This is a genomic window from Burkholderia sp. AU39826, from assembly GCF_020419965.1.
Lineage (GTDB): Bacteria > Pseudomonadota > Gammaproteobacteria > Burkholderiales > Burkholderiaceae > Burkholderia > Burkholderia semiarida.
The window spans coordinates 1-56,660 of sequence record NZ_JAIZQG010000029.1 but is presented as its reverse complement, the minus strand read 5'-3'; the positions used below and the strand labels follow the sequence as shown (position 1 = coordinate 56,660).

Here is a 56,660-nt window from a genome sequence, read left to right as displayed (position 1 = left end):
CGCTGCTCGCTGCGCTGCCGCGTCGGATTGCCGACGTGCCGGCGCACCGGGCCGCGCGGTCGCCCGCGCATCCGGCGCTGATCGAGGATGCGCGCCGGCTGTCGTACGGCGAGCTGGCGCAGGCCGTCGACGCGGCGGCCGCACGGCTGGCGGGCCTCGGCGTGCAAGGCGGCGACCGCGTGATGATCGTCGCGGAAAACTGCGTCGCGCAGATCGTGCTGCTGTTCGCGGCCGCGCGCATCGACGCCTGGGCGCTCGTGTCGAACGCGCGGTTGTCGGCCGCCGAGCTCGATGCGATCGCCGCGCACGCGCGGCCGAAGCTGATCGCGTTCACGAGCGACGCATCGGCCGACGCGCGCGCCCATGCCGGGCGGCTCGGGGCGACGCCCGCGGGTGCGCTGCCGGTCGACATCGGTGCGTGGTCGTATCGGGTCGATGCGGGCGCGCCGGCCGAACCGGTGGCCGCCGACGGCGCCGCGCAATGCGCGGCGCTGATCTACACGACCGGCACGACCGGTACGCCGAAAGGCGTGATGCTGTCGCACCGCAATCTCCTGTTCATCGCGGCGACGTCGAGCATGCTGCGCCGCGTGTCGCCCGACGACGTCGTCTACACGGTGCTGCCCGTGTCGCACGTGTACGGGCTCGCGTCGGTGTGCCTGGGCAGCCTGTACGCGGGCGCGACGCTGCGGCTCGCGCCGCGCTTCTTGCCGGAAGCCGTCCGCATCGCGCTCGCCGACGAAGGCGTCACGATCTTCCAGGGCGTGCCGGCGATGCACGCGAAGCTGCTCGAACACGTGCACACGCACGGCCATGCCTGGCGCGCGCCGCGACTGCGCTTCGCGTATTCGGGCGGCTCGCCGCTCGATGCGAATCTGAAGGCGCGCGTCGAGCGCCTGTACGGCGTGCCGCTGCACAACGGATACGGGATGACCGAAAGCAGCCCGACGATCACGCAGACGCCGCTCGACGCGCCGCGCACAGACAGCTCGGTCGGCGTACCGATTCCGGGCGTCGACATGCGGATCGTCGCGCCGGACGGCACCGACGTGCCGCCGGGCGAAGTCGGCGAGATTCGCGTGCGCGGGCCGAACGTGATGCTCGGCTACTACCGCAACGCGGACGCGACGCGCGCGGCCGTATCGCCGGACGGCTGGCTGAGCACCGGCGATCTCGCGCGGCAGGGCGCGGACGGCGCGGTGACGATCGTGGGCCGCAGCAAGGAGCTGATCATCCGCTCGGGCTTCAACGTGTATCCGGTCGAGGTCGAGCAGGTGCTGAACGCGCATCCGGACGTCGTGCAGGCGGCCGTGATCGGCCGGGCGATCGACGGCAACGAGGAAGTGCTCGCGTTCGTCGAGCTGGTGCCGGGCGCGGCGGCGGACGAGGCGGCATTGCATGCGTGGTGCGCGGAGCGGCTCACGGCTTACAAACGCCCCGCGCACATCCGCGTGCTCGATGCGCTGCCGGCCGCATCGACCGGCAAGGTGCTCAAGCACCGGCTGCGCGAGCTGGTCTGACGCAGCCGCCGCGCGCATCGCGGGTTCGGGTCGCAGCCCGCGCCGCGCGAATGCACGCGCGCCGCGCGTCACCCGCGCGGGTGGTGCTCCGCATGCAGCGTCTTCAGCCGCTCGCGCGCGACGTGCGTATAGATCTGCGTGGTCGAGATGTCGCTGTGGCCGAGCAGCAATTGCACGACGCGCAGGTCGGCGCCGTGATTCAGCAGGTGCGTCGCGAACGCGTGCCGCAGCGTGTGCGGCGACAGGTGCGCGCGCACGTCGGCCTGCTGCGCGTGACGCTTGATGATGTTCCAGAACTGCTGGCGCGTCATCCCGTCGCCGCGCGCGGTCACGAACAGCGCGTCGGCCGCGCGCGCGCCGAGCAATGCCGGCCGCGCGTCGCGCAGGTAGCGTTCGATCCAGCCGTGCGCGACTTCGCCGAACGGCACGAGCCGCTCCTTCGAGCCCTTGCCCATCACCCGCACGACGCCTTCGTTGAGGCCGACCTCGACCGTCTTCAGCGTCACGAGTTCGCTCACGCGCAGCCCGCTCGCGTACATCAGCTCGAGCATCGTGCGATCGCGCAGGCCGAGCGGCGTGCCGATGTCGGGCGCGCCGAGCAGCGCCTCGACCTGCGCCTCGGACAACGTCGACGGGAACCGCGCGCCCTGTTTCGCGGACGTGATCCGCAGCGTCGGGTCGGCGCTCGCGCGATGCTCGCGCACGGCCCAGCCGTAATAGCGACGAAATACGGACAGCCGCCGGTTCGACGACGTCGCCTTGCCGTCGCTGCGTGCGGCGATGTAGCCCGTCACCATCGCCTCGTCGGCCGCGTCGAGCGGCGCGTCGTGCGTCGCGGCCAGCCACTGGGAAAACAGCACCAGATCGCGCCGGTACGCGTCGAGCGTGTTGCGCGCGAGCCCGTGTTCGAGCCACAGCGCATCGCAGAACACGTCGATCGACGCGCGGCTCGCGAGCAGCGCGGGCGATGCCGCGGCGGTGTCGGTGTCGTTGTCGGCGTCGGAGGACATCATCGGTTCACTCATTGGTACGGCACGCCCTCGTGCGCCAGCAGCCAGCGCTTCACTCGCTGGTAATAGCCGTTGTCGTCGTGGTTCGCGAACCCGCCGAGGCCGCCCGCCGCGACGACGCGATGGCACGGAATCACGAGCGGGAAGTAGTTCGCGCCGCACGCCTGGCCGACCGCGCGCGGCGCGCTGCCGATCCGCTTCGCGACCTGGCCGTAGGTCAGCACCGTCCCGGGCGGGATGTCGCTGATCACGTCCCACACGCGATGCTGGAATGCGCTGCCGACGTCGGCGAGCGGCAGGTCGAAGCGCGCGGACGCGCGCTCGAAATAACGTTCGATCTGCTGGACCGCGCGCTTCGCGAGCGCCGAATCCGGTTCGACCGCCTTCATCGACTCGGGCAGATAGACGATCTCGCGCACCACCGCGGCATCCGTGCGGATGCCGACCTTGCCGAACGGCGCGTCGATCACTGCGTTGAACATTGCCTTCTCCTGACCGGGGGATGCGCGCGGCCCTGCCCGCGCGCCGACGACACTTTACGCCGCCTTCACGCGGCTCGCAGCGCCCATTCGACATGCTCGCGCACGACCGGCGACGGATCGTCGGCCCGCGCGCGCAGCGCGGCGACGATCGCGTCGCGCGCCGCCGGCGAGAGCCGGTCCGCGCCCGCGCGCAGCGCATTGCCGAGCCCGACCGCGAGATTGCGCAGCCAGCTTTCGTAGCCGATGCGCCGGATCGCGCTGCCCTGCATCCGCGTATCGAACGTGCCCGCGTCCCACGCGAACAGCTCGACGAGCGTCGCGCGGTCGAGGCCGTGCCGCACGTCGAAATCGGCGACGGGCGCGGCCTGCGCGAACTTGTTCCACGGACACACGAGCTGGCAGTCGTCGCAGCCGTACACGCGATTGCCGATCAGCGGCCGCAGCGGCTCGGGGATGCTGCCTTTCAGTTCGATCGTCAGGTACGAGATGCAGCGGCGCGCATCGACGCGGTACGGCTCGACGATCGCGCCGGTCGGGCATGCGTCGATACAGCGCGTGCAACTGCCGCAGTGCGCGCCGGGCGTCTCGGGCGCGGTGTCGGGCGACGTGCGCGCGTCGGTCGGCAGCGGCAGGTCGACGTAGATCTCGCCGAGAAAGAACAGCGAGCCGGCATCGCGCTGCAGCAGCAGCGTGTGCTTGCCGCGCCAGCCGACCCCGGCCTTCTGCGCGAGTTCGACTTCGAGCACGGGCGCCGAATCGGTGAACACGCGATAGCCGAACCCGCCGATCTCGTGCTCGATGCGCTCCGCGAGCGTCTGCAGCCGGTTGCGCAGCACCTTGTGATAGTCGCGGCCGCGTGCATAGATCGACACGACCGCCGCCTGCGGATCGTCGAGCCGTGCGCGTTCGCGCGCGCGCCAATCGTGCGGCACGAGCGCGCCGGGCTCGTCGTCAGCGAGCGTTTGGGCCGGTAAATAGGCGAGCCGCACGGAGATCACGCGTCGCGTACCGGCCACAAGTTCGGCCGGCCGCGCGCGTTTCATCCCATGTTTCGCCATATAATCCATTTCGCCGTGGTAACCGGCTTCCAGCCAGGCGGCGAGGCCTGCTTCGGCATCCGAGAGATCGGTGTCGCTGATGCCGATCGCCCCGAAACCCAATTCGCGCCCCCACGCCCTGATGCGAGCGGCGAGCGCAGTCAACGCCGCATCGTCGAGCGCGCACGGCGCCGCGCCTTCGGCACGAGTCGAAGGCCTGTCGGATGCGGCGCGTTCCGGTAGTCGGTTCATCGCACTATTTTACGAGAATGCCAGCCACGCCCAGCCAACCGCCTCACGCCATGCTGCCCGCCCCGCTCGCGGAGCGCGTGATCGCGCTCGCCGACGAAGCGGCAACCGAGGCCTTCGGCACCCGCTTCGCGCACGCGCTCGACGCCGCGCGCATCGCGCTCGACCGCGCCCACGCGTTCGACGGGCTGCAGATCCAGCTGGTCGGCGATCTCGGCGCGGGCAAGACGACCCTCGTGCGCGCGATCCTGCGCGGCCTCGGCCACCAGGGGCGCGTGCGCAGCCCGACCTATACGCTCGTCGAGCCGTACGCGCTCGAACGCAGCGACGGGGAACTCGAGGTCTATCACTTCGATCTGTATCGATTCAACGATCCGGCCGAATGGTCGGACGCAGGCTTTCGCGAATATTTCAATTCCAGCGCGATCTGCCTCGTCGAATGGCCGCAACAGGCGGGCGCCCTGCTCGGCGTGCCCGATCTGGTTTTCTCGCTCGACGTGGACGGCGACGGCCGCGTCCTCACCGTCCGGGCGTACAGCGCTTCAGGAAACGCATGTCTCGAAAGATGTTGATCAAACCGTTCCGCTCGATCGAATCGGCGGCCACCGCGACGCACAACTGGCGGCGCCGTCAGATCCTGCGCGCGGGGGCGTCGACGCTGGTGCTCGGTCTCGTCGCGCCGCGGCTCGCGCACGCGTCGTCGGTGCTCGGCGTGCGCGTGTGGCCCGCACGCGATTACACGCGCGTCACGATCGAATCCGACCAGCCGCTGCAGAATAGCCAACAACTGCTGCAGGGCCCCGACCGTCTCGTCGTCGACCTGAACGGCCTCGACCTCGACCAGGCGCTGCGCGACCTCGTCTCGAAGATCGCGCCGAACGATCCGCAGATCCAGTCGGTGCGCGTCGGCCAGTATCAGCCGCACGTCGTGCGGATGGTGTTCGACCTGAAAGGCTCGGTGAAGCCGCAGGTGTTCACGCTGCCGCCCGTCGGCACCTACAAGTACCGGCTCGTGTTCGACCTGTACCCGGCCGTCGCGCCCGATCCGCTGTCCGACCTGATCGCACAGACGGAACGCAAGGAACAGGCGCTCAACGACACCGCGCGCGCGCAGCAGATGCAGCCGCCGTCCACGCTGGCCGGCCCGGGCACCCCGCCGCCCGCCGCCGGCGACAACAGCGACGCATTCTTCCAGCGTTTCGCGCAGAACACGCCGGCCGCGCCGCACACGCCGCCGGCCGCCGGCACGCCGTCGACGCCCGCGAAGCCGGCCGTCAAGCCGCCGCCCGTCATCGCGCGCCGCGACGACAGCGACGACGACGGCGACACCTACAAGTTCACCGCACCGAAATCGGGCAAGGGCGGCACCGTGCGCCTGCTGACGGTCGCGATCGACCCGGGCCACGGCGGCGAGGATCCCGGCGCGATCGGCGGCAACGGCACGTACGAGAAGCACATCGCGCTCGACATCGCGAAGAAGCTGCGCGCGAAGATCGACGCCGCCCCGAACATGCGCGCGATGATGACGCGCGACGCCGATTTCTTCGTGCCGCTGAACGTGCGCGTGCAGAAGGCGCGCCGCGTCGGCGCGGATCTGTTCGTGTCGATCCACGCGGACGCGTTCACGACGCCGTCCGCGCGCGGCTCGTCGGTGTTCGCGCTGTCCGACCACGGCGCGTCGAGCGCGGCGGCGCGCTGGCTCGCGAACAAGGAAAACTCGTCCGACCTGATCGGCGGCATCAACATCAAGACCCAGGACGCGGCAGTCAGCCGCGCGCTGTTCGACATGTCGACGACCGCGCAGATCCGCGATTCGCTGCGCTACGGCAACTACGTGCTGAAGGAAGTGGGCGGCATCAACAAGCTGCACAAGGGCTCGGTCGAGCAGGCCGGGTTCGCGGTGCTGAAGGCGCCCGACATCCCGTCGATCCTCGTCGAGACCGCGTTCATCAGCAACCCGGACGAAGAGCGCCGGCTCAACGACGACAGCTATCGCGACGAGATGGCCGACGCGATCTTCCGCGGCATCAAGCGGTATTTCGCCGCGAATCCGCCGCTCGCGAAGAGCCGGATGGCCTGAGCGCCATCCGTTCCCTGCCGCCGGCACGCAGCGCGTGCCGGCGCGTCACGACGATGCCGCGAAGCGGCTCAGCAGTTTCCCGCCGAACACGTTCACCGCGAGCCCGCCCATCACGAGCGCGGCGCCGATCAGCTGCGCTTGCGTCAGATGCTCGTCGAGCAGCAGCGCCGACGACGCGAGCCCGACGATCGGCACCAGCAGCGAGAACTGCGCGACCTGCGCGGCCGGATAGCGCGACAGCAGGCGGCTCCACAGCCCGTAGCCGAGCAGCGTCGCGACGAACGCCAGATAGACGACCGCGAAGATCGACGCGCCGTCGAGCCCGGCGAGCGCGGTCGCGATCCGCCGCGGCCCCTCGAACCACAACGACAGCAAGAAGAACGGCACGGGCGGCACGAGGCTCGCCCACACGACGAGCGACACGAGGTTCGCCTTCCCGACCTTCTTCGTGACGATATTGCCGAAGGCCCACATCGCGGCCGAGCAGATCGTCAGCAGGAAGCCCGCGAGCGTCATCGCACGGCCGCCCTGCGCGGCGATCACGACGAGGCCGCCCGCGGCGATCGCGAGCCCGATCAGGTTCTGCACGCGCAGCCGCTCGCCGAGGAACAGCATCGCGAACACCAGCGTGAAGAACGCCTGCGACTGCAGCACGAGCGACGCGAGGCCGGCCGGCATGCCGACGTACATGCCGGTGAACAGGAACACGAACTGGCCAAGCTGGATCGTCGCGCCGTACAGCACCAGCAGCCGCCACGAAATCTGCGGCCGGCGCACGAAGAACACCGCCGGCACGGCCGCGAGCGTGAAGCGCAGCGCGCCGAGCAGCATCGGCGGCATGCCATGCAGGCCGACCTTGATCACGACGAAGTTCACGCCCCACGCCAGAATCACGACCAGCGCGAGCAGCAGATCCTTCGGGGCCATCATCGGCGTCTCCTCGATTGTCGAATCGTCGTTGTGAAGCCGGTCAGTCTACCGGGTTTCGCCGCCGCGCCGGATACCCGCGCGGCGCGCATGGAATCGGCAGCGGGCGCAGCGGCTCGCGCGACGCGGTGGACACCGCACGATGCGTGCCCGCCACGGCCGCATCGCGCCGCGCGCGTTTCGCGCTGCCCGTCACGCGCGCCGCCGTGCCGCCAGTACAATGACCGGCAATCCAGCCGTTCCCCACGAGGCCCGCCATGACCGACTCGATCAAAGCCTTGCTGAAGCCGCACGTGCGCGACATCGGCAACCTGCAGGTGCGCCGCACGCTGCCCGCGCTCGCCGCACGCCTCGTCGGCCCGTTCATCTTCTTCGATCACATGGGGCCCGCCATGCTGCCGGCCGGCACGGGGCTCGACGTGCGCCCGCATCCGCACATCGGGCTCGCGACGGTCACCTATCTGTTCGACGGCGCGATCCTGCACCGCGACAGCCTCGGCTCGCGGCAGGAAATCGTGCCGGGCGACGTGAACTGGATGACGGCCGGCCGCGGGATCGTCCACTCGGAGCGCACGCCCGACGCGCAACGCGCGAGCGGCCACACCGTGCACGGGATCCAGACCTGGGTCGCGCTGCCGAAAGCGCACGAGACGACCGAGCCGTCGTTCGAGCACCACGCAGCCGACACGCTGCCCAAGCGCGACCAAGACGGCGTGGCGCTGACGGTGATCGCCGGCGACGCGTTCGGGCTGCGCTCGCCCGTGACGACGTTCTCGCGCACGCTGTACGTCGCGGCCGAATTCGCGGCCGGCGGCCGGCTCGAACTCGATGCGTCGCACGAGGAGCGCGCGGTCTACGTGGTCGACGGCGAGCTCGCGATCGACGGCGCGCCGGTGCCGGCCGAACGGATGGCCGTGCTCGCGCCGGGCGCGAGCGTCACGCTGACGAGCGGCAGCGGCGCGCGCGCGATGCTGCTCGGCGGCGACCGGATGGACGGCGAACGCTTCATCGAGTGGAATTTCGTCGCGAGCAGCCGCGACGCGATCGAACGCGCGAAAGCGGCGTGGACGCGCCAGGAGATGGGCAAGGTGCCCGGCGAGACCGAATGGATTGCGCTGCCCGAAGCGAAGCCGCGTTGAAAAAGCGGCCCACCGCCCCCACCCTGACGATATTCGAACGGAAGAGAACGCCATGGACACCACGCTTGCCACATTCGAGAAAGACGTCATCGAGGCGTCGCTGGACACGCCCGTGCTGGTCGACTTCTGGGCGCCGTGGTGCGGCCCCTGCAAGACGCTCGGCCCGCTGCTGGAAAAGCTCGAAGCCGACTACGCAGGCCGCTGGAAGCTCGTGAAGGTCAACGTCGACGAGAACCAGGAGCTCGCCGCGCACTTCCAGACGCGCAGCATCCCGCACGTGATCGCGTTCGCCGACGGGCGGCCGGTCGACCAGTTCGTCGGCGTGCTGCCCGAAGGGCAGTTGCGCGCGTTCCTCGACCGCCTGCTGCCGGCCCCCGAGGAAGCCGAACGCCGCGCCGCGCAGTACGCGATGGCCGAACAGCGCTTCGACGATGCGCGCGCGCACCTCGAAGCGGCGCTCGCGCTGAACCCCGGCTACGACGACGCGCGCCTCGACCTGATCGAGCTGCTGCTCGCGCGCAACGAAGTCGATGCCGCACGCGCGGAGACCGAGCGCCTGTCGCCGCAAACCGTGCAGAACGGCGACCCGCGCTACCAGGCGATCAAGACCCGTTTCGACGCGCTCGACGCCACGGCCGACCTGCCGCCGACCGACGCGCTCGAGGCGCGCATCGCGGCGAACCCGGCCGATCTCGACGCGCGCTTCGACCTCGCGCAGAGCCTGATCGCGCGGCGCGCGTACGAAGGGGCGCTGGAACAGTTGCTGGAAATCGTGACGCGCGATCGCGCGTACGGCGACGATCTCGGCCGCCGCGCGATGATCTCCGTGTTCGAACTGGCCGGCGATCGCCCCGACCTCGTCGCCGCGTGGCGACGCAAGCTGAGCATGGCGCTCAACTGACCCGACGCACGACCGGCCGGGCCGCCACGGCCCGGCTGCATCGGCCTATCGCTCGCGGCACGTCACCCGCGCCGCGGCATCGTCGTTGCGTGCCCGCGCGCCGCGCGCTCAGCCGGCCGCCCGTGCCGCGATCGCCCGCAGCGCATGCGCGGCCGCCGCGAAACCGAAGCTCGCGGTCACGCACACGCTCGAACCGAAGCCCGCACAGTTGAGCCCCGCGACGTGCGCGGCGGCGGACGGCTCGGCGCCGTCCTCGATGTCGCAGGCCGCCGCTTCCGGATAGATCAGCGGCTCGTCCGAATACACGGCGCTGACCTTGAAGCGCGCCTTCGGCCCGCGCGGAAAGCCGTGCTGCTTGCGCAACTGCGCGCGGACCTTCGACAGCAGCGGATCCTGAATCGTCAGCGCGAGATCGTCGATGCGAATGCGCGTCGGGTCGAGCTGCCCGCCCGCGCCGCCGACGACGATCAACGGCTGCCGTTTCGCGACGCACCACGCGATCAGCGCGACCTTCGTGCGCACGCTGTCGATCGCATCGATCACGTAGTCGAAGCCGCCGCCGAGCAGCGCGTCGAAATTGTCGGGCTCGACGAAATCCTCGACGCGGTTCACGCGGCACGCGGGATCGATCAGTGCGATGCGCTCGGCCATCGCGTCGACCTTCGGCTTGCCGTAATTGCCGTCGAGCGCATGGATCTGCCGGTTCGTGTTGCTTTCCGCGACGTTGTCGAGATCGATCAGCGTCAACGTGCCGACCGCGTTGCGCGCGAGCGCCTCGGCCACCCACGACCCGACGCCGCCGATCCCGATCACCGCGACGTGCGCCCGCTCGAACGCGGCGGCCGCCGGCGCGCCGTACAGGCGCGCGACGCCGCCGAAACGCCGCGCGCGATCCACGTCAAGCTGGATTTCCGGGGTCGGGGTAAGATCGGAAGAACTGGGCGGGGCAGCGTCGGCGGCGGACATGGCAGCAAGGAAAACGTAAGTCGTGCAGCCCTCTATTCTGCCTGAACTCCCCCGCTCGCACGCGCCACCGCGCACGCACGATTCTCGCGCGTTCGCTATACTGGCCCCAGATTGAAGCGTTTGCATAACATGACGACTCTCGCCGATCTTCGGATCAACTATTCGCGCGCTTCGCTCGACGAAGCCGATGCCGCCCCCGACCCCTTCGCCCAGTTCGATCGCTGGTTCAAGGAGGCGCTCGCCGCCAAGCTGCCCGAGCCGAACACGATGACGCTCGCGACCGTCGGCGCCGACGGCCGGCCGTCGGCCCGGATCGTGCTCATCAAGGGCGTCGACGAACGCGGGTTCGTCTTCTTCACCAATTACGAAAGCCGCAAGGGGCACGATCTGGCCGTGCATCCGCACGCCGCGCTGCTGTTCTACTGGATCGAGCTCGAGCGCCAGGTACGCATCGAAGGCCGGATCGAGAAAACCAGCGCGGAAGAAAGCGACCGCTATTTCGCGTCGCGCCCGCTCGGCTCGCGCATCGGCGCGTGGGCGTCGGACCAGAGCACCGTGATCGACAGCCGCGCGACGCTCGAAGCGCGCGAAAAGGCCGTCGGCGAACGCTATGGCGACAACCCGCCGCGCCCGCCGCACTGGGGCGGCTACCGCCTCGTGCCCGACGCGATCGAGTTCTGGCAGGGGCGCCCGTCGCGGCTGCACGACCGCCTGCTCTATACGCGCGACACCGCGGCGGCGTCGGGCTGGACGATCTCGCGCCTGTCGCCGTAAGCGCGGCGCCGGCGCATGCCGGTCGTGTTTCGGGTTGCATCCGGGCGCCCGCGCCGCACGCGGCGGGCGCCGGTCAGGATACTTGGCTGTATTCGATTCAACGAACAAACGGAGAATCCAAATGTTCTGGGAAAAGAAGCTGGCACAGTGGGCGGACGAAGTACGGGCAAAAGCGAACATACCGGCGCGCCTCGTGCTGTGGAACGGCGATCAACTCGATTTCGGCACCTTCAGCGCGCCGCAGGTCACGCTGAAGGTGAACAGCGCGTCGGCGCTGCCGCTGCTGCTCGAACCGAGCCTCGACAACCTCGGCGAGGCATACGTGAAGGGCAAGATCGACATCGAAGGCAAGCTGTCGGACATCATCAACATCGGCTACTCGCTCGCGCGCAGCACCGTGACGAGCGCGAGCAAGCTCGCACGCGTGAAGCGCTACTTCAATCACACGAAGAGCACCGACAAGAAAGCGATCCAGTACCACTACGACGTCTCGAACGAGTTCTACAAGCTGTGGCTCGACGAGAACATGGTGTACTCGTGCGCGTACTTCGAGAACGGCGACGAGGACCTCGCCACCGCGCAGATCAAGAAGATCGACCACATCCTGACGAAGATCCAGCTGCAGCCCGGCCAGCGCCTGCTCGACATCGGCTGCGGATGGGGCGCTCTGGTGCTGCGCGCCGCGCAGAAGTTCGGCGCGACGTGTCTCGGCGTGACGCTGTCGCAGAACCAGTTCGACCTCGCGACCGCGCGCGTGAAGGCGGCGGGGCTGGAAGACAAGATCGAGATTCGTCTGCAGGATTACCGCGAGATCGAAGGCCAGTTCGACCGCATCACGAGCGTCGGGATGTTCGAGCACGTCGGGCGCAAGAACCTGCCGCTCTATTTCTCGCGCATCCGCGAGCTGCTGACCGACGACGGCATCGCGATGAACCACGGGATCACGTCGACCGACGCGGAAAGCGGCGAAACCGCGCTCGGCGGCGGCGAATTCATCGACCGCTACGTGTTCCCGGACGGCGAGCTCCCGCACATCAGCCTCGCGCTCGAAGCGGCGCAGCGCGGCGGGCTCGAGGCGGTTGACGTCGAAAGCCTGCGCCGGCACTATGCGCGCACGCTCGACATCTGGACGGAAAATTTCGAGGCGAAAGCCGAGGAAGCGCGAAAGCTCGTCGACGACGAAAAGTTCCGCATCTGGCGCGTGTATCTCGCCGGCTGCGCGTATGCGTTCGAGCACGACGACGTGTCGATCTTCCAGATCGTGTGCCGCAAGGCCGGGCGCAGCGCGAAAACGCTGCCGTGGTCGCGGCGCTATATGTACGAACACGCGCTGCCGCGCTAGGCGGCGCATCACGCTGGGCATGCATGGGTGACGGCAGGACGCGGCGCAAGGCGCCGCCGCAACGACAGCGGCACGACGACACCGACGAGTCGCACGCCGACGGGCAGTTCGACCTGTTCGGCGTGCCGACGGACACTGCACGCACGTCGCCAGCGGACGGTGACCGCTCCGCCAGCCCCCACGAGCCCGTGACGCCGGACGCAGCGAAAGACCCGCGACCGGCGCCGCCCGCCCGTACGATCTCCCGCCCCGCCGCCGAAGACGCACCCGCCCCGTCGTCCGGCCTGCTGTGGGACGAACCGCCGTCGGCGCCCGCCCCGCCGAAGAAAGGCCGCCGCAAGCGCGGCGTGCTGCCCGCGCCGGTCTCGGCGGACGTCGCCGAAGTCGCGGCCGGCCTGCCGCCGAACGTGCGGCTCGGCACGTCGTCGTGGTATTTCCCCGGCTGGAACGGCATCGTCTACGACGGCGACTTCGCGCAGACGAAGCTGTCGCGCGAAGGGCTCGAAGCGTATGGCGCGCATCCGCTGCTGAAAAGCGTGAGCCTCGACCGGTCGTTCTACGGCCCGCTGTCGGTGGCAGACTACCTGCGCTACGCGCAGCAGGTACCCGACGATTTCCGCTTCGTCGTGAAGGCGCCGGCCGCGGTGACCGACGCGGTGATCCGCGGCCGGCGCGGCGAGCCGTCCGGGCCGAACCCGACGTTCCTCGATGCGCCGCTCGCGACCCGCGAATTCGTCCAGCCGTGCCTCGACGGGCTCGGCCGGAAAGCCGGCGTGCTCGTGTTCCAGTTCTCGCCGCTGCCCGATCAACTGCTCGCGCAGCCGGCCGCGCTGATCGACCGGCTCGCCGCGTTCTTCGCGGCGCTGCCGCCGTTGCCGCCGGACGCCGACGGCACCCGCTATGCGATCGAGATCCGCGACGCGAGCCTGCTCACGCCGCGCTTCATCCGCGCACTGGCCGCGCTCGGCGTGCGCTACTGCGTCGGCCTGCACGCGCGGATGCCCGACCCGCTGCGCCAGGCCGCCGCGCTCGCGCTGCTCGACGGCGACGCGCCGGGCCCGCTGATCGTGCGCTGGAGCCTGCACGGCGGCTTCAAGTACGAGCAGGCGAAAGCGAAATACGAGCCGTTCGACAAGCTCGTCGACGAGGATCCGGCCACGCGTTCGGCGCTCGCCGAACTGGCCGCGCGCTACGCGCTGGCCGGGCAGCCGGTGATCATCACGATCAACAACAAGGCGGAAGGCTCGGCGCCGCTGTCGTGCCTCGCGCTCGCACGCGAAATCGCCGCCGCGTGCGCGCAGTGGCGCAACGAGGCGGCGTGACGCCGGTTGCCGCGGCCGACGCTCAGGCGCCGCGCAGCGACTTCAGCCGGTGCGAGAACTTCTGCCGGAATTTCGCGAGCTTCGGCCCGATCACGACCGAGCAATAGCCCTGCCCCGGGTTGCGCGCGTAATAGTTCTGATGATAGTCCTCGGCCGGCCAGTAGTTGCCGTCGAGCGGCACGACCTGCGTGACGATCGGCTGGCCGAACACCTGTTCGCGCTCGAGCTCGCGGATCACGTCGAGCGCCGTATCGCGCTGCGCATCCGAGTGCGTGAACACGACCGACCGGTACTGCGTGCCGACGTCGTTGCCCTGCCGGTTCAACTGGGTCGGATCGTGCGTCGCGAAGAAAATCTCGAGGATCTCGCGATAGCCGATGCGCGCCGGGTCGAACGTCACGTTGACGACTTCCGCGTGGCCCGTGTCGCCTTCGCAGATGTCGCGATAGCCCGGATTGCGCGTATGGCCGCCGGCGTAACCCGACTGGACGGCCGTCACGCCGTCGACGTCGAGAAACACGGCCTCCGTGCACCAGAAACACCCGCCTCCGAGCGTCGCGGTTTCAAGCATTTCGTTCCCCATGAAATCAGCCTCTCGTGGATGATGGCAGCCGGTACACGCGTGCCGGCTGCCACGGTTTCGCATCGCCGCTGCCGGCCCGCGGTGCGGGTCGCAGCGGCACTGCGGCAAGTATCTCACTCGCGCGCGAAACTGGCAGATCGGCCAGGCATCGCACGCGACCGGCAGCGTATTTCTCGTCTACACTAGGCACGCGCACGCGGCGGTCACCCCGCCGCGTCAACCCAGCGTCCGATGCATGCCCGACCCCGATGCCAACACCATCTGCCGGAACATCGATATGCACGCCTTAACAGACATCGCCTGCGTCGCGGCCCCGCTCGCCGCTACGTCAATCGCACCGTCGCGGTGGCGCGTGCCCGTTTCACGGAGCGCGCCGCGCGGCAACCCGTCGCCTTTTCCCGCTTTCACGACCTGATGCACGGCATCGCGCGCGTCGCCGACGCGTTGCATTCGCCTGCCGCTCGCTCCGCCGGCATGATGCGCGCCGCGCGGCCACCGCAGTCCGCACGTCCGCAACGAACGGCCGTGCGTCCACGATCCGACACCTTCGAGAGACACCACCATGAGCATGCGGCCTGACCCGACGTTTCACGCTTCGCCCGAGCTTGCGATGCAGGCGCCGGCGGAAGAGTTTGCCTATACGTTGTTGCTGAGCCCCGATTTTTCCAGACCCGACGCGCTCGCCGTGATCGACGTGAAGCCCGGTTCGTCGACGTACGGCAAGATCGTGCATACGGTGACGATGCCGAACACCGGCGACGAGTTTCACCATTTCGGCTGGAATGCGTGCTCGTCGTCGCTGTCGCCGCTCACCGGCCATGCGTTCCTCGAGCGCCGCTTCCTGATCATCCCCGGCCTGCGCTCGTCGCGCATCTACGTGATCGACACGAAGCCGCATCCGACGCAGGCGCGCATCCACAAGATCATCGAGCCCGACGAGATCTTCGCGAAAACCGGCTATTCGCGGCCGCACACCGTGCATTGCGGCCCCGAGGGCATCTACGTGAGCACGCTCGGCGGGGCAGGCAAGGACGGCACCGACGGCGCGCCCGGCATCTTCATCATGGATTGCGAAACCTTCGACGTGCTCGGCCGCTGGGAAATCGACCGCGGCCCGCAGGACAAGCACTACGACTTCTGGTGGAACCTGCCGCGCGACTACATGGTGTCGAGCGAATGGGCGCTGCCGCCGCAATTCGAGAACGGGATCGTCCCCGAGGATCTGCTCGCGAACAAGTACGGGCACCGGCTGCATTTCTGGGATCTGCGCGCGCGACGCAACGTGCAGACGATCGATCTCGGCGCGCAGCACCAGATGGCGCTCGAGGTGCGGCCCGCGCACGACCCGGTGCGCGAGTACGGATTCGTCGGCGTCGTGGTCGATACGACCAATCTCGAAGGCTCGATCTGGACCTGGTGGCGCGAAGGCGGCAAGTTCCATGTGAAGAAGACCGCGACGATCCCCGCCGAGCCGGCGCCGGCCGACGAGTTGCCGCCGCTGCTGCAAGGATTCGGCGCGGTGCCGCCGCTCGTGACCGACATCGACCTGTCGCTCGACGATCGCTTCCTGTACGTGTCGTGCTGGGGCACCGGCGAGATGCGCCAGTACGACGTGTCGGACCCGCACCACCCGGTGCTCGCCGGGTCGGTGCGCATCGGCGGCATCGCGCGCCGTGCGCCGCACTCGAACGGCCGCACGTTCGCGGGCGGGCCGCAGATGGTCGAGATCAGCCGCGACGGCCGGCGCGTGTACTGGACCAACTCGCTCTATTCGACGTGGGACGACCAGTTCTATCCGGACGGCGTGCCGGCCGCGCAGGTGCTCGCGCACGCGGGGCCGGACGGCGGGCTGACGCTCGCCGACGACTACTGGGTCGAATTCCCCGACGGCTATCGCGCGCACCAGATCCGGCTCGAAGGCGGCGACTGCTCGACCGACTCGTTCTGCTATCCGTCGGTCAAGCGTTGAGCGCCGGGCTTCATGCGCCATTCGCGCTGTGGGCGGCCGTGCTCGCGAGCGGCGTCTATCACGGGCTCAACCCGGCGATGGGCTGGCCGCTCGCGGTGTCGAACGCGCTGATGACGCGCCGCGGCGGCGCGCTCGTCGCGGCGCTCGGCTATCTCGCGATCGGTCATGCGCTCGCCGTCTTCGCGGTGATGCTGCCGTTCGGGCTGCTCGCCGCGCTGCTCGCGTGGCAGACGGCGATCCGCGTCGGCGCGAGCGCGCTCGTGATCGGCTTCGGCGCGGTACTGCTGATCCGGCGCCGGCATCCGCGGGCGCTCGCGCGGATTCCGCCGGCGCGGCTCGGCCTGTGGTCGTTCGCGGTCGCGCTCGCGCACGGCGCGGGGCTGATGCTCGTGCCGATCTACCTCGGCCTCTGCGGGCTCGACCGCGATGCCGGCCACCGCGCGGCGGCGATGCTCGTCGATGCGCATCTCGGGATGGCGCTCGTCGTCGCGGCCGTGCACGCGGCCGCGATGATCGCCGCCGGCGGCGGGCTCGCATGGCTCGTGTACCGCTATCTCGGGCTGAAGTTCGTGTCGCGGAGCTGGTTCAATCTCGACACGGTGTGGGCGTCGAGCCTGATCGTGACGGGGGCGCTGTCGCTCGGGCTGGCGGCGGCGCGATAGCGCGGGTCGCGGTCGCGATGCGATGCCCGGTAGCGCAATCCGGCGCCGGGACGAACGGCCGCACCGTCAAAAAGCGTGACGGAATGGCGATGCCGGCCGCGCGCCGCACTGTTCGCTACGTCACCCTGCCGTCACGATGCGCCGCCCGACCGGGCCCGGCGGCACCGATTCCGCTAAAATCGGGCCATGCGCACCCCTTCCTCATCGACCGCCTTGTCGTCTTTCGTCCGCCGCGCCCGTCGCACCCGCGCCGTGTCGCGCCCGCCCGTCCCGTTCCGGATGGCTGCCCGATGAGCCACGCCAATCCGCCGGATTTCGACTCCGCCGCCTTCCGGCAGGCGCTCGGCCAGTTCGCGACGGGCGTGACGGTGATCACGACGCAGGCGCCGTCCGGCCAGTTGATCGGCATCACCGCCAGCTCGTTCAATTCGGTTTCGCTCGATCCGCCGCTCGTGCTGTGGAGCCTCGCGCACAAATCGGCGTCGACGCCGGTGTTCCGCGGCAACAGCCATTACGTGGTGAACGTGCTCGCGGCGTCGCAGCTCGACCTGTGCAAGCGCTTTTCCACCTACAAGGGCGACCGCTTCGAAGGGATCGCGCACGCAGCCGGCAACTCGGGGATGCCCGTGCTCGACGGCGCGCTCGCGTGGTTCGAATGCCACAACCGCAGCCGCTACGACGAAGGCGACCACGTGATCTTCGTCGGCGAAGTGGAACGCTGCGGCGTTCGCGCCGTATCGGACGCCGCCCCGCCGCTCGTGTTCCACGGCGGCGGCTTCCACGGCCTCACACCGCTTTGATCGCCCCCGTGCGCGCGAGGCCGACCGGCGCGCCGGCTTCGTCCTTCAGCGTCTGCAGCACGATGTTCGAACGGATGTCCATCACGCCCGGCGCTTTGTACAGGCGGTTCAGCACGAAATCCGAATAGTGCTTGAGGTTGTGCGCGAGCACGCGCAGCAGATAGTGGCTCTCGCCCGTCACGACGAACGCGCCGACCACCTCCGGCCATTCGCGCAGCGCTTCCGCGAAGCGCTCGTGCCATTGATTCTCTTCGTTGCGCATCGACACCTGCACGAACGCCTCGAGCTCGAAGCCGAGCTTCTCGCGGCTCAGGCACGCGCGATAGTGCTCGATCACGCCCTGCTCCTCGAGCAGGCGCATGCGGCGCAGGCAGGCGGATGGCGAAAGCGAAATGCGTTCGGCCAGGTCGAGATTGCTGATTCTGCCCTCCTCCTGCAATACCGCCAGAATCCGGCAGTCGGTGGCATCGAGCGTGATCGCGTGCATTTTTGGTCCCCGTTTTCCCTCTGAGTCGAATTATCTGCCAATCCGGCGGATTGTCCATGTTTATTTCGCAAGCACTTTCTGCGAGCGTCCACCTATCATTCGATGCATCGATTCACGATTCGTCATGCCATGGACACACTCTGGGACATCTCGCCGCCCGTCAGCCCCGCCACCCCCGTGTGGCCGGGCGATACGCCGGTTTCCGTCGAGCGCGTGTGGCGGATGGAGGCCGGTTCGCCGGTCAACGTCGCGCGCCTGACGCTGTCGCCGCACACGGGCGCGCACTGCGACGCGCCGCTGCACTACGACGCCGACGGCGCGCCGATCGGCGCGGTGCCGCTCGACACCTATCTCGGCCCGTGCCGCGTGATCCATTGCATCGGCGCGGCGCCCGTCGTGCGGCCGGACGATATCGCGGCCGCGCTCGACGGCGTGCCGCCACGCGTGCTGCTGCGCACGTATGCGCGCGCCGCGGTCGAACGATGGGACAGCCATTTCTGCGCGGTCGCGCCCGACACCGTCGATCTGCTCGCCGCGCATGGCGTCAAGCTGATCGGCATCGACACGCCGTCGCTCGACCCGCAGGAATCGAAGACGATGGATGCGCATCATCGTGTGCGCGCGCACCGGATGGCGATCCTCGAAGGCATCGTGCTCGACGACGTTCCGCCCGGCGACTACGAACTGATCGCGCTGCCGCTGAAATTCGCGACGCTCGACGCGAGCCCCGTGCGCGCGGTGCTGCGCGCGCTGCCCGCCCGCGCCGCCTGACTACCCCGACCTACGACCCCACACCATGATGATCAAGACCCGTGAAGACGCGCTCGCGCTCGACCGCGACGACCCGCTGGCGCCGCTGCGCGACCAGTTCTCGCTGCCCGACGGCGTGATCTACCTCGACGGCAATTCGCTCGGCGCGCAGCCGCGCGCGTCGGCCGCCCGCGCGCAGCAGGTGATCGGCGCCGAATGGGGCGACGGCCTGATCCGCAGCTGGAACACGGCCGGCTGGTTCGCGCTGCCGCGCCGCCTCGGCGACAAGCTCGCGACGCTGATCGGCGGCGCGCCCGGCGAAGCGGTCGTGACCGACACGATCTCGATCAACCTGTTCAAGCTGCTGTCGGCGATGCTGCGCCATCAGGCCGAGCGCACGCCCGAGCGCCGCGTGATCGTGTCGGAGCGCTCGAACTTCCCGACCGACCTGTATATCGCGCAGGGGCTGATCGAACAGCTCGGCGGCGGCTACGAGCTGCGCCTGATCGACGATCCGGCCGACCTGCCCGGCGCGCTCGGCGCGGACACGGCCGTCGCGATGATCACGCACGTGAACTACCGCACCGGCTACATGCACGACATGCCGGCCGTCACGCAGCTCGTGCACGACGCGGGCGCGCTGATGCTGTGGGACCTCGCGCACTCGGCCGGCGCGGTGCCGGTCGACCTGAACGGCGCACGCGCGGACGGCGCGGTCGGCTGCACGTACAAGTACCTGAACGGCGGCCCCGGCTCGCCCGCGTTCGTGTGGGTGCCGCAGCGTCACCTCGCGCATTTCTCGCAGCCGCTGTCGGGCTGGTGGGGCCATCGCGCGCCGTTCGCGATGCAGCCGGGCTTCGCGCCGGATCCGGGCATCGCGCGCTTCCTGTGCGGCACGCAGCCGATCGTGTCGATGTCGATGGTCGAATGCGGGCTCGACGTGTTCCTGCAGACCGACATGGATGCGATCCGCCGCAAGTCGCTCGCGCTGACCGACGCGTTCATCGCGCTCGTCGAAGCGCGCTGCGCGGGCCTGTCGCTGAAGCTCGTCACGCCGCGCGCGCATCACCAGCGCGGCTCGCAGGCGAGCTTCGAGCATCCGCACGGCTACGAGGTCATGCAGGCGCTGATCGCGCGCGGCGTGATCGGCGACTACCGCGAGCCGTACGTGCTGCGCTTCGGCTTCACGCCGCTCTATACGCGCTTCGCCGACGTGTGGGATGCGGTCGAGACGCTGCGCGACATCCTCGCCACCGATGCGTGGAAGGCGCCCGAATTCGCCGAACGCGGCGCGGTGACCTGAGCGGTCTTGCGCGGCGCGCCGCCGTTGCAGGCGGCGCATGCGCCGCGCGTTCGTCATTCAAATCTGGAGAAAGTCGTGAATTCTGGTCATATGCAGCCGCCCGGCGGCGACGCGCCGGCAGGCTGCCCGTTCTCGGGCGCACGCGCCGCCCAACCGGCGCAAGCCGCGCATGAAGCGCCGCACGTGCCGGGCGAGGCCGACACGCAAGCCGGCTGGCACAACGCGCAACTCGATTTCTCGAAGTCGATGAGCTACGGCGACTACCTGTCGCTGAATTCGATCCTCGACGCGCAGCATCCGCTGTCGCCCGATCACAACGAGATGCTGTTCATCATCCAGCATCAGACGAGCGAGCTGTGGATGAAGCTTGCGCTTTTCGAGCTGCGCGGCGCGCTCGACGCCGTGCGCACCGACGCGCTGCCGCCCGCGTTCAAGATGCTTGCGCGCGTGTCGCGCATCCTCGAGCAACTGGTGCAGGCGTGGAACGTGCTGTCGACGATGACGCCGTCCGAGTATTCGGCGATGCGGCCGTATCTCGGCCAGTCGTCGGGCTTCCAGTCGTACCAGTATCGCCAGCTCGAATTCCTGCTCGGCAACAAGAACGCGCAGATGCTGCAGCCGCATGCGCACCGGCCGGACATCCTCGAACAGGTGCGCGCGACACTCGAGGCGCCGTCGTTCTACGACGAGGTCGTGCGCCTGCTCGCGCGGCGCGGGTTCGCGATCGCGCCGGAGCGGCTCGAGCGCGACTGGACGCAGCCGATGCGGCACGACGAGACGGTCGAGGCCGCATGGCTCGAGGTCTATCGTCATCCGCAGCAGCACTGGGAGCTGTACGAGATGGCCGAGGAACTGGTCGATCTCGAGGATGCGTTCCGCCAGTGGCGCTTCCGTCACGTGACGACGGTCGAACGCATCATCGGCTTCAAGCAGGGCACAGGCGGCACGAGCGGCGCGCCGTACCTGCGCAAGATGCTCGACGTCGTGCTGTTCCCCGAGCTCTGGCACGTGCGCACCACGCTGTAACGCCCGTCACGCGCCCGCCGTCACGACGACGTGCGGGCGAGTTCCTCCCCTTCGCGCGGCTGAGCCGGCGCGCGCGACAGCCGCGGAATGTGCCGCCGCACCGCGAGCAGCGCGACGCACACCACGCCCATCGCGACGGCCAGCATCGTCAGGTACGCCCCTGCGCCGCCCGACGTGATCACGATCGCGCCCGCGAACGCACTGAGGATCGCGCCGAGCCGGCCGAACGCGAGCGCGCTCGCGGTGCCCGTCGCGCGTACGGCCGTCGGGTAGATGTACGCGCAGAGCGCATACATCGTCGACTGCACCGCGTTGACGAACAACCCGTGCAGGCCGAGCCCGACGATCAGCCAGCCCGTGTGGCGGCTCGCATCGACACCCATCAGCCACACCGCGCTCGCCGCGCCGCCGATGCTGCACAGCGCGAGCGGCCAGCGCGAGCCCGCATGCGCGATCGCCCATGCGCACAGCAGCGCGCCGATCACGCCGCCGAGGTTGTACGCGGTGAGCCCGGAGCCCGCGACCGACACGCTCAACCCGCTCGCCGCGAGCATCGTCGGCAGCCAGCTGAACGCCGCATACACGGCGAGCAGGCACATGAAGAACGCGCACCAGAGCGCGATCGTGTCGCGCGCCTGCCCGCCCGCGAACAGCGCGCCGAAGCCGCCGCGGCCGCCCGGCGCACGGGCGTCCTTCATATCGGTGAACACGGTGCCCGGCGCGACCGGCCGCCGCATCCGCGCGAGCAGCGCACCGAGTTCCGGCCAGCGTGCGGGGCGCCGCGCCAGATAACGCGGCGATTCCGGCAACGCGCGCACGAGCACGAAGCCGAGCACGAGCGGCAACGCGCCGCCCGCGAAGAACAGCCCGCGCCAGCCGTAGCGCGGCAGCACCTCGTGCGCGAACAGGCCGGCCAGCATCCCGCCGAGCGGCACGCAGACGATCGTCGCGGTCACCATCATCGTGCGGCGCCGCGCGGGCGTGTATTCGGCGGTCATCGTCGTGGCCGTCGGCAGCGCGCCGCCGATCCCGAGCCCCGCGCAAAAGCGCAGTATCGCGATCGTCGCGACGTCGGGCGCGAACCCGATCGCGCAGGTCGCGATGCCGAACAGGAATACGCTGCCGATCACGGCCCGGCGGCGACCGAAGCGGTCCGCGACGATCCCCGCGCACGCGCTGCCGATCCCCATGCCGACCAGCCCCGCCGCGACGGCCGGCGCGAACGCGCCGCGCGCGATGCCCCATTCGCGGATCAGCACGGGAATCGCGAAACCGATCAACTGGCCGTCGAAGCCGTCGAGCACGATCGCGAGCGCGGCGAGCAGCACGACGCAGCGCTGCATCGGCGTGAACGGCCCGTCGTCGAGCGTCGTGCCGATGTCGACCGACGGCGGCAGCCGTTCAGTCAGTGCGTCGGTCGTGCTCATGCGGCCTCCGATGCACCGCGCGCCGGCGGCAAGATGCGCGAACGGCGCGCGACAACACAACGGCATTCGATGGTTTTCATGGCGTCTCCGGTTGTCCGGGCTGGCGCACGCAAGCGTGCCCGGATCTCATGCTGTGCAGTCGACCGGCGCCCATCGAGCGGCGCCGGTGTGTCGTCCCACTCTTCACGATCCATTGCCGTCGCTTCGCGCACGCGGCATCCGTATCGTCACGCGGCGCCAGCCGGCCGCCGGCCTGTTGCTCAGTTCGCCCGTGCGTCGATCAACCGGACCAGCGTGAGCAGCGTCTCCGCATGCGGCACCGCGACGCCCGTTTCGCGCGCGGCCGCGACGACCTTGCCGCTGATCGCGTCGATTTCGGTGCGGCGGCCCGCGAGCACGTCCTGCAGCATCGACGGCCGATGGCCGCGATGGTCGCGGATCGCATGCTCGACGTTGCGCGCGATCCGCGCGCCGTCGACCGCGATGCCCTTCGCGCGCGCGACGGCGGCGGTCTCGGCCGCGATCGCGAGCGCGAGCCGCGGCCCGTCGTGATGATGGCCGAGCTGGTCGACGGTGCAGCCCGTCGCCGCGCACACCGTGTTGAGCGCCGCGTTGAACGCGACCTTCTCCCAGATCGCGGCCCACACGTCGGCGTCGAGCGTGCAGGCGAGCCCCGCGCGCGACAGCGCGTCGGCCACGGCCGCCGCGAACGGGCGCGCCGCGCCGTCGGCCGTCATCATGCGGACCGTGCCGGCGCCGTGCGAGCGCACGTGCGCGGGCCCGGCCGCATCGGCCGGCCACGTCGTCACGCCGACCAGGATGCGCTCGATCGGCACGAACGCATTCACCGTCTCGACGTTGCCGAGCCCGTTCTGCAGCGTCAGCACGAACGTGTCCGGCGTCAGCAGCGCGCGCACGCCGTCGAGCGCCGCCCGCGTGTGCAGCGATTTCGTGAAAACGATCAGCAGGTCGAACGGCGCGTCGGGCGCGGCGGCCGCGTCCGCATTCGCGGCTTCCGGCCGCATGGCGTGCAGCGTGCGAATGCGCCGTTCTCCGCGGTCGTCGTCGATGCGCAGCCCGTCGCGGCGGATCGCTTCGAGATGCGCGTCGTTCACGTCGATCAGTGTGACGGCTTCGCCGCTTTCGGCGAGCCGCCCGCCGAACAGCGAGCCCATCGCGCCCGCGCCCAGAATCGCAATCTTCATCGTCGGCGGCCTCGTCAGAACGGATAGTGGCGCGGCGCCGTCTGCACCGTGATCCAGCGCAGGTCCGTGAACGCGGCGATGCCGGCCTTGCCGCCGAAGTGGCCGAAGCCGCTGTCCTTCACGCCGCCGAACGGCATCTGCGCCTCGTCGTGCACGGTCGGGCCGTTCACGTGACAGATGCCCGATTCGATGCGTGCCGCGACGCGCAGCGCCCGCGCGACGTCGCGGCTGAACACGGCCGACGCCAGCCCGAACGCGTTGTCGTTCGCGCAGCGGATCGCGGCCTCCTCGCCGTCGACGCGCACGATGCCCTTCACCGGGCCGAACGATTCCTCCGCATAGAGGCGCATCGCCGGCGTCACATGGTCGAGCAGCGTGGCCGGGAACAGCGTGCTGTCGGCCTTGCCGCCGCACACGAGCGTCGCGCCGTGCGCGAGCGCATCGTCGATCAGCGCGTTGCAGCGCTCGACGGCCTTCATGTCGATCAGCGACCCGAGCACGACCGGCCCGTTGCGCGGGTCGCCGAGCGGCAGCGACGCGGCCTTGTCGGCGAGCTTCGCGACGAACGCATCGGCGATCGATGCGTCGACGACGATGCGCTCGGTCGACATGCAGATCTGGCCGGAATTCGCGAATGCGCCGAATGCGGCCGCGGCGACCGCCGCGTCGAGATCGGCATCGTCCAGCACGACGAACGGCGCCTTGCCGCCGAGTTCCAGCACCGACGGTTTCAGGTGGCGCGCGCACGCTTCGGCGACGATCCGGCCGACCCGCGTCGAGCCCGTGAAATTCACGCGGCACACGGCCGGGTGCGCGATCAATGCGTCGACGACGGCGCCCGCATCGTCGGGCGCGTTCGTCACGAAGTTGACGACGCCCGGCGGCAGCCCGGCCTCCTGCATCGCCTCGACGACCAGCCCGTGCGTGACGGGGCACAGCTCCGAGCCTTTCAGCACGATCGTGTTGCCGCACGCGAGCGGCAGCGCGAGCGCGCGCGTCGCGAGAATCACCGGCGCATTCCACGGCGCGATGCCGAGCACGACGCCGGCCGGCTGCCGCACGCCCATCGCGAGCGAGCCCGGCACGTCGGACGGGATCAGCTCGCCGCCGACCTGCGTGGTCAGCGACGCGGCCTCGACGAGCCCGCTCGCCGCGAGCTGCACGTTGAAGCCGGCCCACAGCGCGGACGCGCCCGTCTCGGCCGCCATCGCGGCGACGAACTGCTCGTGCTTCGCTTCGAGCGCGGCGGCCGCTTTCAGCAGCCATGCGCGCCGCGCGCCGGGGCCGAGCGCGGCCCAGCCGGGCAACGCGCGGGCGGCCGCGTCGGCCGCGGCGCGCGCATCGTCGGCGGTGGCCGCGGGCGCAGCCGACGCGATTTCGCCGTCGAGCGGGTTGCGGCGCACGAAGGTCGCGCCGCTGGACGAGTGCCGGCGTTCGCCGCCGATCAGCATCGCTACGGTTTGCATGGAATCTCCGGAAAGACGCGCGCGGCGCATCAGGCAATCTCGACTTCGACGACGACCGGCGTCGCCGCACGCAGCGCGTCGGCCAGCGTATCGCGCAGGAGCGCTGCATCGGCCACGCGTACGCCGCGGCAGCCCATCCCTTGCGCGAGCGCGACGAAATCCAGGTCGGGCAGATCGGTGCCCTGCACCGGGTCGCCGGGGCCGAAGCCGAACACGGGCGCGAAATCCTGCAGCGCCGCATACCGCCGGTTGTTCAGGATCACGAACGTGATCGGCAGCTTCAGCTGCGCGGCGCTCCACAGCGCCTGGATCGAATACAGGCTCGAGCCGTCGCCGATCAGCCCGATCACGCGCCGGCCCGGCCGCGCGAGCGCGACGCCGACGGCGGCCGGCATCCCGTAACCGAGCCCGCCGCTGTCCATCGTGTAGAACGTGCCGCTGCGCGTGAACGGCAGATGCTCCTGCATCACCGGCCGCGCGCTCGGCGCCTCCTCGACGACGATGTCCTGTGCGTCGCGCACGTCCGCGAGCGTCTGCAGCGCGAACGCGACCGACATGCGCGCGCCGGCGGCAGGCGCGTCGACGCGGACACGCGGCGCGCGCGGCGCGGGCATCGGCCGCTCGGGCGGCGCGGGCCGCGCCAGCAGATCGCGCGCGGCGAGCCGCAGGTTGCCGACGACCGCATCGCCCGACGGCGTCCACGCGGCGACGCCCGGATCGTCGACGAGCTGCACGAGCGTCGCGCCCCGCGGCACGTGCGGGCCGGAGCCTTCGATGTGATAGGTGAACGCGGGCGCGCCGAACGCGAACACGAGATCGTGCCCGTCGAGCCGCGCGACGATCTTCTCGCGGATCGCGGGCAGGAAGCCGGCGAACAGCGGATGGTCCTCCGGAAAGCTGCAGCGCCCCGACATCGGCGCGACGTACACGCGCGCACGGTGCCGCTCGGCAAGGCGCACGGCGTCATCCCACGCGCCCGCGCGATCGACGGCCGCGCCGACCACGAACGCCGGGCGCCGCGCGGCGTCGAGCGCGTCGCCGAGCCGCGCGAGCGCGTCGGGATCGGGCCGCACGATGCTGCTGACGTCACGGCGCGGCAGCCGTTCGGCCGCCTGGTCCCAGTCGTCGACGGGAATCGACACGAACACGGGGCCGCGCGGCTCCTGCATCGCGATCCGGTACGCCCGCGCGATCGCGGCCGGCACGTCTTGCGCGCGCGCGGGCTCGATGCTCCATTTCACGTACGGCTTCGGCAGCTCGGCGGCCTGCGTCGCGCCGAGGAACGGATCGAACGGCAGAATCGCGCGCGCCTGCTGGCCCGCGGTGACGATCAGCGGCGTGCGGTTCCTGAACGCGGTGAAGAGATTGCCCATCGCGTTGCCGACGCCCGCCGCCGAATGCAGGTTCACGACGGCCGCATGGCCGGTGGCCTGCGCGTGGCCGTCCGCCATGCCGACCACGACGGCCTCCTGCAGGCCGAGCACGTAGCGGAAATCGTCGGGGAAATCGCGGAACATCGGCAGCTCGGTCGAGCCGGGGTTGCCGAACACGCGGTCGATGCCGAACTGGCGAAACAGATCGATGACGGCGTCGCGGACGGTGATCGGCGCGGCGGATTGGGACGGGGTGCCGGACATGCTCGGGCGTCTCCTCGATGGCTTGGCGGTTTCCACAGTATCGAAGCGCCGGCCATTCACGGATACTGTATTTTTTGCCAAAAGCCATTACGTCCCGGCATGACTTTCGATCTCCGACAATTGCACGCGTTCACGACCATCGTCGCGTGCGGCAGCCTGGGCCGCGCGGCCGACGCGCTGCATGTCACGCAGCCGGCGCTGAGCCGGATCCTGAAGCGGCTCGAGGAGCAAGTCGGCGCGCCGCTGTTCGAACGCCATTCGAAGGGCGTTCAGCTCACCGCGTTCGGCGAAGCGTTGCTGCCGCACGCGACGCTGCTGCAGCACGAGGCCGAGCATGCGCGCGAGGAACTCGACGCGATGCGCGGGTTCGCGAAGGGAACGATCAAGGTCGGCACGGTGGGCAGCATCGCGAGCCTCGTGCTGCCGGTCGCGGTCGGCCGTGTGCTCGACCGCTGGCCGAACCTGCGCGTCGAAATCATCGAAGGCGTGTGGGACCGGCTCGCGCAAGGGCTGGTCAAGCACGAGATCGACCTCGCGTTGTCCGCGCACGGGCCCGACACCGACGAGATCGTCGCGATCCCCGAGTGCCGCTGGGAAGATCGCAGCCATATCGTTGCGGCGCCGCACCATCCGCTGCGCGCGCTCGGCCGGCCGCCGACGCTCGCCGATACGCTGCACGCGCGCTGGGCGATTCCGCCGCGCGGCACCGCGCCGTTCGACCATATGCGCGCGACCTTCGACGCGCACGGGTTGCCGTTGCCCGACATCGCGGTCGAGACGCGTTCGGTCATCACGCTGAAAAGCCTGGTCGCGCATGCGGGATTCCTCAGCTGGATGGCCGAGCCAATGGTCGGCGCCGAACGGCGCGCCGGCACGATCGACACGCTGCCGGTGCGCGAGGTCGTCGCGGCGCGCACGCTCACCGCGTTCCGGCGCCGCCACGGGATCCTGCCGGGGCCGGCCGGCAAGCTGCTCGACGAACTCGTCGCACTCACGCGCGAAGGGCGCTGACGCCTTTTTCCGCCGGCCCCGCCGCGTCCGCCCTGCCCCGCACGCCGCCGCAGCGCACCATCGAAATGCCGTTTCCGCGCCTTGACTTTCGTTCGCCCGAATACGATCATTCGCTCACACAAAGAGCAAAAGATCTAATTCGACGGAATAAACAGGCAGGAACAGGAGACACCGATGAGCGAATCGCCCGCCGCCCGCGCGCCCGTGCTGCTGCACATCGGCGCGGGCTCGTTTCACCGCGCGCACCAGGCGTGGTATCTGCATCGCGTGAACGCGGCCGTGCCGGCCGACGAACGTTGGTCGCTGACCGTCGGGAACATCCGCGACGACATGCGCGCGACGATGGACGCGCTGGCCGCCCAGCACGGCGCTTACACGCTCGAAACCGTCACGCCGCAAGGCGAACGCGCGTACGAGACGATTCGCGCGATCACCCGCGTGCTGCCATGGTCGATCGACCTCGCCGCGCTGATCGACGCCGGCGCCGATCCGGCCTGCCGGATCGTGTCGTTCACCGTCACCGAAGGCGGCTACTACCTCGACGAACACAACCGGCTCGACGTCGCGAACGCCGATCTCGCCGCCGACCTGCAGGGCGCGCGTACGACGCTGTACGGTGCGCTCGCGGCGCTGCTCGCCGAACGCGTCAAACGCGGTGCGGGCCCGCTCACGCTGCAAAGCTGCGACAACCTGCGCAACAACGGCGCGCGCTTTCGCGCGGGGATGCGCGAATTCCTCGAACGGCGCGGCGAAGGCGGGCTGCTCGCATGGTTCGATGCGAACGTCGCGACGCCCAGCGCGATGGTCGACCGCATCACGCCGCGCCCGACCGACGACGTGCGCGAGCGCGTGCGCGCGGCCACCGGCATCGACGACGCGTGCCCGGTGATGGGCGAATCGTTCATCCAGTGGGTGATCGAGGACCGCTTCGCGGCCGGCCGGCCGCGCTGGGAACTGGCCGGCGCGGAACTCGTCGACGACGTGCATCCGTACGAGGAAGCGAAGATCCGCATCCTCAACGCGACGCACAGCTGCATCGCGTGGGCCGGCACGCTCGCGAGCTACACCTACATCCACGAAGGCACGCACGACGCGGCGATCCGCCGCTTCGCGCACGACTATGTGACGCAGGACGTGATCCCGTGCCTGACGCCGAGCCCGCTCGATCTCGCGCGCTACCGCGACGTCGTGCTCGAGCGCTTCGGCAATCCGTACGTGCTCGACACGAACCAGCGCGTCGCGGCCGACGGCTTCTCGAAGATCCCCGGCTTCATCGCGCCGACGCTCGTCGAATCGTTCGCGCGCGGCGCCGCGCCGGTCGCCACGGCCGTGCTGCCCGCGCTGTTCCTGCGCTTTCTCGAACGCTGGGCGCGCGGCACGCTGCCGTATGCGTACCAGGACGGCGTGATGGACGACGGCGCCGCACGCGCGATCGTCGAAGCCGACGACCCCGTCGTCGCGCTGTGCGCGAGCCGCGCCTTGTGGGGCTCGCTCGCCGGCAACGCCGCGCTGCTCGACGCGTTGCGCGCCGGGCTCGCGCGCGTCGATGCCTGGCTCGCGGCGCGCTGACGACCCGCGCGCCGATGCCCGGCCGCGCGGCCGGGCGAACCCGCTTGGCACAGGCCGTGCGGCCCGGCTAAAGTAGCGGCTCCTCACCGACCGAACGGATCGCTCATGTATCTCGGCATCGACCTCGGCACCTCGGAAGTGAAGGTGCTGCTGCTGGCCCCGGACGGCACGGTGGTCGGCACCGCGGGCTCGCCGTTCACCGTATCGCGCCCGCACCCGCGCTGGGCGGAACAGCATCCGGACGACTGGTGGCAAGGCACGCTCGCCGCGCTTGCGGCGCTGCGCGAACGGCATCCCCACGCGTTCGCGCAGGTGCGCGGCATCGGCCTGTCGGGCCAGATGCACGGCGCCGTGCTGCTCGGCCGCGACGACCGCGTGCTGCGCCCCGCGATCCTGTGGAACGACATGCGCAGCGCCGACGAATGCGCGCTGCTCACCGAACGCGCGCCCGATCTCCACGCGCTGGCCGGCAACCTCGCGATGCCCGGCTTCACCGCGCCGAAGCTGCTGTGGGTCGCGAAGCACGAACCCGACGTGTTCGCGGCGACCGCGTGCGTGCTAATGCCGAAGGACTACCTGCGGTTCCGGCTGACGGGCGCGAAAGTGTCCGATCCGTCGGACGCGGCCGGCACGCTGTGGCTCGACGTCGCACGCCGCGACTGGTCCGATGCGCTGCTCGCCGCGTGCGGGATGACGCGCGAACAGATGCCGCGCATCGTCGAAGGCAACGCGCCGTCCGGCACGCTGCGCGCGGACGTCGCGCGCGAGCTCGGGCTGTCCGAGGCCGTGCTGGTCGCGGGCGGCGGCGGCGACAACGCGACGAGCGCGCTCGGCATCGGCGCGATCCACGCGGGCGACGGCTTCGTGTCGCTCGGCACGTCGGGCGTGCTGAGCGTGGTCGGCGACCGCTTCATGCCGAATCCCGCGTCGGCCGTGCATGCGTTCTGCCATGCGATTCCCGATCGCTGGCAACTGATGAGCGTCGTGCTGTCGGCCGCGAGCTGCCTGCGCTGGGTGTGCAAGCTGACCGGCACCGACGAACCCGCGCTGCTCGCCGAAGTCGAGGCGCTCGACCCCGATGCGCTCGCGGCGGCCCCGCTGTTCCTGCCCTACCTGTCCGGCGAACGCACGCCGCACAACGATCCGTACGCGCAGGGCGTGTTCTTCGGGATGACGCACGCGACCGAGCGCGCGCATCTCGGGTACGCGGTGCTCGAAGGCGTGACGCTCGGCCTCGCCGACGGCCTCGACGCGCTGCACGCGGCCGGCGTCGAAACCGACCAGTTGTCGCTGATCGGCGGCGGCGCGCGCAGCGCGTTCTGGGCGCAACTGATCGCGGACGCGCTGAACGTCCGCACGCGCCAGATCGGCGGCGGCGAAACGGGCGCGGCGCTCGGCGCGGCACGGCTCGGCTGGCTGGCCGCCGGCGGCGATCCGCATACGGTGCTGACCAAGCCGCCGGTGCGCGCCGAATACGCACCGGACGCCGCCCGCCATGCGCGGCTGCGCGAACGCCTCGATGCGTTCCGCACGCTGTACCGCCACGTGCGGCCGCTGTACGAGCCGTCGCGCGCACGGCTCGCGTAGGCGCCGCGCTCGCGCGGGCCGCCGCCGGCCGCGCGCGCGACATGCGTTACAGTGGATGCCGTCATGCGGCCCGCCGGCCGGCCTGCGGGGCGGCCCCCCCGATCCGATCCGAACCGAATCGCTATCGTGTCCAAGTCCTCAGAAAAACTCGATCTCGCCACGCGCGCCGCGTGGCTCTATTACGTCGCGGGCGACACGCAGAACGAAATCGCCGAAAAGCTGCAGGTGTCGCGCCCCGTCGCGCAGCGCCTCGTCGCGTTCGCGGTCGAGAAGAACCTGATCCGCGTACGCGTCGACCATCGGCTCGCCGATTGTCTCGACCTCGGCGCGCAACTGTCGAAACGCTACGGCCTCGCGATGTGCGAAGTCGTGCCCGTCGACGCCGACGCGCCCGACGCGATCGACCGCAAGCTCGCGGTCGCCGGCGCGCAGGTGATGGAGCGCTACCTGAACGAAACGCGGCCGATGGTGATCGCGGTCAGCAGCGGCCGGACGCTGAAGGCCGCGGTCGCGCAGATCGCGCAGATCGATCGCCCGCAGCACCGGCTCGTGTCGATGGTCGGCGCGATCGCGGCCGACGGTTCGTCGAACCGCTACGACGTCGCGCAGTACATCTCCGAGAAAACCGGCAGCAAGCATTTCCTGCTGCCCGCGCCGCTGTTCGCCGACAGCGACGCCGAGCGCGCGCAGTGGTGCAATCATCGGCTGTATCGGATCGTCGAGGCGCTGTCCGGCGAGGCCGACGTCGCGTTCGTCGGGATCGGCAACATCGGCCCGCACTGCCCGCTCTACGAGGACGGCTTCATCACCGAACAGGAGCGCGACGAGATGACCGCGCTCGGCGCGGTGGCCGAGCTGCTCGGCGTGCCGATCGACGCGCAGGGCACGCGGATCACCGTGTCGACGAGCGCGCGCGTGACGAGCGTCGCGCTCGCCACGCCGCCGAAGCGGCCGACGATCGCGTTCGCCGGCGGCCCGAGGAAACACGACGCGGTGATCGCCGCGTTGCGCGGCGGCTGGCTGTCGGGCCTCGTCACCGACGAAGCGTGCGCGCGCGCCGCGCTCGCCGCGAAGGCGGCCTGACGCCGCCATAGATCCTGCGCGGCGCTCGGCCGTACCGGCATTGCTTCGCGCTACCGCGGGGGAGGTATGATCGACGCGCAAACCGCCGAACACCGACGCGTCACGCCGCCTTCGCGTGCACGCTCAACCGCCGGAACGCCTGCCCGTTTTCGTCGAACAGATGACAGTGCTCGGCCTGCGCATGCACGCGCAACGCGTCGCCGGTGCGATACGTATCGAGCGGCGGAATCCGCGCGATCAGCCCATCCGGCGCGACGGCCGACTCCGCATACAGATACGCGGCGTCGCCGAGCGACTCGACGGCCATCGTCCGCGCGGCGACGCCCGGCGCCGCCGCATCGACCAGCAGGTGCTCGGGCCGCACGCCGACGGTCACCGCCGCGCCGCTCTGCAGCCCCGCCGCGTCCACCGCGACACGCTGCGTCTCGCCGCTGTCGAACCGCACGAGCACGCCGCCCGCATCGGCCGATTCGACCGTGCCCTTCAGGAAGTTCATCTTCGGCGAGCCGATGAAGCCCGCGACGAACTGGTTCGCCGGCGCGTGATACAGCGCGTTCGGCGTGCCGACCTGCTGCACCGCGCCGCCCGACAGCACGACGATCTTGTCGGCGAGCGTCATCGCCTCGACCTGGTCGTGCGTCACGTAGATCATCGTCGTCTTCAGCTCGTCGTGCAGCCGCGCGAATTCCAGGCGCATCTTCACGCGCAGCGCGGCGTCGAGGTTCGACAGCGGCTCGTCGAACAGGAACACCTTCGGCTTGCGCGTGATCGCGCGGCCGATCGCGACGCGCTGCCGCTGGCCGCCCGACAGCTGCTTCGGCTTGCGGTCGAGCAGGTGGTCGATGTGGAGGATCTTCGCGGCCTGCTTCACGGCCTGGTCGATCTCGGGCTTCTTCGCGCCCGCGAGCTTCAGGCCGAACGCCATGTTGTCGTACAGCGTCATGTGCGGGTACAGCGCATACGACTGGAACACCATCGCAATGCCGCGCTTCGCGCTCGGCACGTCGTTGACCTTCGCGCCGTCGATCAGCAGGTCGCCGTTCGAGATGTCCTCGAGCCCGGCGATCATCCGCATCAGCGTGGATTTGCCGCAGCCGCTCGGGCCGACGAACACGACGAATTCGCCGTCGGCGATGTCGAGGTTCACGTTGCGCAGCACTTCGGTGTCGTCGTAGCGCTTCGCGATGTTGCGCAGGAGCACGCTTGCCATGATCTGTCTCCGTTCGTTCGTGATGCGCCGCATCGAGCGGCGCGCATTCGTTCCTGATTGCTAGTTCGGCAGCACCGCGCCCGTCGCCTGCCAGCGCGCGACGTAGCCGGGCAGCTCGTGCATGTCGTCGAATACGTGACGCGCGCCGATGCCGCGGAGCGCGTCGATCTGGGCCGCCGATGCGTGCCCGCCGCCGATGAAGCCGAGCACGGTCATGCCGGCCGCGGCCGCGGCGGTGATGCCGGTCACGCTGTCCTCGACGACGAGGCATTGCGCGGGCACCGCGCCGAGCGTGCGCGCGGCCGCGAGATACACGTCCGGCGCGGGCTTCGGCCGCGCGACCGAATCCGCGCAGAACAGCCGGTCGCCGAAGAAGCGCGCGAGGCCGGTGCGCGCGAGCGCCGCCTCGACGTATGCGCGATAGCTGTTGCTCGCGCAGGCCGTCGTCAGGTCGATCGCGGCCAGCGCCGCATCGATGCCGTCGACCATCGGCGCATTCACGGCCGCGGCCTCGACCGCGCGGCGGATCGCGTCGATATCGTCGTGCGTCAGCGTCCGGCCGACCGCCTCGGACGCACCGGCCAGCACGCGCTCGATGCGCAGCCCGAGCAGCGGCATCACGGCCGGCCGCGCATCGACGCCCGGCCAGCGCGCATCGAGTTCGCGCACGATCACGTCGGCGGCGACGGCCTCGCTGTCGATCAGCACGCCGTCGCAATCGCAGATCAGCACGTTCATGCCGTGACCGACCGCGCCTTTGCTTGCGCCGCTCACTTGACCGCCCCGAACGTGAGTCCGCGCACCAACTGCTTCTGCGACAGCCAGCCGACGATCAGGATCGGCGCGACCGCGAGCAGCGACGCGGCGGACAGCTTCGCCCAGAACAAGCCTTCGGGGCTCGAATACGACGCGATGAACACGGTCAGCGGCGCGGCGTTCGAGCTCGACAGGTTGATGCTCCAGAACGCCTCGTTCCACGACAGGATCACGAGCAGCAGCGCGGTGGACGCGAGCCCCGGCAGCGCCATCGGCATCAGCAGGTAGACGATCTCCTGCCACGTCGACGCGCCGTCGATGCGCCCGGCCTCCAGGATGTCCTTCGGGATCTCGTTGAAGTACGTGAAGGTCATCCACACCGCGATCGGCAGGTTGATCAGCGTGTAGACGATCACGAGCCCCGACACCGTATCGAGCAGCCCCGCGTTCTTCCAGAGCAGATAGATCGGCACCAGCACGCCGACCGACGGCATCATCTTCGTCGACAGCATCCACAGCAGCACCTTCTGCGTGCGGTGGTTCGGGAAGAACGCCATCGCGTACGCGGCCGGCACCGCGAACAGCAGCGAGATCAGCGTGACGCCGGCCGAGATCAGCACCGAATTCCACGCGAACGCGAAGTAGTTGCTGCGCGCGAACACCTCGCGGAAGCTGTCGAGCGTCGGCATGAACAACAGCGACGACGCGTACGCCTGCTGCTCCGTCTTGAACGCGGTGATCGCCATCCAGAAGATCGGGAAGAACAGCAAGAGCGCGATCAGCCATGCGAGCGCGCCGGGCAGCGCGCGCCGCACGAGGTCGAACACGGCCGGCGTGCGCCGGCCTGCCAGGGTCAGGTCGCTCATTTTTCGTACTCCCCCTTCAGGTTGCGCGCGAGCATCCGCACGAGGAAGAACGACACGACGTTCGCGACCACGACGGCGATGATGCCGCCCGCGGACGCAAGGCCGACGTCGAACTGCTGCAGGCCGAGCGCGTAGATCAGGTAAGACAGGTTGGTCGTCGCATCGCCGGGGCCGCCGCCCGTCGTCGTGTAGATTTCCGCGAAGATCGACAGCAGGAAGATCGTCTCCATCATCACGACCACGGCGATCGCGCGCTTCAGATGCGGCAGCGTGATGTAGAAGAACATCGCGATCGGACCGGCGCCGTCGATGCGCGCGGCTTCCTTCTGCTCCTGGTCGAGCGACTGGATCGCGGTGAACAGGATCAAAAACGCGAACGGCAGCCACTGCCATGCGACGATGATGATCACCGCGGTCAACGGGTAATCGGCGAACCAGTCGATCGGCGTCATCCCGAGCGCGCGCATCGCGTTCGCGACGAGCCCGTACACCGGATGCAGGATCATGTTCTTCCAGATCAGCGCGGAGACGGTCGGCATCACGAAGAACGGCGCGATCGCGAGCAGGCGCGCGACGCCCTGCCCGTAGAACTTGCGGTCGAACAGCACGGCCATCAGCACGCCGCCGACCACCGTGATCGCGAGCACCGCGCCGATCAGCACGAGCGTGTGCCAGATCGCGGGCAGGAACGACGGATCGGTCGCGAGGAAGCGATAGTTGTCGAACCCGGCGAAGCCCTTCACGTCCGGGTTCAGCAGGTTGTAGCGCGAGAACGAATACCAGATCGTCATCGCGAGCGGAATCGACATCCACAGCAGCAGCACCGCGACGGACGGCGACACGAGCCAGCTCGCGCCGCCGCGCGCGCGGCGCGGCGCGCCGGGCGGCGACGACGCGTCGCCGACCGACGGCGCGTGAGCGTGACTCAGGGGAAGACGCAGGTGACGCATGATCGGAGTCCCTCCGGTTGATGCGCGGGCGCGAACGGCGTGCCCGCCTGTCAGCGTCGCCGGCCCGCGCCGCGTGCCACGGCGCACGATGCGGGCCGCGCGACGGCTTGCGCGTTACTTCTTGTAGCCGGCCTGCCGCACCGCGCGGTCGGCGGCGGCCTGGCCGGCGGCGAGCGCCTGGTCGACCGACATCTGGCCCGCGACCGCGCCCGCGATCGACTGGCCGACCACCGTGCCGAACGACTGGAATTCAGGAATCCCGACGTACTGCACGCCCGTGTACGGCACCTTCTTCAGCGACGGGTCGTTCGGGTCGGCCGTCTCGATCGCCTTCAGCACGAAGTCCGAGAACGGCGCGGCGGCCTTGTACTCGGCGCGCTGATACGTCGACGTGCGCGTGCCCGGCGGCACCGACGCCCAGCCTTCGTCCTTGCCGACCATCTCGATGTACTGCTTCGACGTCGCCCATGCGATGAACTTGCGCGCGGCGTCCTGCTGCTTCGACGTCTTCGGCACGGCCAGCGCCCACGCCCACAGCCAGTGCGAGCCCTTCGGCGTCGCGGCGACCGGCGCGGCCGCGAAGCCGATCTTGTCGGCCACCTGCGACTGCTGCTTGTTGTAGAGCATCCCGGCCGCGACCGTCGCGTCGATCCACATCGCGCACTTGCCGGACGCGGTCAGCGTCAGGTTCTCGTTGAAGCCGTTCGAGCTCGCGCCCGGCGGGCCGTTCTTCTTCAGCAGGTTCACGTAGAAATTGATCGCCTTCTTCCATTCGGGCGACGTGAGCTGCGCGTTCCAGTTCTCGTCGAACCAGCGCCCGCCGAACGTGTTCACGACCGTCGACACGTACGCCATGTTCTCGCCCCAGCCGGCCTTGCCGCGCAGGCAGATCCCGTAGGTGCCCTTCGACTTGTCGGTCAGCTTGTCCGCGAATTCGGCGATCTGGTCGTAGGTCGGCTGGTCGGGCATCTTCAGCCCCTTCGCCGCGAACAGGTCCTTGCGGTAGAACGTCATCGAGCTTTCGACGTAGAACGGCAGCGCGTAGAGCTGGCCGTTGTACGACAGGCTGTCGCGCGCGGTCTTCACGATGTCGTTCAGGTCGTAGTCGGCGGGCAGGCCCGTGATCGGCGCGAGCCAGCCGCGCTTGCCCCACTGCGGCGTTTCATAGGTGCCGATCGCCATCACGTCGAACTGGCCGCTGCCGGTCGTGATGTCGGTCGTCGCGCGCTGGCGCAGCACGTTCTCCTCGAGGATCACCCAGTTCAGCTTGATGTCCGGGTTCGCCTTCTCGAACGCCGGCGACAGCTTCTTCAACTCGATCATGTCGGGGTTGTTCAGCGTCGCGATCGTCAGCGTGCCGGCGGACGCCGCGCACGCCGCCGTCGCGAGCGCGGCAGAGGCGAAACAGCGTGCGGCGGCGTCGAGCATCTTTCGTTGCATGGCATGTCTCCTGTGATTGTTCGAAATGTCGTCGGTCTTGCGTCGGTGTTGCGTGGTTTCCTTCGCGGCCCGTCATGCCGGCCGCTGCATCCCGCACGCGCGCGCATAGTGCGCGATCACGTCGCGTATCCGGTGGCGCACCCAAGCGCGCGGCTCCTTCGCGAGGCCGCCCGCGCGGCACGCCGCGTAGACGTCCGGCAGCCACTGCGCGACGAGCGTTTCCGGCACCGGCTGCCGCGCGAGGTTGCCGAACAGCTGCTCGACCGCGGCCGCGACGGCCGGCTGCAGCCAGTAATAGCGGATGCGGTCGCTGTAGCTGAACTGGCGCGCGAGCCGCTGCGCGGTCTCGTCGCCGCGGTAGTACGGCGCCCAGTGTTCGGGCTGCGCGCGCATCGCCGCATCGACGACGTCGCGCAACCGCGAGCGCTGCGCGACGTCGTCGATCAGCGCGTCCTCGATGAACGTCAGCGCGAACAGCGCCTCGCGCAGCGCGAACGTCAGCGCGGGGCCGACCTTCAGCACCGCGAAGTGGTCGCGCACGAGCGCGGCGAGCGCGTCTTCGGTCTGATAATCGGTCGAATGCGCTTCGAACACGAGGCGCGGTGTCTGCAGGATACTCGCGCCGAGCGACGCCGCCTTGGCGCTGTCGTAATCGAGCACGTGGCGATCGTCGAAATCGACGCCCGGCTGCGCGACGATCGCGACGACGCGCGTCCACGCGTCGTCGAGCCCGGCCGCCGAGAACGCGTGGCGGTGCGCGTCGAGCGTCGCCGCGATGCTGTCGCTGCGCGTGACCTCGATCCGCGCGATCGCGTCGTCGCCAGCGTCGTTGCCAGCCTCGCCGCTCACCTCGCCACCCGGCGTCGGCACCTCGGTGCCGATCACGTAGACGGGCGCGATTCCGGCGCGCGCCGCCGCGTCTTCCGCGACGCGGCACAGCTCGGCCGCGCGCGCGGCGATCGTGCGATCGTCGAGCCGCGCCGGATCGTCCGCGCACGCCATGCTCGCGTCGAGATGGATCTTTTCGAAACCGGCTTCGACGTAGGCCGCGACCATCGCACCGGCCTCGCGCATCGCATCGGCCGCGCGGCGGTGCCGCCACGGGTTCGGGCCGAGATGGTCGCCGCCGAGCACGAGCGCCGACGGCGCGAGCCCGCAGCGCGCGGCGATCTCATCGACGTCGCGGCGAAAATCCGCCGGCGTCATGCCCGTATAACCGCCGAGATGGTTCACCTGATTGCAGGTCGCCTCGATCAGCAGCGGCGAGCCGTCCGCGCGCGCGGCTTCGCACGCGGCCTCCAGCACGAGCCGGTGCGCGCTGCAGATCGAATAGATGCCGCGCTGCGCGTCCGCGCGGTTCGCGTCGAAGATCATCCGCAGCACGGTGCCTGCATGCGCGGTGCGCGTGCGCTCGGCAACGGTCGTCAGGCCGGACATGCGATACCTCGTTCGGTCAGGAAGCGGTCGATCTCGGCCGCGCTGCTGTTGCCTTCCATCGGGCCGCGCCGCGTGACCGCGATCGCGCCGGCCGCGTTCGCGCGGCGCAACGCGACGTCGATCGCCATGCCCGCGACGAGGCTCGCGACCAGCGTGCCGCCGAAGCAGTCGCCGGCGCCGGTCGGATCGACTTCGTCGACCGGATAAGCCTGCGCGTCGACGCGGTTCGCACGATCGAATGCGACGCTGCCTTGCGCACCGCGTTTGAGCACGACACGCTCGAGCAGCGGATGCGTCGCGAGCAGCCCGGCGATCGCGCGCTCGGCCGGCTGCGGCCCGCAGAAGAACGGCAGGTCGGCTTCGCTCGGCAGGAACAGGTGGCACGCGGCGAGCATCTCGTCGAGGGCCGCGCGCATCGGGCGAAAGCTCAGCATTTCGGGCCGCACGTTCGGATCGAACGACACCTTGGCTCCCGCGCGCGCGGCCTCGATCACGCCGCGCTGCACGGCCGCGATCGCCGATTCGCTCGTCAGCGACGAGCCCATCACGTGGAAATAGCGGCAGCCGTCGAACATCGCGGTGTCGACGTCGGACGCATCGACGCATGCCGCGGCACTGGTCGACAGCGTGAAGACGAAACTGCGCGAGCCGTCGTCGCGATACGCGACGAACGCGGTGCCGGTCGGCCGTGCGACGCGGCGAATGCGGGCGACGTCCACGCCGTCGCGGGCGAGCCGCGCGACGATCGCATCGCCGAACGCGTCTCGGCCGACGCAGCCCGCATATGCGACGCGCGCGCCGAGCCGCGCGGCCTGGTCGGCGAAGATCGCCGGCGCGCCGCTCGGGAACGGGCCGGCGAAGAGTCCCGGCACATCGAAGCCCTGGCCGCGCTCGGCGGCGACGAATTCGGCCAGCAGTTCGCCGGCGACGACGATCTCGGCCATCATGCGAGCCCTCCTCGTTCGACGGCGGCCGCGGCGTGCGGCGCTGCCGCCGCGTAGCGGGCCGGCTCGCGAACGGCGCGTGCGAGCGGCGGCATTTTCAGCTCATCCAGTTGCCGCCGTCGACGTTCAACGTCTGGGCGGTGATGTAGTCGGCATCGGCCGACGCGAGGAACAGCGCGGCGCCCGTCAGGTCGCCCGGCACGCCCATGCGGCCGAGCGGCACGGCTTCGCCCACGAGCCGCTTCTTCTCGCCGAGCGGCCGGTTCTCGTAGCGCGCGAACAGCGCATCGACCTGTTCCCACATCGGCGTGTCGACCACGCCCGGCGCGATGCCGTTCACGTTGATCCGGTGCGGCGCGAGCGCGAGCGCGGCCGACTGCGTATAGCTGATCACCGCGGCCTTGGTCGCGCAGTAGTGCGAAACGAGCGCCTCGCCGCGACGGCCGGCCTGCGACGACATGTTGACGATCTTGCCGCCGCGCCCCTGCTCGACCATGCGTTGCGCGACCGCCTGCATCAGGAAGAACAGCCCTTTCACGTTGACCGAGAACAGCCGGTCGAACACGTCCCACGATTCGTCGAGGAGCGGGCGCATGTCGAACAGCGCCGCGTTGTTGAACAGGATGTCGACGCCGCCGAAGCGCTCGACCGCCGTCGCGACGATCCGCTCGATGTCGTCGCGGCGCGTGACGTCGGCGGTGACGGCCACCGCGCGGCCGGGGTTGGCCTCGATCAGCCGCGCGAGCGAGCCGCCCGCCGGCTTCACGTCGACGAGCACGCAGCGCGCGCCCTCGTCCAGATAGCGTTGCGCGACCGCCTCGCCGATGCCGCTTGCGGCGCCCGTCAGGATCGCGACCTTGTCTTCCAGTCTCACTGGCTGTCTCCGGTTCGTTCTGTTGCATGCCGGTCGCGAAGTGAGCGAACGCTCGGCGACCGATCAATTGCTCTGTTAGTGATCGAATGATCGGATACGCGATACGCGCTGTCAAGACGACGTGACGGCTTTCTATGACGCGCTGCGGCACGGCGGCGCACGACGACGCCTCGCCGCGCCCGCACGGCAAGGCGCGGCGCGCACGGTGCGACGCAGTGGCATCGGCGGCGACGGGAACGGAGCGAGGACGGAAAACGGAATTCGCGCTGCACGGTGCGGCGATACGTTATATCATCGCGATACTGTGTTTCATCGCCTGCTTCACGCCATGGCTACCTCATCGTCCATTGACGCCCGGCTGTCCCGGGCCGACGCATTCGCCGCCGAGCACGGGCTCGCGTGGACGCCGCTGCGCCGCCAGGTCTACGAACGCGTGCTGGCCGCGCAGCGCCCGATCGGCGCGTACGACCTGCTCGCCGAACTCGAACCGCAACGCGGCCGCGTGCCGCCGACCACCGTCTACCGCGCGCTGGATTTCCTCGTCGAGCACGGCTTCATTCACCGGATCGAATCGAAGAACGCGTTCTTCGCGTGCTGCGAGATCGGCGTGCCGCACGAAGGCCAGTTCCTGATCTGCGATTCGTGCGGCGACACCGTCGAGATTCCCGGCGGCGACCTCGCGAAGCAGTTGTCCGCGAGCGAGCCCGCGCACGGGTTCGAAGTCCACCATCAGGTCGTCGAGCTGAGCGGCCTGTGCGGGCATTGCAAGCGCAAGCCCGCGCAGCGCTGACGCCGAATCGCGCGGCGTACGCGCCGCCCTTCCAACGAGGAGTTCCATGTCCATTGCCCTGAAGCGCGCGCCGCGGCGCGCCCTGTCGCCTGTCCGCTGGTTGGCCGCCGCCGTCGCCGCGCTGTCGTTCGCCGCGCCCGTGGTCGCGCAGGCCGCGCCCGTCAACGTCGTCGCCGCGGAGAATTTCTACGGCGACGTCGCGTCGCAGATCGGCGGCCGCCACGTCGCAGTCACCAGCATCCTCAGCAATCCGGATCAGGATCCGCACCTGTTCGAAGCGAGCCCGAAGACGGCTCGCGCGCTCCAGCACGCGCAGGTCGTGATCTACAACGGCGCCGATTACGATCCGTGGATGGGCAAGCTGCTCGGCGCGTCGAAACAGGCGAAGCGCGCGACGATCGTCGTCGCCGATCTCGTCGGCAAGAAGGCCGGCGACAACCCGCACCTCTGGTACGACCCGGCGACGATGCCGGCGGCCGCACGCGCGATCGCGGCCGAACTCGGCCGCGCCGACCCGGCGAACAAGGCCGAGTACGACGCGAACCTGCAGAAATTCGTCGAGTCGCTGAAACCCGTCGACGACAAGATCGCCGCACTGCGCGCGAAGTACAAGGGCGTGCCCGTGACGGCCACCGAGCCCGTATTCGGCTATATGTCCGACGCGATCGGCCTCGACATGCGCAACCAGCGCTTCCAGCTCGCGACGATGAACGACACCGAGGCGAGCGCGCAGGACGTCGCCGCGTTCGAGAACGACCTGCGCAAGAAGCAGGTACGCGCGCTGATCTACAACAGCCAGGCCGAGGAACCGATGACCAGGCGCATGCTGAAGATCGCGCGCGACGGCGGCGTGCCGACCGTCAGCGTCACCGAGACGCAGCCGGCCGGCAAGACCTTCCAGCAATGGATGACCAGCCAGCTCGACGCGCTCGGCAACGCGCTTTCGGCCGGCAAGTAACCGACAACCGTCACGACATGACCGCCACTCCCCACGCCCTCGCAGTCGATCGCGTCACGCTCGAACTGGGCGGCCGCACGATCCTGCGCGACGTCAGCTTCTCGATCGAGCCCGGCGAATTCGTCGGCGTGCTCGGGCCGAACGGCGCGGGCAAGACGACGCTGATGCGCGCGGTGCTCGGCCTCGTCCCCGTGTCGGCCGGCACGCTGTCGGTCGGCGGCGTGCCGGTCGCGCGCGGCAACGCGTCGATCGGCTACATGCCGCAGATCAGGAGCGGCCTCGCGAACCGCCGGATGCGCGGCTACGATTTCGTCGCGATGGCCGCCGACGGCCATCGCTGGGGCCTGCCGCACACGAATGCGGCCACGCGCCGCGACGTCGATCGCGTGCTCGATCTCGTCGGCGGCCCGTCGCTCGCGCGCCGGCCGCTGTCCGAACTGTCCGGCGGCGAACGGCAGCGCCTGCTGCTCGCGCAATGCCTGCTCGGCAACCCCAAGCTGCTGCTGCTCGACGAGCCGCTGATCAGCCTCGACCCGAACCATCAGCGCGGCGTCGTCGAACTCGTGCGCAACGTGCAGCGCGAGCTCGGCATCACCGTGCTGTTCTCCGCGCACGAACTGAATCCGCTGCTGAACGCGCTCGACCGCGTGCTGTATCTCGGCAACGGCGTGGCCGCGCTCGGCACCGTCGACGAGGTGATCACGAAGCCCGTGCTGTCGCGGCTCTATGGATCACCGATCGACGTGATGCGCGTGAACGGCAAGATCTTCGTGATGTCGGGCGACGTCGAAATCGAGAAGCACGATCACGAACACGAGGACGACGACGGGCACTCGCACGGCGGCAGCCACGGCCATCACCACCACGGACACGCTCATCCCGGGCATTCGCACGATGTTTGAATACGACTTCATGATCAACGCGTTCGCCGCGTCGGGAATCGTCGCGGTGCTCGCGGGCATCGTCGGCTACTTCCTGGTGCTGCGCGGGCAGACCTTCGCGGGCCACGCGCTGTCGCACGTCGGCTTCACCGGCGCGACGGGCGCGGTGCTGCTCGGCATCTCGCCGATCTGGGGGATGGTCGGCTTCACGCTCGCGGCCGGGGTCGGGATGGGCGCGCTCGGCGAAAGACTCGCGGGCCGCGACGTCGCGATCGGCGTGATCCTGTCCGGCGCGCTCGGCTTCGGCCTGCTGTTCCTGCATTTCTATACGTCGTTCGCGACGCAGGTCACCGCGCTGCTGTTCGGCAACGTGCTCGCGGTCAGTCACGACACGCTCGCGGTGCTCGCGGGCATCGGGGCCGTGAGCCTCGCCGCGCTCGCGCTGATCGCGCGGCCGCTGCTATTCGCATCGCTGCAGCCCGAGCTGGCCGAGGCCAAGGGCGTGTCGCTGCGCACGGTGTCGATGCTGTTCCTGGCGGTGTGCGCGCTCGCGGTGGCCGCGGCGACGCAGATCGTCGGCGTGCTGCTCGTGTTCACGCTGCTGGTCGGGCCGGCCGCGGCCGCGCAGAACGTGTCGACGCGGCTGTCGACGGGCGTGCTGCTCGCCGCGCTGTTCGCGCTGTTCGAAGCGTGGGCCGGCATCGTGCTCGCGTATTACACGGATTGGCCGACGAGTTTCTGGATTACGGCGTTGTCGGCGATGGTGTATGGGGCGAGCTTGTTGCGCAGGCCCGGGTGACGCGCCAAGCCTGTCGCCGAAGTCACAGGCTCGCTTTCCATGCGCATGCGCCCGTTGCCGCGAGAATCAGGACGCTGACCCAAGGTTTACGGCCGGCGGCCCCGGATCTCGCGAGCAACACGACTTGAGTGACGGCAACGACGATCAGGAACACATATGCGGCAAGCCTCCGGTCGCCCGCTTCGTCGTGGATTGCACCGATTGCGACCGATGGATCAATTTCATGCATCCACGCGTACTGGTTCCCGGTAATCGCAAGGACAACAAGCAAGCCGATGACACACACGGCATGAATGGCGAAATGGATTAGACGAGTCATGTCGGTCCCGTAAGCATTACTGCATGAGCCGAACGAAACGTTGCCAGTGCTTAACGATAAAATCACCATAGCTGGTATTTTTTCTGATCTGCTCAAGAGATAATCCGCTTCCTCGATTGTAGCGAGCCCCGATGATTCGAAGCTGATCGACCGAAAATGGAAATTCGAATCCGTCACGTTCCGCCAATTGCCGGAGATGACGTGCAACTAGATCGATATTGAAGATATCGCGCTGAAGGCAATCGGCCAGACCTCTGAATTGCGAGGCGGACATTTTTAACGGATCCACTCCGAGTGTTTGTGCCGCCGTGCGAAGCTGCATGCTGACGGGACCAAATGACGTCATCGCAGGATGACGCGTGAGTGTCAGATGCTTGTCGACGAATGGTGGACCGCTCCAGTCGAACGCGCGCACCTCGAATGCAACGCGATCGATGAATTCCGGGTCTCCGCCAACCTCGATCCAGCACACGCCTGCGAGCATTTCCGGGGGCAAGCTGTTTCGCCCTGCTGCTGCCCTGATATACGGCTTGTTGTACAAGACCCAGGCATCCTTGAACTTCTGGATATACTTCACACCACCATTCCATCGTTCAGGAACAAGCTTCCACGCAAACAGATTGATCAACCCCCAGCTCGGGGAGTTATTTGATACTTCGCAAACCATTTCCGCCATCCGAAATAACCTCTCGCTTGAATAACTATCTCAACAACTAAATTGTTGGCCATTATTGAGCGAGACTATTCGATCGGCCATAGAACTCGTACGAATTTTCGGCGATATGCGGTGCTTGTTGGCGAATGCTACTTCACGCCTGCGATGCAGCATGCCGTCAATGTGGAGATCGCCGATGCTTCAAAGTACTTGCGTGACCTTCCGGAATGCGCGCGGGTCTGCCTGTTCATGCTTGCAAATGGTTTCCCGAGGTCCATTCCAGCGGCATGGCTCGCCTTGCGTACCTGACGACGAATGACGCGCCACGTCGCCCGATGAAGTGCAACGACGTGGCGTCAGAGACTACTCACCGCGCAAGCACACGCGCATGATGCGCGAGGTGATCGGCGATGAACGTCGAGATGAAGTAGTACCCGTGGTCGTAGCCCGGATGGCGACGCAGCGTCAGCGGCTGGCCCGCCTTCGCACACGCGGCTTCGAACACGTCCGGGTTCAACTGGTTCGCGAGAAACTGATCGGCGAGACCTTGATCGACGAGAATCCCTTCCGCGAACTTCGGCGCATCCGCGCGCGCGACGAGCTCGCTCGCGTCGTGGTGCTTCCATGCGTCGCGATCGGCGCCGAGATAGCCGGAGAACGCCTTCTCGCCCCACGGGCAGCGCGTCGGCGCGGCGATCGGCGCGAACGCCGACACCGACCGGTACAGGCCCGGATGACGCAACGCGAGCGTCAGCGCACCGTGCCCGCCCATCGAGTGGCCGAAGATGCCGAGCCGCGCGCCGTCGATCGGCAGCTCGGCCACGACGAGCTCGCGCAGCTCACTCGTCACGTACGACTCCATCCGGTAATGTGTCGACCACGGCGCTTCGGTCGCGTCGACGTAGAAACCCGCGCCGACGCCGAAATCCCACGCATCCGTCTCGCCCGGCACGCCCGCGCCGCGCGGGCTCGTATCGGGCATCACGAGCGCGATCCCGTGCTGCGCCGCGTATTGCTGCGCGCCGGCCTTGATCGCGAACGTCTCGTCGGTGCACGTGAGCCCCGCGAGATAGAACAGCGCCGGCACGCGCTGTTGCGCGGCCTGCGGCGGCAGGTACACCGAGAACTTCATCGGCAGGCCGATGGCCGCCGAATCGTGACGGTAGAAACGCTGCTCGCCGCCGTGGCACGCATGCGAGGAAACGAGTTCGAGCATGGCGGCGCGCTCCCGGTCAGTACAGCACGACCGAGCGGATCGACTCGCCGGCCTTCATCAGGTCGAAGCCTTCGTTGATCCGCTCGAGCGGCAGCGTGTGCGTGATCAGGTCGTCGATGTTGATCTTGCCTTCCATGTACCAGTCGACGATCTTCGGCACGTCGGTGCGCCCGCGCGCGCCGCCGAATGCCGAGCCTTTCCACTCGCGGCCCGTCACCAGCTGGAACGGACGCGTGCTGATTTCCTCGCCCGCCGCCGCCACGCCGATGATGAACGACTGGCCCCAGCCCTTGTGCGTGCATTCGAGCGCCTGGCGCATCAGCTTCACGTTGCCGACGCATTCGAACGAGTAGTCGGCGCCGCCGTCGGTCAGCTGCACGATGTGGTCGACGACGTTCTCGACTTCGTTCGGGTTGATGAAGTGCGTCATCCCGAACTTCTTCGCGAGCTCGACGCGCTTCGGGTTGATGTCGACGCCGATGATCTTGTCCGCGCCGACCATCTTCGCGCCCTGGATCACGTTCAGGCCGATCCCGCCGAGGCCGAACACGACGACGTTCGCGCCGGCCTCGACCTTCGCCGAGTACACGACCGCGCCCACGCCCGTCGTCACGCCGCAGCCGATGTAGCAGATCTTGTCGAACGGCGCGTCCTCGCGCACCTTGGCCACCGCGATTTCCGGCACGACGATGTAGTTCGAGAACGTCGACGTACCCATGTAGTGGAACAGCGGCTTGCCGTCGAGCGAGAAGCGCGACGTCGCGTCGGGCATCAGGCCCTTGCCCTGCGTCGCGCGGATCTTCTGGCACAGGTTGGTCTTGCGCGACAGGCAGAACTTGCACTCGCGGCATTCGGGCGTGTAGAGCGGAATCACGTGGTCGCCCTTGCGCACCGTGCCGACGCCGGGGCCGACGTCGACCACCACGCCCGCGCCTTCATGGCCAAGGATCGCCGGGAAGATCCCTTCCGGATCGGCGCCCGACAGCGTGTAGTAGTCGGTGTGGCAGATGCCCGTCGCCTTCACTTCGATCAGCACTTCGCCGGCGCGCGGCCCTTCGAGATCGACTTCCTCGATCGTCAGCGGCGCACCCGCCTTCCATGCAATCGCGGCTTTCGTTTTCATCGTGTCACTCCTGTGTGTCGGTGAGATCGGCCCGGGCCGGCGTGTCGGTGCCGGCCCGGGACTCATGCAAAGCGATCGAAGCCGTGCCGCGCGGCACGGCGCAAGAATCTCGTGCTCGCCATGATGGCCGCTCCCGGCGCGCGTCGCGTGCGGGAAACGGCCACCGGCTTGCCAGGATGCGTCATCGCTGACGCAAAAGAACAAGTGTTCGAGTTTAAACGCCCGTCGTGAACCATGCATCCGTGCGGGCGTACAGATCGACGAAGCGCGCGTAACGTGCGGCCAGCGGGCGGTCGTCTTGCGGTGCGGCGACGGGCGACGCCGTCGGCGCCAACGCGTGCAACGCGTCTTCACGCCAATGCCCGATCGCGACGCCCGCGAGCAGCGCGGCACCCCGCGTCGCGGCGTTCGGGCAATCGATCGCGTGCAGCGACGCGCCGAGCGCGTCGGCGAGCAACTGGCGCCAGCGCGGATCGACCGAGCCGCCGCCCGCGAGGCGCAGCGTCGCCACCGCGTCGCCGGGGTCGGCGTCGCGGATCGCATCGAGCCCCGCGCGCAACGCGAACGCGACGCCTTCGAACGCGGCGCGCATCATCGCGCCGCGCGTGTCGCCGAGCCCGAGGCCGAGCCAGCCGCCGCGCGCATCGGGGTTCATCCACGGCGAACGCTCGCCGCTCAGGTACGGCAGGAAGCACAGCCGCTCGGACGCCGGCTGCGCGAACGCATCGTCGTACGCATCGGCCCATCGCGCATAGCCGAGCCAACCGCGCACGGATTCGAGCGCGAGCCCGACGTTCTGCATCGCCGCCATCGTGTAATAGCCGCCGCCGGCCGCCGCCCGATAGCGATGCAATCCGCGCCGCGCGGGCGGCAGCGTATCCGCGAGCACGACGATCTGGCCGCCGCTGCCGGTCGTCAGCAGCGCGTCGCCTGCCGCGGCCAGCCCGCTGCCGAGCGCCGCGCAGGCGGTATCGGCCGCGCCTGTCGCGAGCGGCACGCCAGCCGGCAGGCCGAGCGCGGCGGCGGCCTGCGCGCCGAGCACGCCGCAGCGCGCGGTGGACGCACGCACCGGCGCGAAGCGGTCGCCCGGCAGGCCGAGCGCCTCGATCAATGCGCTGTCCCACGCGCCGTCGGGCGTCGCGAGCGCCGTTGCGCACGCGTCGCTCGGATCGGCCGCGACGTCGCCGCCGAGCACGATGCGCAGCCAGTCCTTCGGCTGCACGGCCCAGCGCGCGGCGCGCAGCGCGTCGGGTTCGTGCGTGGCGAGCCAACGCAACAGCGGGCCGGCCATGCCGGGCGCGACGGGATTCGGAGCGACGGGCAATCCGGCGACGGGCATTCCGGCGACGGACACTCCGGCGGCGTGCCGGTCGGCCGCGTCGGCCTCGCGCACCGCGCGTGTGTCCGGCCACAGCAGCGCAGGCCGCACCGGCTCGCCGGCCGCATCGATCAGCACGACGCCATGCATCTGGCCCGAAAAACCGATCGCCGCGACCTGCGCGCGCTCGTCGGCCGGCAGCCGCGCGGCCGCGCGCACGAGCGCCTGCCACCACGTGGCGGGCGCGATTTCCGCCCAGCCAGGCTGCGGCGACGACAACCCGTAAGGTTCGCTCGCGACGGCCCGCTCGACGCCGTCGGCATCGAGCGTGACGAGTTTGACGGAGCCGGTGCCGAGGTCGATTCCGAGCAGGCGCATGACGTGAAGGGAGATTCGGATGAACGGATGTCGATGATAACGGGATCGCGATGCGCGCTCCGGTTTTTGCCGCCGCGCCGACACATCGAACGTGCTGCCGGCCGGGAGATTGACGACGCCGCACCTTGCACGCAAAAGCGGCCGCTCGCGGGTTAACCCGGCACGTTTTCCGTACGCCCTTTTTTGCCACTATGCGGCGCGCCCGATACACACCATAAAGCACCCCATATTTGACAGGGGGGCCGGCGCTATTTTGAAGCGCTATAAAACCGGTACGCGTCACTCCCGCGGCAGTTTCCCGATGATCGCCCCCCCGTTCCATACCGACATGGCATATCGAACCAGCAAAGAACGGAATAGAACCCAGTGCTCTTGTTGCATGGATTCATTCCGAATAACTTCGTATCACCCCGAAAACAAGATCATGGAGTGAGACAGATGCAATCGAACACGGTCCATCCGTGCGATGAGGTGCTGCCGACCGGCAAGCTGGTAACGCTTGGCCTGCAGCACGTCCTCGTCATGTACGCCGGCGCCGTCGCCGTGCCGCTCATCGTCGGCGCGGCGCTCAAGCTGCCGAAAGACCAGATCGCGTTCCTGATCAGCGCCGATCTGTTTTCGTGCGGCATCGCCACGCTGATCCAGACGCTGGGCCTGTGGATCTTCGGGATCCGCCTGCCCGTCATCATGGGCTGCACGTTCGCGGCCGTCGGCCCGATGATCGCGATCGGCACGAACCCCGGCCTCGGCATTCTCGACATCTTCGGCTCGACCATCGCGGCCGGCGTCATCGGCATCGTGCTCGCGCCGATGATCGGCAAGCTGCTGCGGTTCTTCCCGCCGGTGGTGGTCGGCACGGTGATCGCCGTGATCGGGCTGTCACTGATGGAAGTCGGCATCAACTGGGCGGCCGGCGGCGTCGGCAACCCCGAGTACGGCAGCCCCGTCTATCTCGGCCTGTCGCTGCTCGTGCTCACGCTGATCCTGCTGATCAACAAGTACGGCCGCGGCTTCATCGCGAACATCTCGGTGCTGCTCGGCATCGTCGCCGGCTTCGTGATCGCATTCGCGCTCGGCCGCGTGAACACCGACGGCGTGGCGCATGCGCCGTGGGTCGGCTTCGTGATGCCGTTCCACTTCGGCCTGCCGCACTTCGACCCGCTGTCGATCGTGACGATGGTCACGGTGATGTTCGTCACGTTCATCGAATCGACCGGGATGTTCCTCGCGGTCGGCGACATGGTCGATCGCCCGGTCAACCAGGAGCGCCTCGTGCGCGGTCTGCGCGTCGACGGCCTCGGCACGCTGATCGGCGGCATCTTCAATTCGTTCCCGCATACGTCGTTCTCGCAGAACGTCGGCCTGATCGGCGTGACGGGCGTGAAGAGCCGTTTCGTGTGTGCGACGGGCGGCGTGATCCTCGTGCTGCTCGGCCTGTTTCCGAAGATGGCGCAGGTCGTCGCGTCGGTGCCGCCGTTCGTGCTCGGCGGCGCAGGCATCGTGATGTTCGGGATGGTCGCGGCGAATGGCATCAAGGTGCTGTCGAAGGTCGACTTCGTGAACCACTCGCACAACCTGTTCATCGTCGCCGTGAGCGTCGGCATGGGCCTCGTGCCGGTCGTGTCGCCGCACTTCTTCTCGAAGCTGCCGCCCGCGCTTGCACCGATCCTGCACAGCGGCATCCTGCTCGCATCGGCCACGGCCGTGATCCTGAACATCGTGTTCAACGGCGTGAAGGGCGAAAAGGAGGCGAAGTGCGAGATCCGTCGCGCGGGGCATGATTTCGACGGGCGGCCTGTCGATCTGCATCACTGATCGCGCCGCGCCGGATGATGGCGCGAAGCGGTAACGACGAACGCCACGGCATGCCGTGGCGTTTTGCTTTGAGGATGCGGGGCCACGCGTGATGCTCGCGCGAGCCTGCATCGCGCGGGAAGGCGGTCGCCGGCGGCACGATGCGCCATGTCGACCGACCGCGGATCGGCACAGATTGATGTGATTGGCGTAATTGGTACAAGCGCAACGCGGCGCACGCATCGGCACGACAACGCCTTGTCCGCGCTCGATCCGTCAGCGCAAAAAAACGCCACGGACTTTCGTCCGTGGCGTTCTCGTTTCCGCATACAGCCGGTTCGACACGCAAGCGCGGCAAACCGCGCTCGCCCTTCTCCATGCTTACCCGTTCGCCGCTGCCGACGCAGGCGCCGGCGCGGCCGCCTTGTCGTAGTCGACCGGCGCATCGGGCGCGCGCGGCGCTTCGCCGGCACGCTGGATCCACCCGCCGCCGAGCGCGCGGTACAGGTCGACCAGGTTCGTCCAGCGGGCCAGACGCGCGCTGATCAGCGACTGCTGCGCCGAGTACAGATCCGTCTGCGCGGTCAGCACCGACAGGTAGCTGTCGACGCCGTTCTTGTACCGCAGGTCCGACAGGTCGAAGCGCCGCTGCTGCGCGTGCTCGTTGCGCTCGAGCGCCGCGATCTGCTGGTCGTACGTGCCGCGTGCGGCGAGGCCGTCCGCCACTTCGCGGAACGCCGACTGGATCGCCTTCTCGTAGTTGGCGATCTCGATGCGCTTCTGCACGTTCGCGAGATTCAGGTTCGCGATGTTCTGCCCGCCCTCGAAGATCGGCATCGTGATCTGCGGCGCGAACGACCATGCGGCCGTGCCGGCCTTGAACAGACCGCCGAGCGTCGGGCTGCCGGTGCCGAACGCGCCCGTCAGCGAGATGCGCGGGAAGAATGCCGCGCGCGCCGCGCCGATGTTCGCGTTTGCAGCCAGCAGCGTCTGCTCGGCCTGCATCACGTCCGGACGCCGAGTGAGCAGATCCGAAGGCAGGCCTGCCGGCACGTCCGTCAGCAGATTCTGCGCGTCGAGCGGCATGCCGGCCGGCAGGTCGTCCGGCAGCGGCTCGCCGATCAGCAGCACCAGCGCGTTCAGCGCCTGCGCACGCGCTCGCGCCTGCGCCTGCTGGTTCGCGAGCGCCGTCTCGACCACCGTCTGCGCCTGACGCAGCTCGAGCTCGGAGCCCGTGCCGTTGTCGAACTGCAGCTTCGTCAGGTCGTACGATGCCTGCGCGGTCTTCAGCGTGTTTTCCGTGACCTTCAGCAGATCGTCGGTCGACAGCAGCGTCAGGTACTGGTCAGCCACCTGCGACACCAGCGAGATTTCCGATGCCTGCCGGGCATACGACGTCGACAGGTACTGCGCGAGCGCCTGGTCCTTCAGGCTCTGCACGCGGCCGAACAGGTCGAGCTCCCACGACGCCGAGAGCCCGACGTTGTAGGCGCGCGAGATGTACGGCGCACCGGTCTGCGAAAGACCCTGCGGCACGCGCTGGATGCTGCCAGTGCCCGTGCCGTCGAGCGTCGGGAACAGCCCCGCGCGCGTGATCTGGTACTGCGCGCGCGCCGCCTCGATGTTCAGCACCGACACGCGCAGGTCGCGGTTGTTGTTCAGCGCGATCTCGATCAGCCGCTGCAGGCGCGGATCGACGAAGAACTCGCGCCAGCCGATGGCGGTCGCAGCTTGCCCGTTCGCGCTGCGCGCGCCGGCCGCGCCCGGCTGCGTCGCGTAGACGCCGCCGGCCGGGTACGCCTGCGCGACGGGCGCGTCGGGCCGCTTGTAATGCGGCGCCATCGTGCAGCCCGTGGCAAGGAGCGCGACTGCGATTGCAGTCAAAGCGTGTTTTTGCATCATCACTGTCCCTTGTTGCCTTCGTCGCCGTTGCCCGGCTTCTCTTCGTGGTGCGAGTGCTCCTGAGCCAGGCGCAGCGCCTCGTCGACGTCTTCCTTCTCGCCGCTGAAGATCGCACGGATCTTCACGAAGAACATCGGGATCATGAAGATCGCGAGGAACGTCGCCGTGATCATCCCGCCGATCACGCCCGTGCCGATCGCGTGCTGGCTCGCCGAGCCCGCGCCGTTGCTGATCGCGAGCGGCAGCACGCCGAGAATGAACGCGAGCGACGTCATCAGGATCGGACGCAGCCGCAGGCGCGCCGCTTCCAGCGCCGCCTCGATCGGCCCCATCTTCTCCGACTGCTGCAGTTCGCGCGCGAACTCGACGATCAGGATCGCGTTCTTCGCGGACAAGCCCACGGTCGTCAGCAGGCCGACCTGGAAGAACACGTCGTTCTCGAGGCCGCGCATCGTGGCCGCGAGCAGCGCACCGATCACGCCGAGCGGCACGACCATGATCACCGAGAACGGAATCGACCAGCTTTCATACAGCGCCGCGAGACACAGGAACACGACGAGGATCGAGATCGCGTACAGGATCGGCGCCTGCGAACCGGACTGGATTTCCTGGAACGACAGGCCCGTCCACGAATAGCCGATACCGACCGGCAGCTTCTTCGCGATCGTTTCCATCGCGGCCATCGCCTGACCGGTCGACTTGCCCGGTGCGGCCTGCCCCTGGATTTCCATCGCCGACACGCCGTTGTAGCGCTCGAGCTTCGGCGAACCGTACGTCCAGTGACCGGTCGCGAACGCGCTGAACGGCACCATCCCGCCCGACCCGTTGCGCACGTACCAGATGTTCATGTCTTCCGGCGTCATCCGGAACGGCGCGTCGGCCTGCACGTACACCTTCTTGATCCGGCCGTCGGTATCGAGGAAGTTGTTCACGTACTTCGACGCCCATGCGATCGAGAACGTCTGGTCGATCGCATCCGCGGTCACGCCCAGCGCATTCGCCTTCTCGCGGTCGATGTCGACCTTGTACTGCGGCGTGTCGTTCAGGCCGTTCGGACGGACACCCTGCAGCGTCGGATCCTTCGACGCCATCCCGAGCAACTGGTTACGCGCGGCCATCAGCGCATCGTGGCCAAGACCGGCGTTGTCCGTCAGCTCGAAGTCGAAACCGGCAGCGGTACCGAGCTCCGGAATCGACGGCGGGTTGAACGGAATCACGAGCGCGTCCTTGTAGCCCGCGTAACGCCCGAACATCCGGCCGATCAGCGCCTGCACCTTCTGGTTCGCATGCTGACGCTGCGCGTAATCCTTCAGGCGGACGAATACGAGGCCCGAGTTCTGGCCGCGGCCCGCGAAGCTGAAGCCGTTGACCGTGAACGCCGATTCGACGATTTCCTTCTCGTCCTTCAGCAGGTAGTCGGAAATGTTCGCGAGCGTCTTCGCGGTCGTTTCCTGCGTGGAGCCCGACGGCGTCTGCACGATCACGAACATCAGGCCCTGGTCCTCATCGGGCAGGAACGACTTCGGCAGGCGCACGAACAGCAGGCCGACCGCGACGATCACGACCAGATAGATGATGAGCCAGCGGCCCGAGCGCTTGATCACGTGGTGCACGCCGACGTGGTACTTGTCGCGGCTGTTGTTGAACGTGCGGTTGAACCAGCCGAAGAAGCCCTTCTTCTCTTCGTGATGCCCTTGCGGGATCGGCTTGAGGATCGTCGCGCACAGCGCCGGCGTCAGAATCAACGCGACCAGCACCGACAGCACCATCGCCGACACGATCGTCAGCGAGAACTGACGATAGATCGCGCCGACCGAGCCGCCGGAGAACGCCACCGGCACGAACACCGCCGACAGCACGAGCGCCACGCCGACGAGTGCGCCGGTGATCTGCCCCATCGCCTTGCGGGTCGCCTCCTTCGGCGACAGCCCCTCCTCCGCCATCACGCGCTCGACGTTCTCGACCACCACGATCGCGTCGTCGACCAGCAGGCCGATTGCGAGCACGAGACCGAACATCGACAGCGTGTTGATCGAGAAGCCAACCATCGACATGATCGCGAACGTGCCGAGCAGCACGACCGGCACCGCGATCGTCGGGATGATCGTCGCCCGCAGGTTCTGCAGGAACAGATACATCACGAGGAACACGAGCACGATACCTTCGAGCAGCGTCTTGACCACTTCCTCGATCGACAGCTTCACGAACGGCGTCGTGTCGTACGGATACTTCACGACGAGGCCGTGCGGGAAGAACGGTGCGAGCTCGTCGATCTTCGCGCGTACGGCCTTCGCGGTCGCGAGGGCGTTCGCGTTGGTCGCGAGCTGGATACCGAGTGCCGCGGTCGGCTGACCGTTGTACTTCGTGTCGAAGTTGTAGTTTTCGCCGCCGAGGCCGATCTGCGCGACGTCCTTCAGGCGAACCTGCGAGCCGTCCTGGTTGACCTTCAGCAGGATGTTGCCGAACTGCTCGGGCGTCTGCAGCAGCGTCGATTCGGTGATCGTCGCCTGCAGCACGGTGCCCGGCTTCGCCGGCGTGCCGCCGATCTGGCCGCCCGCGATCTGCACGTTCTGCGCGGTGATCGCCGAGCTGACGTCGACCGGCGTGAGGCCGTAGTTGGTCAGGCGGTTCGGGTCGAGCCAGATCCGCATCGCGTACTGCGAGCCGAACAGCGTGACGGTACCGACGCCGTTCAGCCGGCTGATCGGATCCTTCACGTGCGACGCCACGAAGTTCGCGAGGTCGTACTTGTTCATGCTGCCGTCTTCGGAGTTGAAGGCGAGCACCAGCAGGAAGCTGCTGCTCGACTTCGTGACCGACAGACCGAGCTGCTGCACGACCTGCGGCAGAACCGGCGTCGCGAGCGACAGCTTGTTCTGCACCTGAACCTGCGCGATGTCGGCGTTGGTGCCCGGCGCGAAGGTCAGCGTGATCGTTGCGTTGCCCGAGTCGTCACTCGTCGACGACATGTACAGGAAGTTGTCGAGACCGCTCATCTGCTGCTCGATCACCTGCGTCACCGTGTCTTCCACCGTCTTCGCGGAAGCGCCCGGGTAGTTCGCGGTAATCTGGATCGATGGCGGCGCGATCGTCGGATACTGCGAGATCGGCAGCGTGAAGATCGCCGCAACCCCGGCCAGCATCAGGATGATGGCGATCACCCACGCGAAGATCGGGCGATCGATAAAAAACTTTGCCATGAAACAGGCTCCCTGTTATTGCGCGCTCGAAGCAGCGGCAGCACTCGCCGGCGCGGCGCCCGATGCGGCGGCACCGGAAGCGGCGGCGGCGCCGGACCCGGCAGCGGCCGGCGCGGCGGGGGCAGCGGCGCCCGAGGCGGCATCGGCCGCCGGCGCGAGCTGCGCGGGGACCGTCTTCACGGTCGCGCCCGGGCGCACCTTGTCGACGCCCTGCACGATCACGTGATCGCCCGCCTGCAGACCGCCTTCCACGATCCAGTTCTGGCCTTGCATGCCGGTCGTCTTCAGCGGACGCGGCTCGACCTTGTTGCTGGCGTTCACGACCATCGCGATCGCCTGCCCCTTCTGGTCGTGCGTGACGCCGATCTGCGGCACCAGGAACGCGTTCTCGTTCACGCCTTCCTCGATGCGTGCGCGCACGAACATCCCCGGCAGCAGCACGCGGCCCGGGTTCGGGAACACCGCGCGGATCGTCACCGAGCCGGTGGTCTGGTCGACCGTCACGTCCGAGAACTGCAGCTTGCCCGGCTCCGAGT

The 56,660-nt window shown here is 68.9% G+C and carries 51 protein-coding genes (1 of these 51 running past the window's edge); 23 read left to right on the top strand and 28 right to left on the bottom strand.

Annotated elements, in window-relative coordinates:
• Positions 1 to 1,520 carry the 3' portion of a class I adenylate-forming enzyme family protein gene (locus LGM42_RS30455; protein WP_060313713.1) on the top strand. 43 nt of this gene lie to the left of the window's left edge, so the window shows 1,520 of its 1,563 coding nt (coding positions 44-1,563); its start codon lies off the left edge, out of view; the stop codon is at positions 1,518 to 1,520.
• A 68-nt stretch (positions 1,521 to 1,588) separates the two neighbouring features.
• Here LGM42_RS30455 and xerD read toward each other — a convergent pair whose 3' ends face one another.
• The 3 genes from xerD to queG form a co-directional block, all read right to left on the bottom strand.
• Positions 1,589 to 2,545: a site-specific tyrosine recombinase XerD gene (gene xerD, locus LGM42_RS30450; protein ID WP_226234201.1), complete on the bottom strand. Its 957-nt coding sequence runs from the start codon at positions 2,543 to 2,545 to the stop codon at positions 1,589 to 1,591.
• The gene (locus LGM42_RS30445; RefSeq protein ID WP_060313699.1) at positions 2,542 to 3,012 is read right to left on the bottom strand and encodes a methylated-DNA--[protein]-cysteine S-methyltransferase; all 471 of its coding nucleotides are present in this window, start codon (positions 3,010 to 3,012) and stop codon (positions 2,542 to 2,544) included. Before LGM42_RS30445 ends, xerD begins: the two co-directional genes overlap by 4 nt.
• A gap of 65 nt (positions 3,013 to 3,077) precedes the next feature.
• On the bottom strand, positions 3,078 to 4,301 hold the full coding sequence (queG, locus tag LGM42_RS30440; RefSeq protein WP_226234200.1) for a tRNA epoxyqueuosine(34) reductase QueG: 1,224 nt from the start codon (positions 4,299 to 4,301) through the stop codon (positions 3,078 to 3,080).
• Between the two features lie 17 nt (positions 4,302 to 4,318).
• Between queG and tsaE the strand changes: the two genes are divergently transcribed.
• Positions 4,319 to 4,870, top strand: coding sequence for a tRNA (adenosine(37)-N6)-threonylcarbamoyltransferase complex ATPase subunit type 1 TsaE (gene tsaE, locus LGM42_RS30435; protein WP_059578407.1), 552 nt, complete (start codon positions 4,319 to 4,321; stop codon positions 4,868 to 4,870).
• On the top strand, positions 4,852 to 6,378 hold the full coding sequence (locus tag LGM42_RS30430; RefSeq protein WP_099316757.1) for an N-acetylmuramoyl-L-alanine amidase: 1,527 nt from the start codon (positions 4,852 to 4,854) through the stop codon (positions 6,376 to 6,378). Before tsaE ends, LGM42_RS30430 begins: the two co-directional genes overlap by 19 nt.
• 45 nt (positions 6,379 to 6,423) lie before the next feature.
• Here LGM42_RS30430 and LGM42_RS30425 read toward each other — a convergent pair whose 3' ends face one another.
• A complete protein-coding gene (locus LGM42_RS30425; protein ID WP_179231749.1) occupies positions 6,424 to 7,305 on the bottom strand; it encodes an EamA family transporter in 882 nt (293 codons plus the stop codon).
• Positions 7,306 to 7,562: 257 nt separating this feature from the next.
• Here LGM42_RS30425 and LGM42_RS30420 point away from each other — a divergent pair, with 257 nt between their 5' ends.
• Positions 7,563 to 8,444: a pirin family protein gene (locus LGM42_RS30420; protein WP_226234199.1), complete on the top strand. Its 882-nt coding sequence runs from the start codon at positions 7,563 to 7,565 to the stop codon at positions 8,442 to 8,444.
• Positions 8,445 to 8,496: 52 nt separating this feature from the next.
• On the top strand, positions 8,497 to 9,345 hold the full coding sequence (gene trxA / locus LGM42_RS30415) for a thioredoxin (RefSeq protein ID WP_226234198.1): 849 nt from the start codon (positions 8,497 to 8,499) through the stop codon (positions 9,343 to 9,345).
• Positions 9,346 to 9,453: 108 nt separating this feature from the next.
• Here trxA and LGM42_RS30410 read toward each other — a convergent pair whose 3' ends face one another.
• Positions 9,454 to 10,311, bottom strand: coding sequence for a ThiF family adenylyltransferase (locus tag LGM42_RS30410; protein WP_059578424.1), 858 nt, complete (start codon positions 10,309 to 10,311; stop codon positions 9,454 to 9,456).
• Positions 10,312 to 10,440: 129 nt separating this feature from the next.
• On the opposite strand from LGM42_RS30410, the gene pdxH reads away from it, so the two are divergent.
• The 3 genes from pdxH to LGM42_RS30395 all read left to right on the top strand — a co-directional run bounded on the left by pdxH (position 10,441) and on the right by LGM42_RS30395 (position 13,749).
• Positions 10,441 to 11,085 (top strand): pyridoxamine 5'-phosphate oxidase, encoded by a 645-nt coding sequence (gene pdxH / locus LGM42_RS30405; protein ID WP_059644820.1) that lies wholly within the window; start codon positions 10,441 to 10,443, stop codon positions 11,083 to 11,085.
• 121 nt (positions 11,086 to 11,206) lie between these two features.
• On the top strand, positions 11,207 to 12,427 hold the full coding sequence (locus tag LGM42_RS30400; protein WP_059644817.1) for an SAM-dependent methyltransferase: 1,221 nt from the start codon (positions 11,207 to 11,209) through the stop codon (positions 12,425 to 12,427).
• A gap of 23 nt (positions 12,428 to 12,450) precedes the next feature.
• On the top strand, positions 12,451 to 13,749 hold the full coding sequence (locus tag LGM42_RS30395; RefSeq protein ID WP_226234197.1) for a DUF72 domain-containing protein: 1,299 nt from the start codon (positions 12,451 to 12,453) through the stop codon (positions 13,747 to 13,749).
• A 22-nt stretch (positions 13,750 to 13,771) separates the two neighbouring features.
• Here LGM42_RS30395 and msrA read toward each other — a convergent pair whose 3' ends face one another.
• Together msrA and LGM42_RS30385 are read right to left on the bottom strand one after the other, a co-directional pair.
• Entirely contained in the window at positions 13,772 to 14,332 is a 561-nt protein-coding gene (gene msrA / locus LGM42_RS30390) for a peptide-methionine (S)-S-oxide reductase MsrA (RefSeq protein WP_059578436.1), read from the bottom strand.
• A 216-nt stretch (positions 14,333 to 14,548) separates the two neighbouring features.
• Positions 14,549 to 14,782, bottom strand: coding sequence for a hypothetical protein (locus LGM42_RS30385; protein WP_226094298.1), 234 nt, complete (start codon positions 14,780 to 14,782; stop codon positions 14,549 to 14,551).
• Between the two features lie 112 nt (positions 14,783 to 14,894).
• On the opposite strand from LGM42_RS30385, the gene LGM42_RS30380 reads away from it, so the two are divergent.
• The 3 genes from LGM42_RS30380 to LGM42_RS30370 all read left to right on the top strand — a co-directional run bounded on the left by LGM42_RS30380 (position 14,895) and on the right by LGM42_RS30370 (position 17,763).
• Positions 14,895 to 16,301 (top strand): selenium-binding protein SBP56-related protein, encoded by a 1,407-nt coding sequence (locus LGM42_RS30380; RefSeq protein ID WP_059578438.1) that lies wholly within the window; start codon positions 14,895 to 14,897, stop codon positions 16,299 to 16,301.
• Entirely contained in the window at positions 16,298 to 16,963 is a 666-nt protein-coding gene (locus LGM42_RS30375; protein ID WP_059644809.1) for a hypothetical protein, read from the top strand. Before LGM42_RS30380 ends, LGM42_RS30375 begins: the two co-directional genes overlap by 4 nt.
• A gap of 290 nt (positions 16,964 to 17,253) precedes the next feature.
• Positions 17,254 to 17,763 (top strand): flavin reductase family protein, encoded by a 510-nt coding sequence (locus LGM42_RS30370; protein ID WP_059578443.1) that lies wholly within the window; start codon positions 17,254 to 17,256, stop codon positions 17,761 to 17,763.
• Here LGM42_RS30370 and LGM42_RS30365 read toward each other — a convergent pair.
• Complete coding sequence (locus LGM42_RS30365) at positions 17,750 to 18,250, bottom strand: Lrp/AsnC family transcriptional regulator (RefSeq protein ID WP_006477992.1); 501 nt, start codon at positions 18,248 to 18,250, stop codon at positions 17,750 to 17,752. The two genes, LGM42_RS30370 and LGM42_RS30365, sit on opposite strands and share 14 nt — an antisense overlap.
• Before the next feature lie 129 nt (positions 18,251 to 18,379).
• Here LGM42_RS30365 and kynB point away from each other — a divergent pair, with 129 nt between their 5' ends.
• The 3 genes from kynB (at position 18,380) to kynA (ending at position 21,329) form a co-directional block, all read left to right on the top strand.
• Positions 18,380 to 19,021 carry an arylformamidase gene (kynB, locus tag LGM42_RS30360; protein WP_226234196.1) on the top strand — a complete coding sequence of 214 codons (642 nt, stop codon included), beginning with the start codon at positions 18,380 to 18,382 and terminating at the stop codon, positions 19,019 to 19,021.
• A gap of 28 nt (positions 19,022 to 19,049) precedes the next feature.
• The gene (gene kynU, locus LGM42_RS30355) at positions 19,050 to 20,303 is read left to right on the top strand and encodes a kynureninase (RefSeq protein WP_264168435.1); all 1,254 of its coding nucleotides are present in this window, start codon (positions 19,050 to 19,052) and stop codon (positions 20,301 to 20,303) included.
• Positions 20,304 to 20,393: 90 nt separating this feature from the next.
• Positions 20,394 to 21,329, top strand: coding sequence for a tryptophan 2,3-dioxygenase (gene kynA / locus LGM42_RS30350; RefSeq protein ID WP_059578451.1), 936 nt, complete (start codon positions 20,394 to 20,396; stop codon positions 21,327 to 21,329).
• 20 nt (positions 21,330 to 21,349) lie between these two features.
• On the opposite strand, the gene LGM42_RS30345 is transcribed toward kynA, so the two are convergent.
• From LGM42_RS30345 to mdlC, 4 genes are all read right to left on the bottom strand, one after another.
• The gene (locus tag LGM42_RS30345; protein WP_226234195.1) at positions 21,350 to 22,756 is read right to left on the bottom strand and encodes an MFS transporter; all 1,407 of its coding nucleotides are present in this window, start codon (positions 22,754 to 22,756) and stop codon (positions 21,350 to 21,352) included.
• 260 nt (positions 22,757 to 23,016) lie between these two features.
• Positions 23,017 to 23,961, bottom strand: a complete 945-nt coding sequence (locus LGM42_RS30340) for a ketopantoate reductase family protein (protein ID WP_226234194.1) — start codon at positions 23,959 to 23,961, stop codon at positions 23,017 to 23,019.
• Positions 23,962 to 23,975: 14 nt separating this feature from the next.
• Entirely contained in the window at positions 23,976 to 25,427 is a 1,452-nt protein-coding gene (locus tag LGM42_RS30335; protein ID WP_226234193.1) for an aldehyde dehydrogenase, read from the bottom strand.
• 29 nt (positions 25,428 to 25,456) lie between these two features.
• Positions 25,457 to 27,064 carry a benzoylformate decarboxylase gene (mdlC, locus tag LGM42_RS30330; RefSeq protein WP_226234192.1) on the bottom strand — a complete coding sequence of 536 codons (1,608 nt, stop codon included), beginning with the start codon at positions 27,062 to 27,064 and terminating at the stop codon, positions 25,457 to 25,459.
• Between the two features lie 99 nt (positions 27,065 to 27,163).
• Here mdlC and LGM42_RS30325 point away from each other — a divergent pair, with 99 nt between their 5' ends.
• The 4 genes from LGM42_RS30325 to LGM42_RS30310 all read left to right on the top strand — a co-directional run bounded on the left by LGM42_RS30325 (position 27,164) and on the right by LGM42_RS30310 (position 32,314).
• Entirely contained in the window at positions 27,164 to 28,075 is a 912-nt protein-coding gene (locus LGM42_RS30325; RefSeq protein ID WP_226234191.1) for a LysR family transcriptional regulator, read from the top strand.
• A 174-nt stretch (positions 28,076 to 28,249) separates the two neighbouring features.
• Positions 28,250 to 29,644: a D-arabinitol 4-dehydrogenase gene (gene dalD, locus LGM42_RS30320; RefSeq protein ID WP_226234190.1), complete on the top strand. Its 1,395-nt coding sequence runs from the start codon at positions 28,250 to 28,252 to the stop codon at positions 29,642 to 29,644.
• A gap of 105 nt (positions 29,645 to 29,749) precedes the next feature.
• Entirely contained in the window at positions 29,750 to 31,231 is a 1,482-nt protein-coding gene (gene xylB / locus LGM42_RS30315) for a xylulokinase (RefSeq protein WP_226234189.1), read from the top strand.
• A gap of 63 nt (positions 31,232 to 31,294) precedes the next feature.
• Positions 31,295 to 32,314: a sugar-binding transcriptional regulator gene (locus LGM42_RS30310; RefSeq protein ID WP_226234188.1), complete on the top strand. Its 1,020-nt coding sequence runs from the start codon at positions 31,295 to 31,297 to the stop codon at positions 32,312 to 32,314.
• Between the two features lie 100 nt (positions 32,315 to 32,414).
• Here the strand turns inward: LGM42_RS30310 and LGM42_RS30305 are convergent, their stop codons facing one another.
• The 8 genes from LGM42_RS30305 to LGM42_RS30270 all read right to left on the bottom strand — a co-directional run bounded on the left by LGM42_RS30305 (position 32,415) and on the right by LGM42_RS30270 (position 40,791).
• Positions 32,415 to 33,524: an ABC transporter ATP-binding protein gene (locus LGM42_RS30305; RefSeq protein WP_226234187.1), complete on the bottom strand. Its 1,110-nt coding sequence runs from the start codon at positions 33,522 to 33,524 to the stop codon at positions 32,415 to 32,417.
• Positions 33,525 to 33,584: 60 nt separating this feature from the next.
• Entirely contained in the window at positions 33,585 to 34,262 is a 678-nt protein-coding gene (locus LGM42_RS30300) for an HAD family hydrolase (RefSeq protein ID WP_059578794.1), read from the bottom strand.
• 32 nt (positions 34,263 to 34,294) lie between these two features.
• Entirely contained in the window at positions 34,295 to 35,146 is an 852-nt protein-coding gene (locus LGM42_RS30295) for a carbohydrate ABC transporter permease (RefSeq protein WP_059578484.1), read from the bottom strand.
• Positions 35,143 to 36,096: a carbohydrate ABC transporter permease gene (locus LGM42_RS30290; RefSeq protein WP_006496497.1), complete on the bottom strand. Its 954-nt coding sequence runs from the start codon at positions 36,094 to 36,096 to the stop codon at positions 35,143 to 35,145. Before LGM42_RS30290 ends, LGM42_RS30295 begins: the two co-directional genes overlap by 4 nt.
• A 114-nt stretch (positions 36,097 to 36,210) precedes the next feature.
• Complete coding sequence (locus LGM42_RS30285) at positions 36,211 to 37,536, bottom strand: ABC transporter substrate-binding protein (RefSeq protein ID WP_059578487.1); 1,326 nt, start codon at positions 37,534 to 37,536, stop codon at positions 36,211 to 36,213.
• A 72-nt stretch (positions 37,537 to 37,608) separates the two neighbouring features.
• Positions 37,609 to 38,973 carry a D-tagatose-bisphosphate aldolase, class II, non-catalytic subunit gene (locus LGM42_RS30280; RefSeq protein WP_226234186.1) on the bottom strand — a complete coding sequence of 455 codons (1,365 nt, stop codon included), beginning with the start codon at positions 38,971 to 38,973 and terminating at the stop codon, positions 37,609 to 37,611.
• A complete protein-coding gene (locus LGM42_RS30275) occupies positions 38,961 to 39,917 on the bottom strand; it encodes a sugar kinase (RefSeq protein WP_226234214.1) in 957 nt (318 codons plus the stop codon). Before LGM42_RS30275 ends, LGM42_RS30280 begins: the two co-directional genes overlap by 13 nt.
• A 97-nt stretch (positions 39,918 to 40,014) precedes the next feature.
• Positions 40,015 to 40,791, bottom strand: a complete 777-nt coding sequence (locus tag LGM42_RS30270; RefSeq protein ID WP_048988957.1) for an L-iditol 2-dehydrogenase — start codon at positions 40,789 to 40,791, stop codon at positions 40,015 to 40,017.
• 328 nt (positions 40,792 to 41,119) lie between these two features.
• Between LGM42_RS30270 and LGM42_RS30265 the strand changes: the two genes are divergently transcribed.
• The 4 genes from LGM42_RS30265 to LGM42_RS30250 are packed head-to-tail and all read left to right on the top strand — an operon-like array spanning position 41,120 to position 44,219.
• Positions 41,120 to 41,581, top strand: a complete 462-nt coding sequence (locus tag LGM42_RS30265) for a Fur family transcriptional regulator (RefSeq protein ID WP_011546084.1) — start codon at positions 41,120 to 41,122, stop codon at positions 41,579 to 41,581.
• A gap of 46 nt (positions 41,582 to 41,627) precedes the next feature.
• On the top strand, positions 41,628 to 42,539 hold the full coding sequence (locus tag LGM42_RS30260; protein ID WP_226234185.1) for a metal ABC transporter solute-binding protein: 912 nt from the start codon (positions 41,628 to 41,630) through the stop codon (positions 42,537 to 42,539).
• A gap of 17 nt (positions 42,540 to 42,556) precedes the next feature.
• Positions 42,557 to 43,441 (top strand): ABC transporter ATP-binding protein, encoded by an 885-nt coding sequence (locus LGM42_RS30255; RefSeq protein WP_059578500.1) that lies wholly within the window; start codon positions 42,557 to 42,559, stop codon positions 43,439 to 43,441.
• On the top strand, positions 43,434 to 44,219 hold the full coding sequence (locus tag LGM42_RS30250; RefSeq protein WP_226234184.1) for a metal ABC transporter permease: 786 nt from the start codon (positions 43,434 to 43,436) through the stop codon (positions 44,217 to 44,219). The genes LGM42_RS30255 and LGM42_RS30250 overlap by 8 nt, the downstream gene beginning before the upstream one ends.
• 22 nt (positions 44,220 to 44,241) lie before the next feature.
• Here the strand turns inward: LGM42_RS30250 and LGM42_RS30245 are convergent, their stop codons facing one another.
• From LGM42_RS30245 to LGM42_RS30225, 5 genes are all read right to left on the bottom strand, one after another.
• Positions 44,242 to 44,538 carry a hypothetical protein gene (locus LGM42_RS30245; RefSeq protein ID WP_226234183.1) on the bottom strand — a complete coding sequence of 99 codons (297 nt, stop codon included), beginning with the start codon at positions 44,536 to 44,538 and terminating at the stop codon, positions 44,242 to 44,244.
• A 16-nt stretch (positions 44,539 to 44,554) separates the two neighbouring features.
• Positions 44,555 to 45,166 carry a hypothetical protein gene (locus tag LGM42_RS30240; RefSeq protein ID WP_226234182.1) on the bottom strand — a complete coding sequence of 204 codons (612 nt, stop codon included), beginning with the start codon at positions 45,164 to 45,166 and terminating at the stop codon, positions 44,555 to 44,557.
• Positions 45,167 to 45,560: 394 nt separating this feature from the next.
• A complete protein-coding gene (gene fghA / locus LGM42_RS30235; protein WP_226234181.1) occupies positions 45,561 to 46,409 on the bottom strand; it encodes an S-formylglutathione hydrolase in 849 nt (282 codons plus the stop codon).
• A 16-nt stretch (positions 46,410 to 46,425) separates the two neighbouring features.
• Positions 46,426 to 47,532 carry an S-(hydroxymethyl)glutathione dehydrogenase/class III alcohol dehydrogenase gene (locus tag LGM42_RS30230; protein ID WP_006483756.1) on the bottom strand — a complete coding sequence of 369 codons (1,107 nt, stop codon included), beginning with the start codon at positions 47,530 to 47,532 and terminating at the stop codon, positions 46,426 to 46,428.
• 214 nt (positions 47,533 to 47,746) lie between these two features.
• Entirely contained in the window at positions 47,747 to 49,228 is a 1,482-nt protein-coding gene (locus tag LGM42_RS30225; protein ID WP_060313619.1) for a xylulokinase, read from the bottom strand.
• 438 nt (positions 49,229 to 49,666) lie between these two features.
• On the opposite strand from LGM42_RS30225, the gene LGM42_RS30220 reads away from it, so the two are divergent.
• Positions 49,667 to 51,043, top strand: coding sequence for a nucleobase:cation symporter-2 family protein (locus LGM42_RS30220; protein WP_226234180.1), 1,377 nt, complete (start codon positions 49,667 to 49,669; stop codon positions 51,041 to 51,043).
• A 360-nt stretch (positions 51,044 to 51,403) separates the two neighbouring features.
• Here the strand turns inward: LGM42_RS30220 and LGM42_RS30215 are convergent, their stop codons facing one another.
• From LGM42_RS30215 to LGM42_RS30205, 3 genes are all read right to left on the bottom strand, one after another.
• Positions 51,404 to 52,924, bottom strand: coding sequence for an efflux transporter outer membrane subunit (locus tag LGM42_RS30215; RefSeq protein ID WP_099316777.1), 1,521 nt, complete (start codon positions 52,922 to 52,924; stop codon positions 51,404 to 51,406).
• Positions 52,924 to 56,124 carry an efflux RND transporter permease BpeB gene (bpeB, locus tag LGM42_RS30210; protein WP_059578522.1) on the bottom strand — a complete coding sequence of 1,067 codons (3,201 nt, stop codon included), beginning with the start codon at positions 56,122 to 56,124 and terminating at the stop codon, positions 52,924 to 52,926. The genes LGM42_RS30215 and bpeB overlap by 1 nt, the downstream gene beginning before the upstream one ends.
• Positions 56,125 to 56,139: 15 nt before the next feature.
• A partial coding sequence (locus LGM42_RS30205; RefSeq protein WP_226234179.1) for an efflux RND transporter periplasmic adaptor subunit occupies positions 56,140 to 56,660 on the bottom strand: 521 nt, incomplete at its 5' end.

Bases quoted from the DNA above. Each gene is read 5' to 3' on its own strand.
- xerD (WP_226234201.1), bottom strand. From the start codon at position 2,545: ATGAGTGAACCGATGATGTCCTCCGACGCCGACAACGACACCGACACC.
- LGM42_RS30445 (WP_060313699.1), bottom strand. From the start codon at position 3,012: ATGTTCAACGCAGTGATCGACGCGCCGTTCGGCAAGGTCGGCATCCGC.
- queG (WP_226234200.1), bottom strand. From the start codon at position 4,301: ATGAACCGACTACCGGAACGCGCCGCATCCGACAGGCCTTCGACTCGT.
- tsaE (WP_059578407.1), top strand. From the start codon at position 4,319: ATGCCAGCCACGCCCAGCCAACCGCCTCACGCCATGCTGCCCGCCCCG.
- LGM42_RS30430 (WP_099316757.1), top strand. From the start codon at position 4,852: ATGTCTCGAAAGATGTTGATCAAACCGTTCCGCTCGATCGAATCGGCG.
- LGM42_RS30425 (WP_179231749.1), bottom strand. From the start codon at position 7,305: ATGGCCCCGAAGGATCTGCTGCTCGCGCTGGTCGTGATTCTGGCGTGG.
- LGM42_RS30420 (WP_226234199.1), top strand. From the start codon at position 7,563: ATGACCGACTCGATCAAAGCCTTGCTGAAGCCGCACGTGCGCGACATC.
- trxA (WP_226234198.1), top strand. From the start codon at position 8,497: ATGGACACCACGCTTGCCACATTCGAGAAAGACGTCATCGAGGCGTCG.
- LGM42_RS30410 (WP_059578424.1), bottom strand. From the start codon at position 10,311: ATGTCCGCCGCCGACGCTGCCCCGCCCAGTTCTTCCGATCTTACCCCG.
- pdxH (WP_059644820.1), top strand. From the start codon at position 10,441: ATGACGACTCTCGCCGATCTTCGGATCAACTATTCGCGCGCTTCGCTC.
- LGM42_RS30400 (WP_059644817.1), top strand. From the start codon at position 11,207: ATGTTCTGGGAAAAGAAGCTGGCACAGTGGGCGGACGAAGTACGGGCA.
- LGM42_RS30395 (WP_226234197.1), top strand. From the start codon at position 12,451: ATGGGTGACGGCAGGACGCGGCGCAAGGCGCCGCCGCAACGACAGCGG.
- msrA (WP_059578436.1), bottom strand. From the start codon at position 14,332: ATGGGGAACGAAATGCTTGAAACCGCGACGCTCGGAGGCGGGTGTTTC.
- LGM42_RS30385 (WP_226094298.1), bottom strand. From the start codon at position 14,782: ATGCAACGCGTCGGCGACGCGCGCGATGCCGTGCATCAGGTCGTGAAA.
- LGM42_RS30380 (WP_059578438.1), top strand. From the start codon at position 14,895: ATGAGCATGCGGCCTGACCCGACGTTTCACGCTTCGCCCGAGCTTGCG.
- LGM42_RS30370 (WP_059578443.1), top strand. From the start codon at position 17,254: ATGAGCCACGCCAATCCGCCGGATTTCGACTCCGCCGCCTTCCGGCAG.
- LGM42_RS30365 (WP_006477992.1), bottom strand. From the start codon at position 18,250: ATGCACGCGATCACGCTCGATGCCACCGACTGCCGGATTCTGGCGGTA.
- kynB (WP_226234196.1), top strand. From the start codon at position 18,380: ATGGACACACTCTGGGACATCTCGCCGCCCGTCAGCCCCGCCACCCCC.
- kynU (WP_264168435.1), top strand. From the start codon at position 19,050: ATGATCAAGACCCGTGAAGACGCGCTCGCGCTCGACCGCGACGACCCG.
- kynA (WP_059578451.1), top strand. From the start codon at position 20,394: ATGCAGCCGCCCGGCGGCGACGCGCCGGCAGGCTGCCCGTTCTCGGGC.
- LGM42_RS30345 (WP_226234195.1), bottom strand. From the start codon at position 22,756: ATGAGCACGACCGACGCACTGACTGAACGGCTGCCGCCGTCGGTCGAC.
- LGM42_RS30340 (WP_226234194.1), bottom strand. From the start codon at position 23,961: ATGAAGATTGCGATTCTGGGCGCGGGCGCGATGGGCTCGCTGTTCGGC.
- LGM42_RS30335 (WP_226234193.1), bottom strand. From the start codon at position 25,427: ATGCAAACCGTAGCGATGCTGATCGGCGGCGAACGCCGGCACTCGTCC.
- mdlC (WP_226234192.1), bottom strand. From the start codon at position 27,064: ATGTCCGGCACCCCGTCCCAATCCGCCGCGCCGATCACCGTCCGCGAC.
- LGM42_RS30325 (WP_226234191.1), top strand. From the start codon at position 27,164: ATGACTTTCGATCTCCGACAATTGCACGCGTTCACGACCATCGTCGCG.
- dalD (WP_226234190.1), top strand. From the start codon at position 28,250: ATGAGCGAATCGCCCGCCGCCCGCGCGCCCGTGCTGCTGCACATCGGC.
- xylB (WP_226234189.1), top strand. From the start codon at position 29,750: ATGTATCTCGGCATCGACCTCGGCACCTCGGAAGTGAAGGTGCTGCTG.
- LGM42_RS30310 (WP_226234188.1), top strand. From the start codon at position 31,295: ATGCGGCCCGCCGGCCGGCCTGCGGGGCGGCCCCCCCGATCCGATCCG.
- LGM42_RS30305 (WP_226234187.1), bottom strand. From the start codon at position 33,524: ATGGCAAGCGTGCTCCTGCGCAACATCGCGAAGCGCTACGACGACACC.
- LGM42_RS30300 (WP_059578794.1), bottom strand. From the start codon at position 34,262: ATGAACGTGCTGATCTGCGATTGCGACGGCGTGCTGATCGACAGCGAG.
- LGM42_RS30295 (WP_059578484.1), bottom strand. From the start codon at position 35,146: ATGAGCGACCTGACCCTGGCAGGCCGGCGCACGCCGGCCGTGTTCGAC.
- LGM42_RS30290 (WP_006496497.1), bottom strand. From the start codon at position 36,096: ATGCGTCACCTGCGTCTTCCCCTGAGTCACGCTCACGCGCCGTCGGTC.
- LGM42_RS30285 (WP_059578487.1), bottom strand. From the start codon at position 37,536: ATGCAACGAAAGATGCTCGACGCCGCCGCACGCTGTTTCGCCTCTGCC.
- LGM42_RS30280 (WP_226234186.1), bottom strand. From the start codon at position 38,973: ATGTCCGGCCTGACGACCGTTGCCGAGCGCACGCGCACCGCGCATGCA.
- LGM42_RS30275 (WP_226234214.1), bottom strand. From the start codon at position 39,917: ATGGCCGAGATCGTCGTCGCCGGCGAACTGCTGGCCGAATTCGTCGCC.
- LGM42_RS30265 (WP_011546084.1), top strand. From the start codon at position 41,120: ATGGCTACCTCATCGTCCATTGACGCCCGGCTGTCCCGGGCCGACGCA.
- LGM42_RS30260 (WP_226234185.1), top strand. From the start codon at position 41,628: ATGTCCATTGCCCTGAAGCGCGCGCCGCGGCGCGCCCTGTCGCCTGTC.
- LGM42_RS30255 (WP_059578500.1), top strand. From the start codon at position 42,557: ATGACCGCCACTCCCCACGCCCTCGCAGTCGATCGCGTCACGCTCGAA.
- LGM42_RS30250 (WP_226234184.1), top strand. From the start codon at position 43,434: ATGTTTGAATACGACTTCATGATCAACGCGTTCGCCGCGTCGGGAATC.
- LGM42_RS30245 (WP_226234183.1), bottom strand. From the start codon at position 44,538: ATGACTCGTCTAATCCATTTCGCCATTCATGCCGTGTGTGTCATCGGC.
- fghA (WP_226234181.1), bottom strand. From the start codon at position 46,409: ATGCTCGAACTCGTTTCCTCGCATGCGTGCCACGGCGGCGAGCAGCGT.
- LGM42_RS30230 (WP_006483756.1), bottom strand. From the start codon at position 47,532: ATGAAAACGAAAGCCGCGATTGCATGGAAGGCGGGTGCGCCGCTGACG.
- LGM42_RS30225 (WP_060313619.1), bottom strand. From the start codon at position 49,228: ATGCGCCTGCTCGGAATCGACCTCGGCACCGGCTCCGTCAAACTCGTC.
- LGM42_RS30220 (WP_226234180.1), top strand. From the start codon at position 49,667: ATGCAATCGAACACGGTCCATCCGTGCGATGAGGTGCTGCCGACCGGC.
- LGM42_RS30215 (WP_099316777.1), bottom strand. From the start codon at position 52,924: ATGATGCAAAAACACGCTTTGACTGCAATCGCAGTCGCGCTCCTTGCC.
- bpeB (WP_059578522.1), bottom strand. From the start codon at position 56,124: ATGGCAAAGTTTTTTATCGATCGCCCGATCTTCGCGTGGGTGATCGCC.